Origin of the sequence: Pseudomonas avellanae BPIC 631, assembly GCF_000444135.1 — a bacterium.
In the GTDB taxonomy this organism is placed as follows: Bacteria; Pseudomonadota; Gammaproteobacteria; order Pseudomonadales; family Pseudomonadaceae; genus Aquipseudomonas; species Aquipseudomonas avellanae.
The window spans coordinates 1-57268 of the sequence record NZ_ATDK01000246.1; the positions used below are offsets into that span (position 1 = coordinate 1).

Annotated in this window: 52 protein-coding genes and 2 pseudogenes (1 of these 54 cut by a window edge); 17 read left to right on the plus strand and 37 right to left on the minus strand. The window is 58.6% G+C overall.

From position 1 onward, the window contains the following. Positions 1-125: 125 nt before the first annotated feature. Entirely contained in the window at positions 126-482 is a 357-nt protein-coding gene (queD, locus tag DW49_RS0113485) for a 6-carboxytetrahydropterin synthase QueD (protein ID WP_005619075.1), read from the minus strand. A 215-nt stretch (positions 483-697) separates the two neighbouring features. Between queD and DW49_RS01000000128375 the strand changes: the two are divergent. The 7 genes and pseudogenes from DW49_RS01000000128375 (at position 698) to DW49_RS0113515 (ending at position 6319) form a co-directional block, all read left to right on the plus strand. Continuing rightward, positions 698-1001 (plus strand): annotated as a pseudogene (locus tag DW49_RS01000000128375) (PepSY domain-containing protein). Next, positions 1001-1306, plus strand: a complete 306-nt coding sequence (locus DW49_RS0113495) for a PepSY domain-containing protein (protein WP_005619073.1) — start codon at positions 1001-1003, stop codon at positions 1304-1306. The pseudogene DW49_RS01000000128375 and the gene DW49_RS0113495 overlap by 1 nt, the downstream one beginning before the upstream one ends. Further along, entirely contained in the window at positions 1306-1974 is a 669-nt protein-coding gene (locus DW49_RS0113500) for a response regulator transcription factor (protein ID WP_003380100.1), read from the plus strand. The genes DW49_RS0113495 and DW49_RS0113500 overlap by 1 nt, the downstream gene beginning before the upstream one ends. Then, positions 1971-3290: a sensor histidine kinase gene (locus DW49_RS0113505; RefSeq protein ID WP_024419872.1), complete on the plus strand. Its 1320-nt coding sequence runs from the start codon at positions 1971-1973 to the stop codon at positions 3288-3290. The genes DW49_RS0113500 and DW49_RS0113505 overlap by 4 nt, the downstream gene beginning before the upstream one ends. 216 nt (positions 3291-3506) lie before the next feature. Next, positions 3507-4238 (plus strand): annotated as a pseudogene (locus DW49_RS1000000134255) (cache domain-containing protein); the annotation flags it as partial. Positions 4239-4340: 102 nt separating this feature from the next. Then, positions 4341-5096: a methyl-accepting chemotaxis protein gene (locus DW49_RS1000000134260; RefSeq protein WP_375233984.1), complete on the plus strand. Its 756-nt coding sequence runs from the start codon at positions 4341-4343 to the stop codon at positions 5094-5096. 158 nt (positions 5097-5254) lie between these two features. Next, on the plus strand, positions 5255-6319 hold the full coding sequence (locus tag DW49_RS0113515; RefSeq protein ID WP_003380104.1) for an AI-2E family transporter: 1065 nt from the start codon (positions 5255-5257) through the stop codon (positions 6317-6319). 56 nt (positions 6320-6375) lie between these two features. On the opposite strand, the gene nuoN is transcribed toward DW49_RS0113515, so the two are convergent. From nuoN to cspD, 23 genes are all read right to left on the minus strand, one after another. Next, positions 6376-7845, minus strand: a complete 1470-nt coding sequence (nuoN, locus tag DW49_RS0113520) for an NADH-quinone oxidoreductase subunit NuoN (protein WP_005619068.1) — start codon at positions 7843-7845, stop codon at positions 6376-6378. Between the two features lie 7 nt (positions 7846-7852). After that, positions 7853-9385, minus strand: a complete 1533-nt coding sequence (gene nuoM, locus DW49_RS0113525) for an NADH-quinone oxidoreductase subunit M (protein ID WP_005619067.1) — start codon at positions 9383-9385, stop codon at positions 7853-7855. Positions 9386-9424: 39 nt separating this feature from the next. Beyond that, entirely contained in the window at positions 9425-11278 is a 1854-nt protein-coding gene (nuoL, locus tag DW49_RS0113530) for an NADH-quinone oxidoreductase subunit L (RefSeq protein ID WP_005619065.1), read from the minus strand. Next, entirely contained in the window at positions 11275-11583 is a 309-nt protein-coding gene (gene nuoK / locus DW49_RS0113535; protein WP_003380111.1) for an NADH-quinone oxidoreductase subunit NuoK, read from the minus strand. Before nuoK ends, nuoL begins: the two co-directional genes overlap by 4 nt. Next, on the minus strand, positions 11580-12089 hold the full coding sequence (nuoJ, locus tag DW49_RS0113540; protein WP_003380113.1) for an NADH-quinone oxidoreductase subunit J: 510 nt from the start codon (positions 12087-12089) through the stop codon (positions 11580-11582). Before nuoJ ends, nuoK begins: the two co-directional genes overlap by 4 nt. A gap of 10 nt (positions 12090-12099) precedes the next feature. Continuing rightward, positions 12100-12648: an NADH-quinone oxidoreductase subunit NuoI gene (nuoI, locus tag DW49_RS0113545; protein WP_003380115.1), complete on the minus strand. Its 549-nt coding sequence runs from the start codon at positions 12646-12648 to the stop codon at positions 12100-12102. 11 nt (positions 12649-12659) lie between these two features. Then, entirely contained in the window at positions 12660-13667 is a 1008-nt protein-coding gene (gene nuoH, locus DW49_RS0113550; RefSeq protein ID WP_005619063.1) for an NADH-quinone oxidoreductase subunit NuoH, read from the minus strand. Further along, a complete protein-coding gene (gene nuoG, locus DW49_RS0113555) occupies positions 13664-16381 on the minus strand; it encodes an NADH-quinone oxidoreductase subunit NuoG (RefSeq protein ID WP_005619062.1) in 2718 nt (905 codons plus the stop codon). The genes nuoH and nuoG overlap by 4 nt, the downstream gene beginning before the upstream one ends. 137 nt (positions 16382-16518) lie before the next feature. Further along, entirely contained in the window at positions 16519-17877 is a 1359-nt protein-coding gene (gene nuoF / locus DW49_RS0113560; RefSeq protein ID WP_024419870.1) for an NADH-quinone oxidoreductase subunit NuoF, read from the minus strand. Next, the gene (gene nuoE / locus DW49_RS0113565; protein ID WP_005619060.1) at positions 17874-18371 is read right to left on the minus strand and encodes an NADH-quinone oxidoreductase subunit NuoE; all 498 of its coding nucleotides are present in this window, start codon (positions 18369-18371) and stop codon (positions 17874-17876) included. The genes nuoF and nuoE overlap by 4 nt, the downstream gene beginning before the upstream one ends. A gap of 2 nt (positions 18372-18373) precedes the next feature. Next, positions 18374-20155, minus strand: a complete 1782-nt coding sequence (gene nuoC / locus DW49_RS0113570; RefSeq protein WP_005619059.1) for an NADH-quinone oxidoreductase subunit C/D — start codon at positions 20153-20155, stop codon at positions 18374-18376. Between the two features lie 74 nt (positions 20156-20229). Beyond that, positions 20230-20904: a NuoB/complex I 20 kDa subunit family protein gene (locus DW49_RS0113575; protein WP_002554012.1), complete on the minus strand. Its 675-nt coding sequence runs from the start codon at positions 20902-20904 to the stop codon at positions 20230-20232. A 10-nt stretch (positions 20905-20914) separates the two neighbouring features. Then, complete coding sequence (locus DW49_RS0113580) at positions 20915-21328, minus strand: NADH-quinone oxidoreductase subunit A (RefSeq protein ID WP_002554011.1); 414 nt, start codon at positions 21326-21328, stop codon at positions 20915-20917. Positions 21329-21802: 474 nt separating this feature from the next. Beyond that, positions 21803-23128, minus strand: coding sequence for an isocitrate lyase (gene aceA, locus DW49_RS0113585; protein WP_005619058.1), 1326 nt, complete (start codon positions 23126-23128; stop codon positions 21803-21805). A 276-nt stretch (positions 23129-23404) separates the two neighbouring features. Continuing rightward, positions 23405-24151 (minus strand): secretin N-terminal domain-containing protein, encoded by a 747-nt coding sequence (locus tag DW49_RS0113590; RefSeq protein ID WP_005619057.1) that lies wholly within the window; start codon positions 24149-24151, stop codon positions 23405-23407. A gap of 177 nt (positions 24152-24328) precedes the next feature. Then, complete coding sequence (locus tag DW49_RS0113595) at positions 24329-24760, minus strand: GNAT family N-acetyltransferase (RefSeq protein WP_005619055.1); 432 nt, start codon at positions 24758-24760, stop codon at positions 24329-24331. Continuing rightward, positions 24753-25919, minus strand: coding sequence for a ribosomal protein uL16 3-hydroxylase (locus tag DW49_RS0113600; RefSeq protein ID WP_005619053.1), 1167 nt, complete (start codon positions 25917-25919; stop codon positions 24753-24755). Before DW49_RS0113600 ends, DW49_RS0113595 begins: the two co-directional genes overlap by 8 nt. A gap of 60 nt (positions 25920-25979) precedes the next feature. Next, on the minus strand, positions 25980-27350 hold the full coding sequence (gene purB, locus DW49_RS0113605; RefSeq protein WP_003380132.1) for an adenylosuccinate lyase: 1371 nt from the start codon (positions 27348-27350) through the stop codon (positions 25980-25982). 131 nt (positions 27351-27481) lie between these two features. Continuing rightward, the gene (gene hflD, locus DW49_RS0113610; RefSeq protein WP_005619052.1) at positions 27482-28102 is read right to left on the minus strand and encodes a high frequency lysogenization protein HflD; all 621 of its coding nucleotides are present in this window, start codon (positions 28100-28102) and stop codon (positions 27482-27484) included. Beyond that, positions 28102-29232 (minus strand): tRNA 2-thiouridine(34) synthase MnmA, encoded by a 1131-nt coding sequence (gene mnmA / locus DW49_RS0113615; protein WP_024419869.1) that lies wholly within the window; start codon positions 29230-29232, stop codon positions 28102-28104. Before mnmA ends, hflD begins: the two co-directional genes overlap by 1 nt. A 60-nt stretch (positions 29233-29292) precedes the next feature. Further along, the gene (locus DW49_RS0113620; RefSeq protein ID WP_003380135.1) at positions 29293-29739 is read right to left on the minus strand and encodes an NUDIX hydrolase; all 447 of its coding nucleotides are present in this window, start codon (positions 29737-29739) and stop codon (positions 29293-29295) included. Between the two features lie 125 nt (positions 29740-29864). Beyond that, positions 29865-32096 carry an NADP-dependent isocitrate dehydrogenase gene (locus tag DW49_RS0113625; RefSeq protein ID WP_005619048.1) on the minus strand — a complete coding sequence of 744 codons (2232 nt, stop codon included), beginning with the start codon at positions 32094-32096 and terminating at the stop codon, positions 29865-29867. A 639-nt stretch (positions 32097-32735) separates the two neighbouring features. Then, positions 32736-33014, minus strand: a complete 279-nt coding sequence (cspD, locus tag DW49_RS0113630; protein WP_020326768.1) for a cold shock domain-containing protein CspD — start codon at positions 33012-33014, stop codon at positions 32736-32738. Between the two features lie 220 nt (positions 33015-33234). Between cspD and clpS the strand changes: the two genes are divergently transcribed. Together clpS and clpA are read left to right on the plus strand one after the other, a co-directional pair. Further along, positions 33235-33597, plus strand: a complete 363-nt coding sequence (gene clpS / locus DW49_RS0113635) for an ATP-dependent Clp protease adapter ClpS (protein ID WP_003380148.1) — start codon at positions 33235-33237, stop codon at positions 33595-33597. A 30-nt stretch (positions 33598-33627) separates the two neighbouring features. Beyond that, positions 33628-35901 (plus strand): ATP-dependent Clp protease ATP-binding subunit ClpA, encoded by a 2274-nt coding sequence (clpA, locus tag DW49_RS0113640; protein ID WP_005619046.1) that lies wholly within the window; start codon positions 33628-33630, stop codon positions 35899-35901. A 114-nt stretch (positions 35902-36015) separates the two neighbouring features. Here the strand turns inward: clpA and infA are convergent, their stop codons facing one another. The 3 genes from infA to aat all read right to left on the minus strand — a co-directional run bounded on the left by infA (position 36016) and on the right by aat (position 37793). After that, positions 36016-36234 (minus strand): translation initiation factor IF-1, encoded by a 219-nt coding sequence (gene infA, locus DW49_RS0113645; RefSeq protein WP_002553999.1) that lies wholly within the window; start codon positions 36232-36234, stop codon positions 36016-36018. A 101-nt stretch (positions 36235-36335) separates the two neighbouring features. Continuing rightward, positions 36336-37043 carry an arginyltransferase gene (locus DW49_RS0113650; RefSeq protein WP_003380150.1) on the minus strand — a complete coding sequence of 236 codons (708 nt, stop codon included), beginning with the start codon at positions 37041-37043 and terminating at the stop codon, positions 36336-36338. Between the two features lie 60 nt (positions 37044-37103). Next, positions 37104-37793 (minus strand): leucyl/phenylalanyl-tRNA--protein transferase, encoded by a 690-nt coding sequence (gene aat, locus DW49_RS0113655; RefSeq protein ID WP_005618959.1) that lies wholly within the window; start codon positions 37791-37793, stop codon positions 37104-37106. Between the two features lie 477 nt (positions 37794-38270). Between aat and ftsK the strand changes: the two genes are divergently transcribed. The 6 genes from ftsK to cysG all read left to right on the plus strand — a co-directional run bounded on the left by ftsK (position 38271) and on the right by cysG (position 45782). Next, positions 38271-40676, plus strand: a complete 2406-nt coding sequence (gene ftsK, locus DW49_RS0113660; RefSeq protein ID WP_005618958.1) for a DNA translocase FtsK — start codon at positions 38271-38273, stop codon at positions 40674-40676. Between the two features lie 76 nt (positions 40677-40752). Next, positions 40753-41376 carry an outer membrane lipoprotein periplasmic chaperone LolA gene (gene lolA, locus DW49_RS0113665; protein WP_005618957.1) on the plus strand — a complete coding sequence of 208 codons (624 nt, stop codon included), beginning with the start codon at positions 40753-40755 and terminating at the stop codon, positions 41374-41376. A gap of 17 nt (positions 41377-41393) precedes the next feature. After that, positions 41394-42716 (plus strand): replication-associated recombination protein A, encoded by a 1323-nt coding sequence (locus DW49_RS0113670; RefSeq protein ID WP_005618955.1) that lies wholly within the window; start codon positions 41394-41396, stop codon positions 42714-42716. Continuing rightward, positions 42716-43090: a fluoride efflux transporter CrcB gene (crcB, locus tag DW49_RS0113675; protein WP_005618954.1), complete on the plus strand. Its 375-nt coding sequence runs from the start codon at positions 42716-42718 to the stop codon at positions 43088-43090. The genes DW49_RS0113670 and crcB overlap by 1 nt, the downstream gene beginning before the upstream one ends. A 16-nt stretch (positions 43091-43106) precedes the next feature. Continuing rightward, the gene (gene serS, locus DW49_RS0113680) at positions 43107-44387 is read left to right on the plus strand and encodes a serine--tRNA ligase (protein ID WP_005618953.1); all 1281 of its coding nucleotides are present in this window, start codon (positions 43107-43109) and stop codon (positions 44385-44387) included. Beyond that, complete coding sequence (gene cysG / locus DW49_RS0113685; protein ID WP_005618952.1) at positions 44388-45782, plus strand: siroheme synthase CysG; 1395 nt, start codon at positions 44388-44390, stop codon at positions 45780-45782. Between the two features lie 51 nt (positions 45783-45833). Here the strand turns inward: cysG and DW49_RS0113690 are convergent, their stop codons facing one another. The 6 genes from DW49_RS0113690 to tusD form a co-directional block, all read right to left on the minus strand. Next, a complete protein-coding gene (locus DW49_RS0113690; protein ID WP_005618950.1) occupies positions 45834-46832 on the minus strand; it encodes a glutathione S-transferase family protein in 999 nt (332 codons plus the stop codon). A gap of 108 nt (positions 46833-46940) precedes the next feature. Then, positions 46941-47942, minus strand: a complete 1002-nt coding sequence (locus tag DW49_RS0113695; RefSeq protein ID WP_005618948.1) for a glycosyl transferase family protein — start codon at positions 47940-47942, stop codon at positions 46941-46943. Beyond that, positions 47939-48274, minus strand: a complete 336-nt coding sequence (locus DW49_RS0113700) for a TusE/DsrC/DsvC family sulfur relay protein (protein ID WP_005618947.1) — start codon at positions 48272-48274, stop codon at positions 47939-47941. Before DW49_RS0113700 ends, DW49_RS0113695 begins: the two co-directional genes overlap by 4 nt. After that, a complete protein-coding gene (gene tusB, locus DW49_RS0113705) occupies positions 48271-48570 on the minus strand; it encodes a sulfurtransferase complex subunit TusB (protein ID WP_005618946.1) in 300 nt (99 codons plus the stop codon). The genes DW49_RS0113700 and tusB overlap by 4 nt, the downstream gene beginning before the upstream one ends. Then, on the minus strand, positions 48570-48932 hold the full coding sequence (gene tusC, locus DW49_RS0113710; protein ID WP_005618944.1) for a sulfurtransferase complex subunit TusC: 363 nt from the start codon (positions 48930-48932) through the stop codon (positions 48570-48572). Before tusC ends, tusB begins: the two co-directional genes overlap by 1 nt. 1 nt (position 48933) lies before the next feature. Further along, complete coding sequence (gene tusD / locus DW49_RS0113715; RefSeq protein ID WP_024419868.1) at positions 48934-49326, minus strand: sulfurtransferase complex subunit TusD; 393 nt, start codon at positions 49324-49326, stop codon at positions 48934-48936. Between the two features lie 430 nt (positions 49327-49756). Here tusD and tcuC point away from each other — a divergent pair, with 430 nt between their 5' ends. Together tcuC and DW49_RS0113725 are read left to right on the plus strand one after the other, a co-directional pair. Further along, a complete protein-coding gene (gene tcuC / locus DW49_RS0113720) occupies positions 49757-51058 on the plus strand; it encodes an MFS transporter (RefSeq protein WP_024420608.1) in 1302 nt (433 codons plus the stop codon). 15 nt (positions 51059-51073) lie between these two features. Next, on the plus strand, positions 51074-51853 hold the full coding sequence (locus DW49_RS0113725; RefSeq protein ID WP_003380172.1) for a substrate-binding domain-containing protein: 780 nt from the start codon (positions 51074-51076) through the stop codon (positions 51851-51853). Here DW49_RS0113725 and DW49_RS0113730 read toward each other — a convergent pair. From DW49_RS0113730 to DW49_RS0113745, 4 genes are all read right to left on the minus strand, one after another. Further along, the gene (locus DW49_RS0113730; RefSeq protein WP_005618940.1) at positions 51839-52747 is read right to left on the minus strand and encodes a LysR family transcriptional regulator; all 909 of its coding nucleotides are present in this window, start codon (positions 52745-52747) and stop codon (positions 51839-51841) included. The two genes, DW49_RS0113725 and DW49_RS0113730, sit on opposite strands and share 15 nt — an antisense overlap. Positions 52748-52827: 80 nt before the next feature. After that, complete coding sequence (locus DW49_RS0113735; RefSeq protein ID WP_005618939.1) at positions 52828-55029, minus strand: DEAD/DEAH box helicase; 2202 nt, start codon at positions 55027-55029, stop codon at positions 52828-52830. A gap of 43 nt (positions 55030-55072) precedes the next feature. Continuing rightward, complete coding sequence (locus DW49_RS0113740) at positions 55073-56368, minus strand: ATP-binding protein (protein WP_003380173.1); 1296 nt, start codon at positions 56366-56368, stop codon at positions 55073-55075. Further along, on the minus strand, positions 56365-57268 hold the 3' end of the coding sequence (locus DW49_RS0113745; protein ID WP_229687517.1) for a tellurite resistance TerB family protein. The gene runs 1088 nt beyond the window's last position; 904 of the gene's 1992 nt are visible here — the last part of the coding sequence; its start codon lies off the right edge, out of view; its stop codon occupies positions 56365-56367. The genes DW49_RS0113740 and DW49_RS0113745 overlap by 4 nt, the downstream gene beginning before the upstream one ends.

A 57268-nucleotide genomic window follows, 5' to 3' on the forward strand; every position in this document is an offset into this window, starting at 1 on the left:
GAGGGTTTTTGTTTTTATGGCGTTTGATATTTCACATCGCTTCGCGACAGTGACATACCGCAGGTCTTCCAGAATGCACGCACAAAAAAACCACCTTCGAGGTGGTTTTTTATTTACCGAGATTGTCAGTCCCCGCGGTATTCACATCCACTGGTGCAGGTTTCGTGAATACGGATAGCCGATAGCTCAGGCAGCAATGGCTTCAACTCATTCCAGATCCATTTCGCCAGGTTTTCGCTGGTCGGGTTCTCAAGACCTGGGATGTCATTCAGGTAGTTATGGTCAAGGCGCTCGTAAAGCGGTTTGAAAATAGCTTTGATTTCCGAGAAGTCCCGGATCCAGCCTGTATGAGGATCGACCTTGCCAGCCAGATGAATGCCGACACGAAACGAATGCCCGTGCAGACGTCCACACTTATGCCCCTCTGGAACGTGGGGGAGAAGATGTGCTGACTCGAATGTAAACTCTTTGAAGATTTCCACTGTGTATTGGCCCCGAAAAATGGCGATCGCTGACGCGATAAACGCAGGCGTCGAGTCTAACAGCAAAGACCTGAAACGCCATGCAGGGCCTGGACGTAATGACCTTTTTGGCGTGTTTTTGATGGCACTCGGCCAGACCGATTCAGCTTGAGTTAAGTTGCACCCTTTAAGGTAAACGCCATAGACGCATCGACCGCTATGGACCCTCCTAAACAATGAACACGCTGACAACCCGGCTTGCGGCCCTGACCATGGTGATGGCTGCCAGTGTCACCCAGGCGCGTGGCATCGATCCGCAAGAGGTGTTGCGTCTCAGTGATACGGGCAAGCTGCAGACGAGTGAACGGCTTGATGCCAAAGCACAAGCACCCCGGTGCGAGCATCATTGGTACACAACTCAAGAACATATACGGCAGGTACGTTTACAATGTCGAGCTGCGTGATGCGCAGGATATTGAGTGGGTTCTCGAATTAGACGCCGCCACAGGCCAAGTCTACAGGAATCATCAGGATAACTAATGAAGGTCGACAAGCGTCTCTGTGCCATCCTTGGTCTGAGTCTGGGCTGTTCTTTTGCGTACGCCAGAGACCTGAATCAGGATGAAGCGCTCAGTTTGCGGCAGCGCGGGGTCATTCTTCCGCTCGAGCAGTTCATCGAGCGCGCGTTGAGGCTTCATCCGGGTGCCCGCTTGCTGGAAGCCGAGCTTGAAGAGAAAAACAACATGTACGTTTACGAGTTTGAATTGTTGACCCCGCAAGGTGTGGTCCGCGAGCTCAAATTCGATGCGAGCAGCAGCAAACTGCTGAAAGACGAGGAAGATTGATGCGCCTGTTACTGGTTGAAGACCATGTTCCCTTGGCGGATGAGCTGCTGGCTGCGCTGGGACGACAAGGCTATGCGGTCGACTGGCTGGCTGATGGGCGTGATGCCGTCTATCAGGGCGCAAGCGAGCCCTACGACCTTATTGTGCTCGACCTGGGCCTGCCAGGAATGCCGGGGCTCGAAGTTCTGCAGCAATGGCGTGGTAACGGTCTGGCGACACCGGTGCTGATTTTGACGGCGAGAGGCTCTTGGGCGGAGCGTATCGAAGGCCTGAAAGCCGGTGCCGATGACTACCTGACCAAACCTTTCCACCCTGAAGAGCTGCAATTGCGTATTCAGGCGCTGCTGCGCCGTTCGCATGGCATGGCCAACCAGCCCACGCTGGAGTCTGCCGGTCTCAATCTGGACGAAGGGCGCCAGTGCGTCAGTCGCGATGGTGCCGACATCCAGCTCACGTCTGCCGAGTTTCGTCTGCTGCGCTACTTCATGCTCCACCCTGGGCAGATCCTCTCCAAAAGCCATCTGTCCGAGCATTTGTACGACGGTGAAAACGAGCGTGACTCTAACGTCATCGAGGTTCACGTCAATCACCTGAGGCGCAAGCTAGGGCGTGCGGTGATCGAGACGCGCCGTGGCCAGGGTTATCTTTACGGTGGAGCCGGAGGTTGAAGTCCATACAAAGGCGGTTGAGCCTCGGCCTGATTGCGGTCATGGTGGTTGTCGGTCTGGTCATGGCGCAGACCAGTCTGTGGCTATTTGAAATGGGTCTGCAGCGCTACCTTGAGTCAGGTTTGCGCAATGAAAGCGAAAACCTGCTGGTCGCTCTGGTTCGGGGCCCTGCCGGGCTGCAGCTGGATGACCATCGTTTGTCGGGTGCCTATCAGCGCCCGCTGTCCGGCCACTATTTTCGAATGGACTTGCCACAGGGCCATTGGCGCTCCCGTTCGCTGTGGGATTTCGAGTTGCCTCAGCCCGGTGTGGGTTTGCACGCCAACCTCGAGCTTGGCAAGACCGGGCAGTCGCTGCTGATGCTGACCAGCGAGTACCGCAAGTTCGGCAAGCAGATTTCAATCACCGTCGCGCAGGATTACACGCCAGTCCGGGCAAGCTTTCGCCTTATGCAGCAGGTAGGTCTGGGGCTCGGGCTTGCCGCGTTGATTCTGGTGCTGGTCCTGCAGCGCATTACGGTGCGCAGGGCGCTTCGGCCTCTGGAAACCGTTCGCGAGCAGATCTTCCAGCTCCAGCAAGGCCAGCGTTCGCAACTGGATAATCAGGTACCGCTTGAACTTGAACCGCTGGTGGCCCAGATCAACCACTTGCTTGCGCACACCGAAGACAGCCTCAAGCGGTCACGTAATGCACTGGGCAATCTCGGGCACGCCCTGAAGACGCCACTAGCGGTCTTGCTCAGTCTCGCTCTCAGCGGGCAACTGGACGCCAACCCCGCGTTGCGCAAAACGTTGCAGGACCAGCTGGAAAACATTCGCCTGCGTCTGGAGAGAGAGCTCAATCGTGCGCGTCTTTCCGGCGATGCGTTGCCGGGAGCCCGTTTTGACTGTGATACCGAACTGCCAGGGCTCTTCTCGACGCTGGGCATGATTCACGGTGCCCATCTCCAGTTGATCAATGATGTCGAGCCCGGTATGTACCTGCCTTGGGACCGTGAAGACATTCTTGAGCTGCTGGGCAACCTGCTGGACAACGCTTGCAAGTGGGCCTATAGCGAGGTGCGTTTGAATATCCTGCGTCAGGAGCAAGGGTTCTGCCTGCTGATTGACGACGACGGCCCCGGCATTCCCGAATCACAACGGGCAGAGGTCTTCAGCCGTGGCGCTCGTCTTGACGAGCAGATCACCGGCCATGGACTCGGTCTGGGAATCGTGCGCGACATCGTTGAAGCCTGGGGTGGTCAACTGCAATTGCTGGAAAGTCCCGTCAGTGGGCTTCGTGTGCGTATTGACCTGCCGGAACGTACCGCTCCTTAAGGTATTCTTTCTGTAATTCTCGGAGCTTTCATACAAAAAAGCAGGACAGGTCTTAATGTCAGGCTGACGGTGCCGATAGCCTGACAGGCACCTCTGACTTATAAAAATAACCACAAGGCCAATCCTATGCGTCTCAGTCTGAAAGCCAAGGTTTTGTCACTGGCAGTCCTGCCGGTTCTGGTGTTTGCGCTGGTGATCAGCGCCACGACGGTATTCATGTTGAACAAGCAGGCCGAGCGTGAGGTCAGCGATACGCGAGAGCGCCTGCTGTCCGAGGCCAAGGCAACGCTGCAGAACTACGTCGCAATTGCCATGACCGCTATCAAGCCACTCTACGATGCAGCAGCGCCCGGCGATGAAACGGCGCGCGCCAACGCCATCAAGCTGCTCTCTGCGGTCAGTTATGGCAAGGACGGTTATCTCTTCGGCTACGACTCACAGGTCGTGCGCATCTTTCGAAGCACCAGCCCTGATGGCCTGGGAAAAAGCTTCATTGATGCACGGGATGCGAACGGGGTTTATATCAACCGCGAGCTGGTCGCAGTCGGCAAGGCCGGCACTCACTACGTGATGTACTCCTCGGCATTGCCGGGCAAGACCGATCCTGTGCCCAAGATCGGCTACACCGATTACCTGCCTAAATGGGATCTGGTCATCGGTTCTGCCGTCAATATCGACGGCATTGATGCTCAGGTTGCCGCAGTCAGGCAGAACGTTGAAGCACGCCTGCAAGAGATGCTTTACAGCATTCTGGGGATTACCGCGCTGGTGCTGGTCGTCATCGGCATCATAGGAATGCTGCTGACCGGTACTCTGCTGCGGCCACTTGGCCTGATGAAAAACAATCTGGATGACATTGCCGCAGGTGAGGGTGACCTCACCCGGCGTCTGGCCATTACCAGTAACGATGAGCTGGGCGATCTGGCCGGTTCGTTCAACCGCTTCGTCGACAAGATACACGGCATGGTCCGCCAGATAACCGAGATGACCGGACAGCTCAACGGTCTGGTGGGCGAGGTCTCGGCACAGGCTCAACGTTCGGAAACCGCCATGGACCGCCAGCGCCACGAAACCGATCAGGTGGCCACCGCGATCAACGAGATGTCGGCTGCTGCCCAGGAAGTTGCCAAGAGCGCTCAAGGCGCTTCGGTTGCCGCTCAGCAGACCGATGAGCAGGGACGTGCCGCCAAGCGTGTGGTCGATGGCAGCATCAAGCAGATCCATGCGCTGGTGGACGACATTCGCAAAAGCGGCTCGTCACTCGATGTGCTGCAAAAAGACGTTTCTTCTATCGTCAGCGTGCTGGGCGTCATTCGCTCGATTGCCGAACAGACCAATCTGCTTGCACTCAACGCGGCCATTGAGGCCGCCAGAGCGGGCGAAGCCGGTCGCGGGTTTGCCGTGGTTGCCGATGAGGTGAGGGCGCTGGCCAGCCGGACCCAGCAAAGCACTCAGGAAATCCAGAGCATGATAGATCGCTTGCAGCAGGGCACTCAGGAAGCGGTCACCGCAATGCGCCGTTCCAGCGAAGCGGGTGACGGCACCTCCGCCCAAGCCAACGAGGCCGGCACGTCGCTGGGGACCATTGGTGAATTGATCGCGACGATCAATGCCATGAACGCCCAGATTGCCAGCGCAGCCGAAGAGCAGACTGCGGTCGCCGAAGAAATCAATCGCAGCGTTCATCAGATTGCCGGCGCAGTCGAAAGTGTGGCCGATGAAACCCGGCAGAGCGCGCAGACCTCGCGCAGTCTTGCCGAACTGGGCTCGCGCCTTGACCGGCTGGTCGGACAGTTCCGCGTTTGAGGCGTTTGTGACAGGGTCGCGAGGCCCTGTCGCAGACCATTTCTACCCCTTTTATGCAGATGCCGTCACATTGCCTTCATCGGATGGCACTCGTACGTTGATGTGCTGACTAAGCTCTAGATCGGGCGCGATGCGCGGTCTACTGACATGGACAGGACATGAACGAAACCACGTTGCAATACAAAACCCTCATTCTGCTTTTGGTGCTGGTGAGCATCGCCTTCATATGGATTCTGTTGCCGTTTTACGGCGCAGTGTTCTGGGCAGTCATCCTTGGAATCATCTTTGCGCCGGTGCAGCGCAGGTTGCAGATCAAGTTCAACTGGCCACGCAATCTCACCTCGCTGTGCACCCTGACGATCTGTCTGGTCATCGCGATTCTGCCGGTGATCGTCATCAGTGCGTTGCTGGTCCAGGAAGGCACCACGCTGTACAAGAACGTCGAAACGGGGCAACTGGACATCGCCGGCTATCTGGCCGAGTTCAAGAACCTGTTGCCGCACTCCATTCAGGCATTGCTAGACCGCTTGGGCATGGGTGACCTTGAAGGTCTGCGCGACAAGATCACCAAAGGGGCCATGCAGGGCAGCCAGTACCTGGCAACTCAAGCGTTCAGCTTCGGGCAGGGTACGTTCGATTTCGTGGTAAGCGTGTTCATCATGCTGTACCTGCTGTACTTCTTCCTGCGCGATGGGCAGGAGCTGGTGCGCAAGATCCGTACTGCCTTCCCGTTGGGCGAGCAGCAGAAGCGTCGTCTTCAGCTCAAGTTCACCCGAGTGGTTCGGGCCACTGTCAAAGGCAACGTAGTGGTCGCCGTGACGCAAGGTGCGCTGGGCGGCTTCATCTTCTGGGCGCTGGATATTCCAAGTGCCTTGCTCTGGGCGGTGATCATGGCCTTCCTGTCCCTGTTGCCGGCAGTCGGTGCAGGGATTGTCTGGGCGCCGGTGGCTCTCTACTTCCTGCTCAGCGGCATGATCTGGCAGGGCGTGGTGCTGGGATTGTTCGGGGTATTCGTGATCGGCCTGGTGGATAACGTGCTGCGTCCGATTCTGGTCGGCAAGGACACCAAGATGCCGGACTACCTGATCCTCATTTCCACCTTGGGCGGCATGTCGGTCTTTGGGCTGAACGGCTTTGTGATCGGCCCTCTGATCGCTGCACTGTTCATTTCCAGCTGGGGATTGTTCAGCGGCGCCAAGAAGCCGGTGAAGCTGCCGGGCTAGTTTTCCAGAGACAAAAAAAACCCTGCTCAATGGCAGGGTTTTTTGTTTCTGGATGATCAGCCTGCTGCGTGCAGACCGGCATTGACCACCAGATCGAGCAGCGGTTGTGGATACACACCCAGTACGAAGGTGAGGATCGCGACCGCCAGCAGCATGACGCCGCCAGTACGCTGTGCCCAGTTGATCGCTGCATCGTGACGCGGCAGCTTGTTGTCGACCAGGTACATGGTGACCATGACGCGCAGATAGTAGAAGACGCCAATTGCGCTGCCGATCACCAAGGCTCCGATCAGCCACCACAGTTGTGATTCAACGCCGGTGGCAATGATGTAGAACTTGCCGATGAAGCCTGCAGTGAGCGGAATACCGGCCAGCGACAACATCATCAGGGTCATGACTGCGGTCAGGTACGGCCGACGCCAGAACAGCCCGCGGTATTCGAACATCGCATCGGCATCACGTCCGCTGTAAGGCGAAGACATCATGGTAATCACGCCGAAGCTGCCCAGCGAGGTCAGCACGTAGGTCGCCAGATAGACGCCAATCGCCTCGACCGCCATGCCTTTGCTGGCCACCAGCGCAATCATCAGGTAACCGAAGTGCGCGATGGACGAATAACCCAGCAGACGCTTGAGGTTGGTCTGGGTCAGCGCCAGCAGGTTGCCGACCAGAATCGACGCCACAGCAATCACTGCCAGCACGTCGTGCAATACACCACTGCTCGCCGCCGGAGAAATCTGGAACAGACGCACCAGTACCGCAAACACCGCCACCTTGCTCGCAGTGGCCAGGAACGCTGCGACCTGAGCAGGGGCGCCTTCGTAGACGTCTGGCGTCCACAGGTGGAACGGCACCAGCGACAGTTTGAAGGCGAGGCCGACAACCATCATGCCCAGGCCGACAGTGGCGATCGGGCTCGGCATGCCGGTAGCGGCGATGGCCTTGCCGATACCCTCAAAGCTCAGAGAACCCGCTTCTGCGTACAACAACGCCATGCCGAACAGCAGAAATGCCGAGCCAGCGGCCGACAGCACCATGTACTTGATGCCGCCTTCCAGAGAGCGCTTGTTGAAGAAAGCATAAGCCACCAGCCCGTAGACCGGCACCGACAGCAACTCCAGGCCAATGAACAGGCCAGCCAGATGCTGAGCGCTGACCAGCACCAGACCGCCGGCGGCGGCCAGCAGGATCAGCAGGTAAAGCTCTTCACGGTTACCCGGATAGCCAACCTTGCCATCACCCAGGTAGGCGTGCGCCATGGTCACGCAGGCCAGCGTCGAGGCCAGAATGATCGCCATGTACAGGCACGCGAAGTTGTCGATGTGCAGCAGTGGCGTTACCACCAGTGGCGCAACTTTGAGCGCCGGGTAAATCGACAGAAGAGCCAGGTTGAGGCCTGCTACTGAAAGCAGGAACGTTTGCGAATGATTGCGGCGCCATGCAATCGCCAGCATCACCACAACAACGGTGAGGCTGGTGATCAGCAGTGGCGCAAGCGCAATAAAGTGTTGAATCGTCAGGTCCATAGCGCTCTTACCGGGCCGAAGCGAGTTGAGTGAAGGCAGTGCCTAGCCATTGCTGCACGCCGTGCATGGTCGCTGCCGATGTGTCGAGGAACGGCTGCGGGAAAACCCCCAACACGACCAGCAACACGGCAAGGCCCAGCACCATGATCATTTCCCGTCCGTCCATGCCTTTCAGAACTTCGTCGGACTTTGCCGGGCCGAAGTAGGCGCGGTGGATCATGATCAGCGAGTAGACAGAACCGAACACCAGACCGGAGGTGGCAATCGCCGTGATCCAGGGCGCGCTGGCGAAGCTGCCCAGCAGAATCAGGAACTCGCCGACGAAGTTGCCGGTGCCCGGCAGACCCAGAGAGGCGGCTGCAAAGAACAGGCTGATGGCCGGGATGTAGGCAATGCGCGACCACAGGCCGCCCATCTCGCGCATGTCACGGGTATGCAGGCGCTCGTACAACTGACCGCTGAGGATGAACAGCGCGGCGGCCGACAGCCCGTGAGCGATCATCTGGATCAGCACGCCTTGCAGCGCTTGCTGGCTGCCGGAGTAAATACCGATCAATACGAAGCCCATGTGCGACACGCTGGAGAACGCAATCAGACGCTTGATATCGGTCTGCGCGAAGGCCAGGAATGCACCATAGAAGATACCGACCAGACCCAGTGCCATCGCAATTGGCGCGAACTCGGCCGATGCGTTCGGGAACAACGGCAGTGCGAACCGCAACAGGCCGTAGGCAGCAGTCTTCAGCAGAATACCCGCAAGGTCGACGGAGCCGGCAGTGGGTGCCTGAGCATGCGCGTCCGGCAGCCAGGAGTGCAGGGGCACGACCGGCAGCTTGACCGCAAAGGCAATGAAGAAGCCCAGCATCAGAATGTATTCAGTACCCGGTGCCAGTTTGGTCTTCAACAGGTCGGCGTAGGCAAAGGTGATCACGCCGGTCTGATTGAAGTGCACCAGTACAAGACCCAGAATCGCCACCAGCATGATCAGGCCGCTGGCCTGAGTGAAGATGAAGAACTTGGTCGCCGCGTAGATACGTGTCTTCTTGCCATCCGACGAGCTATGACCCCAGAGCGCGATGAGGAAATACATCGGCACCAGCATCATTTCCCAGAAGAAGAAGAACATGAACAGGTCGATGGCCAGGAACACGCCGACGACGCCGCCCAGAATCCACATCAGGTTAAGGTGGAAGAAACCCACCTTGCGCTGGATTTCTTTCCACGAACACAGTACCGACAACACGCCGAGCAGGCCGGTCAGCAGGATCATCAACAGCGACAGGCCATCGAGTGCCAGATGCACGTCGATACCGAAGCGGGTGATCCACGGGTGGTGAAATTCCAGCGCCCAGGTCGGATCTGCACCGGGCACCGGCGCGTAACCGAAGTTACCGGTGGCCCACAGCCAGAGGCCGAGGGCCAGTTCGAGGGTCATTGTCAGCAGCGCGATCCAGCGCGGCAGGGTAGAGCCGAAGCGCTCACCCAGCCAGCACAGCAGGCCGCCGATAAAGGGGATCAGGATTAGCCAAGGCAGAATCATGACGGGCTCAATTCCTTTCGCAAATTCGCAAGGTTCATGTCAGACCGCAACCAGAACGACGGCACCGAGTACCAGAACGGCACCCACGGCGATCGAGGCAGCATACCAACGCAGCTGGCCGGTCTCGGTACGGCTCATGGTGTCATGACCGCCTTTGACCAGACGTGGGATCAAGCCGATGGTGCGGTCGAACGGATCGCTACGCAGCACATGACTGATCGCCAGATAGGGTTTGACGAACAGCTTGTCGTAGATCCAGTCGAAGCCCCAGGCCGCGAACCACCAGGCCGATAGGAAACGGCCCGGACCGCTGTTGGCGATAGCCGTCGCCAGACGACGCTTGCCGAGAAACAGCAACGCGGCCAGCAGAATACCGGCAAGGGCAATGGCACCCGAGGCGATTTCCAGGCTGTGCTTGGCTTCGCCACCGGCGTGCCCGACGCTTTGTGGCAGAACACCGGCCAGTGGCGGGGTGATCAGCGCACCGATGAACGTCGACAGCACAATCAGCACCGACAGCGGCAACCAGTGGGCAATACCGTGACCGGCGTGCGCTTCGGTTTTGGCTTCACCGTGGAACGCAATGAAGATCAGGCGGAAGGTGTACAGCGAGGTCATGAATGCACCCGCCAGACCGGCATACAGCAAGCCGTTGTTACCGCTGGCAAACGCTTCCCAGAGGATCTCGTCCTTGGAATAGAAACCTGCAGTCAGCAACGGCAGGGCGGACAGAGCAGCACCACCGACGATGAAGCTGGCGTAGGCCAGAGGCAGTTTTTTCCACAGGCCGCCCATCTTGAAGATGTTCTGCTCGTGGTGGCAGGCAACGATGACCGCACCGGACGCAAGGAACAACAGAGCCTTGAAGAAAGCGTGAGTCATCAGGTGGAAGATCGCGCCTTCCCAGGCACCGACGCCCAACGCCAGGAACATGTAACCGATCTGGCTCATGGTCGAGTAGGCGAGGATACGCTTGATATCGGTCTGTACCAGCGCTGCGAAACCTGCCAGCACCAGCGTGACGCCGCCCACGATGCCGACCAGGTGCAGAATGTCCGGTGCCAGCGCGAACAGTCCATGAGTCCGCGCGATCAGGTAGACGCCCGCGGTAACCATGGTTGCTGCGTGGATCAGTGCCGAAACCGGGGTTGGACCGGCCATCGCGTCTGCCAGCCAGGTTTGCAGCGGCAACTGTGCAGATTTGCCGACAGCACCACCGAGCAACATTAGCGTTGCCAGTACGATCCAGAAATCGCCGACCTTGAAGTGTTCCGGTGCCTTGACCAGCAGTTCCTGCACGTTGAGTGTGCCCAACTGCTGGAACAGGATGAACAGGCCGATGGCCATGAACACGTCGCCGATTCGCGTCACGATAAACGCCTTGAGTGCTGCGTTACCGTTGTTGCGGTTGCTGTAATAGAAACCGATCAACAGGTAGCTGCACAGGCCCACGCCTTCCCAACCGAAGTAAAGGAACAGCAGGTTGTCGCCCAGAATCAGGAACAGCATGCTGGCAATGAACAGGTTGGTGTAAGCGAAGAAGCGCGAGTAACCGGCCTCGCCGCGCATGTACCAGGACGCAAACAGGTGGATCAGAAAGCCGACGCCAACCACCACGCCCAGCATCGTGACGGACAAACCGTCCAGATACAGCGCAAAGTTGGGCTGGAAGCCATCAACGTCCATCCAGCGCCACAGCACTTGGGTGTAGTGACCACCTTCTGGCGGCGCGACATTGAATTGCCAGATGACCCAGGCCGTGACGATGGCTGACAGGCCGATGGAACCGACGCCAATCAGCGCCGCTAGGTTTTCCGAGATGCGTCCGCGAGAGAACGACAGCAACAGAAAGCCGATGAGGGGGAATACGAAAGTCAGAAAGAGAAGATTCATCCGCGCATCTCGCTGGCAGCATCGATATCGAGAGTGTGGAAGCGGCGATACAGTTGCATCAGGATCGCCAGGCCGATACTGGCCTCGGCTGCCGCAAGGCTGATCACCAGGATGAACATGACCTGCCCATCCGGTTGCGCCCAGCGACTGCCGGCAACTACAAACGCCAGAGCAGCGGCGTTCATCATGATTTCCAGGCTCATCAACACAAAGAGAATGTTGCGGCGCACCATCAGGCCGACCAGACCCAGGCAGAACAGGACCCCGGCGACTGCCAGACCGTGTTCAAGAGGGATAGCATTCATTGGCTTGGCTCCTTGGCCTCGTTGCGGCCCAGATGGAATGCCGTGATGGCTGCAGCGAGCAGCAGCATCGAGGCGAGTTCCACCACCAGCAGATAAGGCCCGAACAGGCTGATGCCGACCGCCTTGGCGTCGACCGTGGTGTGACCGATGGCAGCGCCGGTCGGATTGGCGAACAGTACGTACAGCAGCTCGGCCAGCAACAGCGTGCCGAGAATCACCGGACCAATCCAGATGCCGGGTTTGAGCCAGGCGCGCTCCTGCTGAACCGAGGCTGGGCCCAGGTTCAGCATCATGACCACGAAGACGAACAGGACCATGATCGCGCCGGCATAGGCGATCACTTCCAGTACCCCGGCAAATGGCGCGCCGAGGCTGAAAAAGGTCATGGCTACAGCGATCAGCGAAATGATCAGGTAGAGCAGGGCATGCACCGGATTGGTGTTGGTGATCACCCGCAGGGTGGACACGACAGCGATTCCGGATGCGAAGTAGAAAGCGAATTCCATCTTTACTTCCTTAAGGCAGCAAGCTCTTGACGTTGATCGGCTCGGCTTCATTCTGTGCGGCGCCCTTGGGCTTGCCGCCGATGGCCATACCGGCCACGCGATAGAAGTTGTAGTCAGGGTTCTTGCCGGGACCGGAGATCAGCAGATCTTCCTTCTCGTACACCAGATCCTGACGCTTGAAGTCGGCCATCTCAAAGTCCGGCGTAAGCTGGATTGCGGTAGTCGGGCAGGCTTCTTCGCACAGGCCACAGAAAATGCAGCGCGAGAAGTTGATACGGAAAAAGTCCGGATACCAGCGCCCGTCCTCTGTCTCGGCCTTTTGCAGTGAAATACAACCCACCGGGCAGGCCACGGCGCACAGGTTGCAGGCCACGCAGCGTTCTTCGCCATCAGGGTCGCGGGTCAGAACGATACGGCCACGATAACGTGGTGGCAGGTAGACCTGTTCTTCGGGGTATTGCAGGGTGTCGCGTTTGCGGAAGCCGTGACCGAACACCATCACCATGCTGCGCAACTGGGTACCAGTACCCTTAACGATGTCGCCAATATATTTGAACATGGGTCAAATCCTCACTGAACCGAGCCTGCCGGCGTGTTCAACAACACAATCGCAGCAGTCACCAGCAAATTGATCAGGGTCAGCGGCAGACAGAACTTCCAGCTGAAATCCATGACCTGGTCATAGCGCGGGCGCGGAATGGAAGCGCGCAGCAAAATGAACAGCATGATGAAGAACGCGGTTTTCAAGGCGAACCAGAAGAACGCAAGCGATGGCAGAATATCGAACGGACCATGCCAGCCACCGAAGAACAGCGTGACCAGCAGCGCCGAGATCAGGATGATCCCGATGTACTCGCCCACGAAGAACATGCCCCATTTCATGCCGGCATATTCAATGTGGTAGCCATCAGCCAGTTCCTGCTCGGCTTCCGGTTGGTCGAACGGGTGACGGTGAGTCACCGCGACGCCTGCGATTAAGAAGGTACAGAAGCCGAAGAACTGCGGAATGATGAACCACAGGTTCTGCGCCTGATACTCAACGATGTCGCGCATGTTGAACGAGCCGACCTGAACCACAATGCCCATCAGCGCCAGGCCCATGAACACTTCGTAGGACACGGTTTGCGCCGAGGCGCGCAAGCTGCCCAGCAGGGCAAACTTGTTGTTGCTCGACCAGCCCGCGAACAGTACGGCATACACCGACAGACCGGCCATGGCGAAGAAGAACAGCAGGCCGATGTTCAGGTCCGCCACGCCCCAGGTCGGGGTGATCGGGATGACCGCAAAGGGAATCAGCAAGGCGCTCATGGCCACGACCGGTGCCAGGGTGAAGATCACTTTGTCGGCAAACGGCGGGTTCCAGTCTTCCTTGAAGAACATTTTCAACATGTCAGCTGCGATCTGGAACATGCCGAACGGGCCGACGCGGTTCGGACCATAACGGTCCTGCCACCAGCCCAGCAGACGACGTTCCACAAAGCTCAGCAGCGCGCCGCAGACCACAACGGCCAGCAGCACGACAATGGCTTTGACGGCCGCAATGATTGCGTCGATCACATCAGGGGTAAACCAGGTCATTGCGCTGCCTCCTGCAGACCGTCAACGGATTTGCCGAAGAGTGCTGGCGAAATGCCCGGCAACCCGACTGGCAATGCCACCAGACCCGAACCCAGCTCTTCGTTGATGCGCAGTGGCAGTGTCAGCGATTGGCCCGCAATGCTCAGGGAGAGCAGGGCACCTTCGTTGACGCCCAGACGATCGGCTTCGGACTTGGCCAGTGCCACGTAAGGCTGCGGAATGCGCTCCTGAACCGGCGCGGCCAGGGACGAGGTTTCGTCGCTGCCGAACAGGTGGAAGAACGGCACGACCTGCCAGGTACCGCGCTCCGGAGAGAACGCGCGTGGCACGCTGGAGAACCACGAGAGGCCATCGCCCTGGCTTTCGATCAGGCGTGTGCCCGGATCGCCAGCGCGCAGATGACCACCGACTTCGTCCTGGAACTTGTTCCAGGCCTGCGGCGAGTTCCAGCCCGGAGACCAGGCGAATGGTACTTGCTGGCGCGGTTCGGCCGACCCCGAATACCCTTCCATCGAGAAAGAGAATGCGGTGTCGTTGTCTTGCGAGGTGCGAGGCTCATGCACGCTGATGTTAGCGCGCATGGCCGTACGACCGCTGTAACGCAGCGGTTCTCGAGCCAGCTTCAGGCCCTTGATACGGAACGAGGCAGACGGTGCAGCGTTGACGATACCGGCCAGTTGCGCAGTGCTGCCAGCACAGGCTTCGGTGACGTGATCGAGTTGCGTCCAGTCAACCGGCTTGTTCAGCAAGGTCGCGCGCAGGGCGTGCAGCCAGCGCCAGCCTTCGTGAACCAGAATGCTGGCATCCAGGTAGGTCGGATCGAACACCTGGAAGAAGCGCTGGGCGCGGCCTTCCTGGCTTACCAGCGTGCCATCGCCTTCAGCGAAGCTGGCAGCCGGCAGAACCAGGTGCGCACGATCACTGGTCGGGGTTTTCTGATGGTCGGCGACGATCACGACTTTGGCCGCGCTCAGCGCAGCGTCGACGATTTTGGCGTCTACACGGCGATACAGATCGTTTTCCAGCACTACGATGGCGTCGGCCTGACCTGAAATCACTGCTTGCAGGGCGGCATCGACAGAGTCGCCACCGAACATTGCCAGCCCCATGCTGTTGGCTTCCGGGACGATCAGGCTGATGGAACCTTGCTTGTCGCGGAGCTTCAAGGCCTTGGCAATGTTTGCCGCCGCTTCGATCAGCGCTGTCGAACCCAGCGAACTGCCGGAAATGATCAGCGGACGTTTGGCAGCAAGCAGGGCATTGGCAATACGCTGCGCCAGTTCCAGCGCCTCGCTGTCCAGGCCTTCGACGGCCGGTGCGCTGGCATCCAGTGCGTGGGCAACCGCAAAGCCGATGCGCGCGAGGTCATCCGGCGCGGCGTGGACACATTCTTCTGCGATGTCGTCGAGTCGGGTTTCAGCCAGGCTTGCGATGAACAGCGGGTTCAGTTCGTGCTGACCGATGTTCTTAACGGCAGCATCGAGCCACGGCTGGACTTTCATCGCCGCCGCCATGTCTTCTGCCTTGCCCTTGACCGCCTGACGCAAGCCAAGCGCCATGCGCGCTGCGGTCTGGGTCAGGTCTTCGCCGAGGACGAAAATGGCGTCGTGATCTTCGATGTCACGCAGGGTCGGAATCGGCAGCGGGCTGTCGTTGAGCACCTTGAGGATCAGGCGCACACGTTCCAGCTCACCCGCTTCGATGCCGCTGTAGAAGTGTTCGGCACCGACCAGTTCACGCAGTGCGTAGTTGCTTTCCAGGCTGGCGCGAGGCGAGCCGATGCCGACAATGTTACGACCGCGCAACAGGTCTGCAGCCTTGTCCAGGGCTTCATCCAGGCTCAGTTTGACCTGGCCGTCGGCCAGCAGCGGCTGACGTGGACGGTCGGTGCGGTTGACATAGCCATAGCCAAAACGGCCACGGTCGCACAGGAAGTACTGGTTGACCGAACCGTTGTAGCGGTTTTCGATGCGGCGCAGTTCACCGTAACGTTCGCCCGGGCTGATGTTGCAGCCGCTGGAGCAGCCGTGGCAGATGCTCGGTGAAAACTGCATGTCCCACTTGCGGTTGTAGCGCTCGGAGTGAGTCTTGTCGGTGAACACACCGGTCGGACAGACCTCGGTGAGGTTGCCGGAAAACTCGCTTTCCAGCGTGCCGTCTTCGACGCGGCCGAAGTACACGTTGTCGTGCGCGCCGTAAACGCCCAGATCGGTGCCGCCAGCGTAGTCTTTATAGAAGCGCACACAGCGATAACAGGCGATGCAGCGGTTCATCTCGTGCGCGATGAACGGACCCAGTTCCTGATTCTGGTGGGTACGCTTGGTGAAGCGATAACGGCGCTCGTTGTGGCCGGTCATCACAGTCATGTCTTGCAGATGGCAGTGACCGCCTTCCTCACAGACCGGGCAGTCGTGCGGGTGGTTGGTCATCAGCCATTCGACGACACTGGCACGGAAGGCCTTGGATTCATCATCTTCGATGGAGATCCAGGTGTTGTCGGTGGCTGGCGTCATGCAGGACATGACGATACGACCACGGGTATCGTTCTCGTCGGTGTACTGCTTGACCGCGCACTGGCGACAGGCGCCAACGCTGCCAAGGGCGGGGTGCCAGCAGAAATAAGGGATGTCGAGGCCCAGCGACAGACATGCCTGTAACAGGTTGTCTGCGCCATCGACTTCGAGCGCTTTGCCGTCTACGTGGATAGTAGCCATGGTTCAAAGGTCTTCGTTGGCCCGTTGTCAGCGGGCGTGGCTAATGGAATCTCGGTAGTACCCGTATCGTTCAGCCCGCGAGGGCGTCAGCAGGTACGAGGACGGCGGCCCGAACAGCCGCCGACCGGTGTGTCTTGTTATGCGCCGACCACGGTCGGACTTTTACCCGGAACAAGCGTGGCTGCGCTGGCGGGCGCAATACCGGCTTCGAACTCCGAACGGAAATACTTGATCGCACTGCCCAACGGCTCAACGGCACCTGGTGCATGAGCACAGAACGTCTTGCCAGGGCCAAGGAAGTTGACCAGGCCCAGCAGGGTGTCGATATCACCCGGCTGGCCATGACCGTTCTCGATGGCACGCAGTATTTTCACGCTCCATGGCAGGCCATCGCGACATGGGGTGCAGAAGCCACAGGACTCCTGAGCGAAGAACTCTTCCATGTTGCGCAGCAGCGATACCATGTTGACCGAGTCGTCGACGGCCATTGCCAGGCCTGTGCCCATCCGGGTGCCAACCTTGGCGATACCGCCTGCGTACATCTGCGCGTCCAGATGCTCCGGCAGCAGGAAACCAGTCCCTGCACCGCCGGGCTGCCAGCACTTGAGCGTGAAGCCGTCGCGCATGCCGCCGGCATAGTCTTCGAACAATTCGCGAGCCTGAACACCAAACGGCAGCTCCCACAGGCCAGGGTTTTTAACCTTACCGGAGAAGCCCATCAGCTTGGTGCCGTGATCTTCACTGCCTTCGCGCGCCAGCGATTTGTACCAGTCGTTGCCGTTGTTGACGATGGCTGGCACGTTGCACAGGGTTTCGACGTTGTTGACACAGGTCGGCTTGCCCCAGACGCCTACCGCAGCAGGGAAGGGCGGCTTGGAGCGCGGGTTGGCGCGGCGACCTTCCAGCGAGTTGATCAGTGCGGTTTCTTCACCGCAAATGTAACGACCGGCGCCGGTGTGCACGAACAGCTCGAAATCGAAGCCGGTGCCAAGAATGTTCTTGCCCAGCAAACCTGCAGCCTTGGCTTCGGCCACGGCGCGGTTCAAGTGCTTCGCAGCCGTCACGTATTCGCCACGCAGAAAGATGTAGCCGCGATAGGCCTTCAAGGCGCGGGCGCTGATCAGCATGCCCTCGACCAGCAGATGGGGCAGTTGCTCCATCAGCATGCGGTCTTTCCAGGTGTTGGGCTCCATCTCGTCCGCGTTGCACAGCAGGTAGCGGATGTTCATGGATTCGTCTTTGGGCATCAGGCCCCACTTCACGCCAGTGGGGAAGCCCGCACCGCCGCGACCCTTGAGGCCGGAGTCCTTGACCGACTGAACGATATCGTCAGGCGCCTGCTGAGTCAGCGCCTTGCGCGCCGCCGCATAGCCGTCTTTGGTCTGGTACTCGTCGAGCCAGACCGGCTCGCCGTCATCGCGCAGACGCCAGGTCAGCGGATGGGTTTCTGCCGTGCGCGCAATGCGGTTGGCAGGGCCGAAGGACGTGATGGTCATAGGTAACCCTCCAGCATCTTGGCAACGGTAGCAGGCTGTACATCGCCGAAAGTGTCGTCATCGACCATTACGGCCGGGGCTTTGTCGCAGTTGCCCAGGCAGCAGACCGGCAGCAACGTGAAACGACCGTCAGCGGTGGTTTGCCCCAGGCCGATGCCCAGCGAGGTCTTGATCTCGTCCACCACGTTTTCGTGGCCGCCAATGAAGCACACCATGCTATTGCAGACGCGAATGATGTGCCGCCCAACAGGTTGGCGGAAGATCTGACTATAGAAGGTGGCAACGCCTTCGACGTCGCTGGCAGGTATGCCCAGCATATCGCCAATGGCGTAGATGGCGCCGTCGGGCACCCAGCCACGTTCCTTCTGAACGATTTTCAGGGCTTCGATGGACGCCGCACGCGGGTCCTCGTAGTGGTGCAACTCGTGCTCGATGGCCGAGCGCTCGGTTTCGCTCAAGACGAAACGGTCAGTCTGAATCAGCGGGCTATTCATGCTTAGCGGTCCACGTCGGCCATAACGAAATCGATACTACCCAGATACGCGATCAAGTCCGCGACCATGCTGCCCTGGATCACCGAAGGGATCTGCTGCAGGTGCGGGAAACTTGGGGTGCGTATCCGGGTACGGTAGCTCATGGTGCCGCCGTCGCTCGTCAGGTAATAGCTGTTGATACCCTTGGTCGCTTCGATCATCTGGAAGGATTCGTTGGCCGGCATGACCGGACCCCACGAAACCTGCAGGAAGTGCGTGATCAGGGTTTCGATGTGTTGCAGCGTGCGCTCTTTCGGCGGCGGGGTCGTCAGCGGGTGATCCGCCTTGTACGGACCTTCCGGCATGTTGCGCATGCATTGATCAATGATCTTGATGCTCTGGCGCATCTCTTCGACGCGGACCATGCAGCGGTCATAGGCATCGCCGTTCGCGGCAAGCGGTACTTCGAACTCGAAATTCTCGTAGCCCGAGTAAGGACGGGCCTTGCGCAAGTCGAAGTCGCAGCCGGTGGAACGCAGGCCTGCACCGGTGACGCCCCATTCCAGGGCCTCTTTGGTGTTGTAGGCAGCGACGCCGACGGTACGGCCTTTGAGAATGCTGTTCTGCAAAGCGGCCTTGGTGTATTCGTCGAGGCGCTTTGGCAGCCAGTCGACGAAGTCCTTGACCAGTTTTTCCCAGCCGCGTGGCAGGTCGTGAGCAACCCCGCCGATGCGATACCAGGCCGGATGCAGGCGGAAGCCGGTAATGGCCTCGATCACGGTGTAGGCTTTCTGGCGGTCAGTGAACGTGAAGAACACCGGCGTCATGGCGCCCACATCCTGGATGTAGGTGCCCAGGAACAGCAGGTGGCTGGTGATACGGAAGAACTCGGCCATCATGATGCGGATGACGTCGACTTTCTCCGGCACCTTGATGCCCGCCAGTTTCTCGACCGATAGCACGTACGGCAGGTTGTTCATCACGCCGCCGAGGTAATCGATACGGTCGGTGTACGGGATGAAGCTGTGCCAGGACTGGCGCTCCGCCATTTTCTCGGCGCCACGGTGGTGGTAGCCGATGTCCGGAACGCAGTCGACGATTTCTTCGCCGTCCAGTTGCAGGATGATGCGGAATGCACCGTGAGCAGAAGGGTGGTTCGGCCCCAGGTTGAGGAACATGTAATCCTCATTCTGGCCTGAACGTTTCATGCCCCAGTCTTCCGGGCGGAAGCGCGCGGCTTCTTCTTCCAGTTGCTGTTTGGCGAGGGTCAGGCTGTAAGGGTCGAACTCGGTTGCGCGGGCAGGGAAGTCCTTGCGCAGCGGGTGACCTTCCCAGGTCGGCGGCATCATGATGCGGCTCAGGTGCGGGTGGCCCGGGAAGTCGATACCGAACATGTCCCAGACTTCGCGCTCGTACCAGTTGGCATTCGGCCAGATGCTGGTGATGGTCGGCACGCTCAGGTCGCTTTCGGACAGCGCTACCTTGATCATCACGTCGCTGTTTCGTTCGATCGACAGCAGGTGATAGAAAACGGTGAAGTCGGCACCCGGCAGGCCCCGGCGATTGGTGCGCAAACGCTCGTCCACGCCATGCAGGTCGTAGAGCATGGAGTAAGGCTTTGGCACGTTACGCAGGAACGTCAGGATTTCGAACAGTCGGGCGCGCTCGACCCACAGCACAGGCATGCCGGTGCGCGTCGGCTGGGCAGTGAAGGCCTCGGCGCCAAAACGGTTGTTCAGTTCAACGACGACATCTTGGTCGTCAGCCTTGTAAGGCGGGATGTACAGAGCGTTGTCTGCAGTCATAGGTCTCAATCACTTCGGTCAACGTACAGAATCAACCCCGGTTCCTGTCTTTTTTATAAGAAGAACGGGCTGTATCAGACTTCGTCGGGGCTGCGCAGGTTGGTCACCTGAATACGCTGTTCGCGGCGCTGTTCCTTTTGCGAAGGCATCTCGGCGCGGTACACGCCCTGATCGCCGACGACCCAGGAAAGAGGGCGACGCTCCTTGCCGATGGATTCCTGTAGCAGCATCAGGCCTTGCAGAAAAGCTTCGGGGCGGGGCGGGCAGCCGGGCACGTAGACATCCACGGGAAGGAATTTGTCCACCCCCTGGACCACTGAGTAGATGTCGTACATGCCACCGGAGTTGGCACACGAACCCATGGAAATGACCCACTTGGGTTCGAGCATTTGCTCGTAGAGACGCTGGATGATCGGCGCCATCTTGATGAAGCAGGTACCGGCGATAACCATGAAATCCGCCTGCCGCGGCGATGCCCTGATGACTTCGGCGCCAAAGCGCGCGATGTCATGGGGCGCCGTGAAGGCGGTGGTCATTTCTACATAGCAGCACGACAGGCCGAAGTTGTAGGGCCACAGGGAGTTTTTACGCCCCCAGTTGACCGCACCATTCAGCACGTCTTCCAGCTTGCCCATGTAGATGTTTTTGTGGACTTGATCTTCTAACGGATCGGAAACGGTTTCCCGCTTGCCGATGGGGTACTGCTCGTTAGGAGCGTCCGGGTCGATCCTGGTGAGATTATATTGCATCGCCAAAGCCTCATTGTTTCAGCTTCGCTTGCCGATTACGGCGACCTTCAGGAGCCCAGTCAAGAGCGCCAACCCGCCATAGGTAGACAAGACCTGCCAACAGAATTGCTATGAAAACGAGAGCTTCGACGAATCCGGTCCAGCCGCTTTCGCGGACGGACACAGACCAGGCAAAGAGAAAAAGGGCTTCGATGTCAAAGATCACGAAAAGCATCGCGACCAGATAGAATTTTGCGGAGAGCCGCAGACGCGCACTGCCGGTGGGCAGCATGCCGGATTCGAAAGGTTCGTTCTTGCTGCGGCCCCAAGCCTTGCTGCCGAGCAGGCTGGACAGGCCGAGCATGAAGGCGCAAAGGCCGACAACACCCAAAAGGAAAATGGCGAAGCCCCAATTATGGGCAATCAGACCTGTCGATTCGGGCATGCTGGCAGTCCTTATTAGAGAGCAAAGGTCTCTGTGCTTGATAAAGAGTCGAGGCAGTGACGAAATGTCGCAGTGCGGTCAACAAATTGATTTTATGTGCAAACAGTTGGCAAGTAAATTTTCTACATCAAATTTATTCAAGGAATTAATCGCAGGTCGGCCCTTCAAGCCTCTGCAGAGCCTGTGGGGCGGGCATTAGCAGGGTTTTCGTTAATTATGTTTCTGGAACACGAAAATGGCCTAAAGGTAATTTGAATGATAATTGATATCATTTGAGCGCCTTTAATAGTTCTTCACGGGAGGGTAGGGCCCTAGTTACAGGCTGCGTTACAAGTGACGACCGTTTAATCATGCGTCATTTGTAGCATCCGGAAGCGAACTCCGGGTTGTCTGAAATCAATACAGGCAATATCCGACACAAAAAACAGACCGCCCCTACGGACGGTCTGTTTTTTCAACGCATTGCGCGGCGTGTCAGTGGAATTGCTCTTCTTCTGTGGAGCCGGTCAGTGCAGTGACCGATGACACGCCGCCCTGGATTACGGTGGTCATGTCATCGAAATAACCGGTGCCCACTTCCTGCTGGTGGGCCACAAAGGTGTAGCCTTTGGCCGCGTCGGCGAACTCCTGTTCCTGCAGCTTCACGTACGCCGTCATGTCGTTGCGGGCGTAGTCATGCGCCAGGTTGAACATGCTGTGCCACATGTTGTGGATGCCTGCCAGGGTGATGAACTGGTGCTTGTAACCCATGGCCGAAAGCTCGCGCTGAAATTTGGCGATGGTCGCGTCATCGAGGTTTTTCTTCCAGTTGAAGGAGGGCGAACAGTTGTAGGAGAGCAATTGATCCGGGTACTCCTTCTTGATCGCCTCGGCGAAGCGACGTGCCTCGTCCAGGTCCGGCTTGGCGGTTTCACACCAGATCAGGTCGGCATAAGGCGCATAGGCCAGGCCGCGAGAAATCGCCTGATCCAGGCCCGCGCGGACCTTGTAGAAACCTTCATGAGTGCGCTCGCCGGTCACGAACGCCTTGTCGTAGGGGTCGCAGTCAGAGGTCAGCAGGTCTGCCGCATTGGCGTCGGTGCGCGCCAGAATAATCGTAGGTACGCCGGCGACATCGGCTGCCAGGCGCGCAGCCACCAGTTTCTGGATCGCTTCCTGAGTCGGAACCAGCACCTTGCCACCCATGTGCCCGCATTTCTTCACCGATGCCAGTTGATCTTCGAAGTGCACACCCGCAGCACCGGCCTCGATCATGTTTTTCATCAGTTCGTACGCATTCAGCACGCCACCAAAGCCCGCCTCGGCATCCGCCACGATAGGCGCGAAATAGTCGATGTAGCCTTCGTCGCCCGGCGTTTTACCGGCTTTCCATTGAATCTGGTCAGCACGTCGGAACGAGTTGTTGATGCGCTTGACCACTGTCGGCACCGAGTCGACCGGGTACAGCGACTGATCCGGGTACATGGATTCGGCAGAGTTGTTGTCGGCAGCCACTTGCCAGCCGGAAAGGTAAATCGCCTGAATGCCGGCCTTGACCTGCTGCACGGCCTGACCACCGGTCAGAGCGCCCATGCAGTTGACGAAGTCCTTGTCTGGCCGAAAAGAGGGCCTGGCACCCTGGGTCACCAGATTCCACAGTTTGTCAGCGCCCAGTCTTGCGAAGGTGTGCTCGGGTTGAACCGAGCCCCGCAATCGGACCACATCGGCTGCAGAGTAAGTACGGGTGACGTTTTTCCAGCGCGGATTTTCGGCCCAGTCTTTTTCGAGAGCCGCTATTTGTTGTTCGCGTGTCAGTGCCATTTGGATACCCCAAGAAGTAGGTCTTGATCAGAAGTCCTGCTCCGCCAAAAAGCCTCGTTTACCGAAGGCACTGTAGATGGCTGCTCGCTGCTCGGAGAGCGACGATCGAAGGCTTTTTGCGAAGCCTTCGATCAGCGGGAGCGAGGCAATCATGCCTCGGGGTGTAGGGGGCGTCAAACGTTTTGTAGTGCTTTTTTACTTTCACTACATAATTGTAGGGCAAGACTTATGAGTCACTAAAAGGCCCGCAGGTGCTGGCTTTCGCGCCAGCTCAGACTATTCGAGGCTTTCGACCTTCACACGCAAAATCATGTCGCTGCGACCCTGAGTGGAATAGCGTTGGGCAAAGCCTCTTTGATCGGCAACGGATTGATCGCTATTGCTCGCCAGCGTGATCCACTCGCCAAGACGGCCGCTGACCTGGCTGTCAGTACTTTGCACCTTGATGGCGTCAGGGCGTTCCTGGCTCATGCGGTCATGGTTGGTGCTGATGGTCAGGTGAACGGTGTCGCCGGTTACGCTGGCAGTGACATAGAACCCCTGGGTGACATTGCGGTATTCAGTGTTGCTCTGTGAGTAGCCGTAGGAGTCCGTGGACGAAGACGTCAGCGGGACGCTCTGTCCGACCTGAATCAATGCCGGCGTACCTTCGCTGGTCTGAACCTGCTGCACGCCGCCGCTGTCGCGGCTCGCGGTGCCGTAATCGATAACGCGTGAGCCATTGCTGCTGCTCGTGGCGTTTTCGCTGGTGTCGACGCTGATCAGCAAGCGCTTTGGCGCGGTATCCAGTTGCGATAGCAGGCTGCGAAGTTCTTCGATCTTGCGCGAATCGGCATTGACGATCAGCTGATTGCCATAGGCGCTGACCGAGCCGTCGGCACCCAGAAAAGATTTGGCCACCGGCAGCAGGTCGGCACTGGTGCGGTAGTTGAGCGGGACAACTTCGGTCGCTGCGAGGGTCTGAGCGCTGAATGCGATCAGTACTGAGGTGAGTACTGTGTTAAGCAGGTTACGGATTGACATGTTCATTCTCCGCGGTAAGCGCGTAAAGCATGAGTTTGCCACTGTATCGGCCATGGGGGATCAGGCTGAATGGTCCACCACAAAAAAGCCCTGCTGTTTTTCGTTTCGACCTTTGTGGTATCGAGCGGAAAAGGGCAGGGCGATCATTATGTAGTGCCGTGAAAAGTGCCTACATACTCAGTTTTCAGGTGTCTCGCGGCGCATCTCGACGTGCGGTAAACCGGCTTCGAGAAACTCGTCACTGACCACGGCAAAGCCGAAGTGCTGGTAAAACTCGACAGCCTGCACCTGAGCGCTGAGCTTCAACGGCTTTAGCCCGCGTTGCTCGGCTTCATGAATCACCGCGCTAAGCAACGCCTCGCCGACCTTCAGGCCACGCCAGTCCTTGAGCACCGACAGGCGACCAATTTCACCGTCGGGCAGCAGGCGAGCGGTGCCTACTGCGTATTCCCCTTCATACGCGAGAAAGTGCACAGCCCCGGCGTCCTCGGCATCCCATTCCAGTTCGGGTGGCACGCACTGCTCGGCAATAAATACCGAATCGCGTATGCGCCGGATATCGGCGTTGTTCTTCTGCCATTGGGCGACAGCTACAGTGACTTTATTCATCGGCGAATCCTAGGCTTCCTTGTTTTACGAGTTCGCAAAGCAGATTGCGTCCATCGTCATCGGCCAACCACTGGCCGAGGTTTTCACTGTGCAATGCGTCGGCAGCACAGATCAGTTTCAGCAGCTCACGCAGGCTGCCCGGTAACAAGCGGCTCTGACCACTGGCAAACAGTAGCAGATCGTCGTCGACTTCAGACCAGGCCAGCCTTGCACTTGGGTTGCGAATCAGTACAGCGCCCTGTTCGAGGCTGTCGAGCAGATCGGCTTCTTCCAGCTCCGGGCCGGTGACCAGTTCCGGGTAGCGTGGCTCGGTCATGAACTGGCCAAACCAGGTGAGCAGCAGGCGTTCGTCGCTCATGTGCTCGGCCAGCAGCGCTTTGAGTCGGTCGAGCGCGTCGTGCTGGATCTGATGCGGATCGCTGGCCGGCTGCGCATCAGCGTCGGTATAGCGCTCTTCGTCCGGAATGAACTGGCTGAGGAAGTCGGTGAAGTGGGTCAGCACTTCGGCAGCACCAGGGGCGCGGAAGCCAACCGAATAAGTCAGGCAATCGTCAACAGCGACGCCGCAGTGGGCCAGGCGCGGCGGCAGATAAAGCATGTCACCGGGTTCCAGCGTCCACTCTTCGGTTTTTTCGAATTCGGCAAGAATGCGCAGGTCGGCGTGCTGCAGCAACGGGCTTTCGGCATCGCACATCTGGCCGATCTGCCAGTGGCGCTTGCCGTGGCCTTGCAGCAGGAACACGTCATAATTATCGAAATGCGGGCCAACGCCGCCGCCAGGTGCGGCATAGCTGATCATCACATCGTCAATACGCCAGCTTGGCAGAAAGCGGAAGTTTTCCAGCAGTTCACTGACTTCCGGAACGAACTGGTCCACGGCCTGCACCAACAGGGTCCAGTCGCGCTCGGGCAACTTGCTGAATTCGTCTTCGGCGAATGGGCCGCGACGCAGCTCCCAGGGGCGTTCGCCGTTTTCGATAACCAGGCGTGACTCGACTTCTTCTTCCAGAGCCAGGCCGGCCAGCTCGTCTGCATCAATCGGGCTTTGAAAGTCCGGCAAGGCCTGACGGATCAGAAGCGGTTTTTTCTGCCAGTAGTCACGCAGGAAAACGCGTGCACTGATGCCGCCCAGAAATTGAAGAGGAATATCAGGATTCATGTGTAAGCCCTTGAAATGAAAACGCCCGGCACAGCCGGGCGTGTGCAATTTTTTTGCGTGTCAGATGCGCTTGGCCTGGGCTGCCGCATTGCCGATGTAATTGGCTGGCGTGAGCTTCTTCAGCTCGGCCTTGGCTTGGGCAGGCATATCCAGACCGTCGATGAAAGTTTGCAGCGCTTCAGGGCCGATGCCCTTGCCACGTGTCAGTTCTTTCAATTTTTCATACGGGTTTTCGATGTTGTAACGACGCATTACGGTCTGGATCGGCTCGGCCAGGACTTCCCAGCAGGCGTCCAGATCGGCAGCAATGCGTTGCTCGTTCAATTCCAGCTTGCTGATGCCCTTGAGGCTGGCTTCGTAGGCAATCACGCTGTGTGCAAAACCAACGCCCAGGTTACGCAACACGGTGGAGTCGGTCAGGTCGCGCTGCCAGCGGGAGACGGGCAGCTTGCTCGCCAGGTGCTGGAACAGCGCGTTGGCGATACCCAGGTTGCCTTCGGAGTTTTCGAAGTCGATCGGGTTGACCTTGTGCGGCATGGTCGACGAACCGATTTCGCCAGCGATGGTGCGCTGCTTGAAATAGCCCAGGGAGATGTAGCCCCAGATATCGCGGTCGAAGTCGATCAGGATGGTATTGAAGCGCGCAACGGCGTCGAACAGCTCGGCAATGTAGTCATGCGGCTCGATCTGCGTGGTGTAGGGGTTGAAGCCCAGGCCCAGCTCGTCTTCGATGAAGGCGCGTGCGTTGGCTTCCCAGTCGATATCGGCATAGGCAGAGAGGTGGGCATTGTAGTTGCCGACCGCGCCGTTGATCTTGCCCAGCAAAGGCACTGCGGCGATCTGGGTGATCTGGCGTTCCAGGCGGTAAACCACGTTGGCCAGTTCCTTGCCCAGCGTGGTCGGGGAGGCTGGCTGGCCGTGGGTGCGCGAGAGCATCGGCACGTCGGCGAAGCGGATGGCCAGTTCGCGGATAGCGTCGGCGATCTGGCGCATCAGCGGCAGCATCACGGTGTCGCGGCCTTCGCGCAGCATCAGGGCGTGGGACAGGTTGTTGATGTCCTCGCTGGTGCAGGCAAAGTGAATGAACTCGCTGACGTTTTCCAGCTCCGGCAGCTTGGCAGCCTGTTCCTTGAGCAGGTATTCCACGGCCTTGACGTCGTGGTTGGTGGTGCGCTCGATTTCCTTGACGCGCTCGGCGTGTTCCACCGAAAAATCTTCAGCCAGAGTATTGAGAATGGCATTGGCTTGCGCGGAGAACGCCGGGACTTCGGTGATCTGCGGGTGAGCGGCCAGGCGTTGGAGCCAGCGGACTTCAACCATCACGCGGAAACGGATCAGGCCGTATTCGCTGAAAATAGGGCGCAAGGCTTGGGTTTTGCCGGCGTAACGGCCGTCAACAGGGGAAACCGCAGTGAGCGAAGAAAGCTGCATGGGATGCTCTCGGACAGTCTGGCAACGAAAAGGGCGCACATCATACATGAAAAGTCAGCCGGACCGCAGTCCGCTGACCCGCGTAGACAGCGTCGTGCCTGAGGTGGTGAGGGTTATTGGTGCGCGGCGGATCAGCCGTGCAGCAACGGATAGAGTTCTTTCAATAGCTTGCGACGGCTGAACACCAGCTGCCAGCGATGACCGCCAACTTGCCGCCACAGGCGCGCAGAGCGAATACCTGCCAGCAGAATGGCGCGGATCTTCGAAGCGTTGTTCGGTTGCTGCAGGTTGCGCATGTCGCCCTGCACCTGAATACGCTGGCGCAGAGTGCTCAGGGTGTCTTCGTAAAGTGCGCCGGTCGCGGCGATCACGTTTTCGTGAGCGATGCCGAAATGTTCGACCTGCGATTGAATCACCGGGATGCGTTTGCCAACGATTTCGAGCAGGTCGTCGCGCTTGGCCAGCTGTCGCTCCAGGCCGAGCATCGACAGGGCATAGCGCAGCGGCTCGCGCTGCAGTGTCGCCGGGTCGCGCTCCAGAGCGCTGGCCATGGCGCGATAGCCCTCGTGCAGATTGAGGTCATCACCGCCGTAGACGTCCAGCGTGTCTTTCGGGTCGATCACCAGCAGGCTACCGAGCATGCAGCTCAGTGCCGCTTCGCTGACCTGGCCGGTCTTGGCAATTCGATCAACCAGCACGGCGGCCTGAAATACTCTGCCCAGAGCGATCAGTTGTTCCTGAATCGGGGTCATCAACGCTTGTCCTTGCTGGTCCAGGGTGCGGCAATTTCGATCACGCCGCCGCCCAGACAGATTTCGCCATCGTAGAACACCACGGACTGGCCGGGCGTGACAGCGCGTTGCGGGTCATCGAATGTGGCCCGGTAGCCGTCAGCGGTTTTTTCCAGCGTGCACGGCTGGTCGCTCTGGCGATAACGGACTTTTGCGGTGAGTTTGCGCGGGCTGCTCAGGTCGATCGGGTTGACCCAGTAGATCTCCGAAGACACCAGCGCCCGCGAAAACAACCATGGATGGTCATTGCCCTGGCCAACGATCAGTTCGTTGTTGTCCAGGTCCTTGACCAGCACGTACCACGGGTCATCACTGGCGTCCTTGAGGCCGCCAATGCCCAGGCCCTGGCGCTGACCGATGGTGTGGTACATCAGGCCGCTGTGACGACCGATAACTTCACCTTCGGTGGTCTTGATCTCGCCGGGTTGGGCGGGCAGGTATTGGCGCAGAAAATCGGTGAAGCGGCGCTCGCCTATGAAGCAGATACCGGTGGAGTCCTTTTTCTTGGCCGTGGCCAGGCCGTGTTTCTCGGCAATGGCGCGCACTTCCGGTTTTTCCAGTTCGCCGACCGGGAACAGCGTCCGGGCGATCTGTTCGCCACCGACGGCATGCAGGAAGTAGCTCTGGTCCTTGTTCGGGTCCAGGCCCTTGAGCAGCTCGGTGTGCCCGTCGATATCACGGCGGCGCACATAGTGGCCGGTGGCAATCAGGTCGGCACCCAGCATCAAGGCATAGTCCAGGAAGGCTTTGAACTTGATTTCCCGGTTGCAGAGGATGTCCGGATTTGGGGTACGTCCGGCCTTGTATTCTTCGAGGAAGTGCTCGAAGACGTTGTCCCAGTACTCGGCGGCGAAGTTGGCGGTGTGCAGTTTGATGCCGATCTTGTCGCACACGGCCTGGGCATCTGCCAGGTCTTCGCGGGCGGTGCAATATTCCGTTCCGTCGTCTTCTTCCCAGTTCTTCATGAACAAGCCTTCCACCTGATAACCCTGCTCCATGAGCAGTACGGCGGAAACGGAAGAGTCCACGCCGCCGGACATGCCGACTATGACGCGCTTCATTTCTGAGTTCGAGGGGGCTGGATCACGCATGGGGATTCAACGGCTGACCTGTAAAAGGACGCGATTCTATCAGGCTGAGGGCGTCGAGTCTCACGCCTTGTCACGCAGCAGGTCGAGACTGAAATGTTCGGCGTCGAGGTAATCGTCGAGGCAGCGCATGACCAGTTCGCTGCGCCAGCGCTCCTGCTGAGCCAGCAACTCGTCGCGAGTCAGCCAGATCGCGCCGAGTATGCCGTGGTCCAGCTGATACTCGCAATTGTGGCGCAGGGCTTTGGCGGCGAAGCAGATCCGCTGATAGGTCACGCCGTTGCTTGGCGCGGTGTACAGGTAAATACCCACCACGCTGGTCAGTTCGACGTCCCAGCCGGTTTCTTCCAGGGTTTCCCGCACTGCCGCACGTTGCAGGCTTTCGTTCGGGTCGAGATGCCCGGCAGGTTGATTGAGTACGGCGCGGCCGCCCTTCATTTCCTCGACGAACAGGAAACGGCCCTGATCCTCGACGATGGTGGCGACGGTAACATGGGCTTGCCAGGTCATGGGTTGATCCTCTGCTTGCAGTCTATGGGTAGCCGGTGTTTCAAGCGCTTGAATGCAAAAGCCCCGACACGCAGGCCGGGGCTTTTGGTTGGGCAACGAGGTAAAGCGTTGCGCCGGTTTGCCGTTTACGCTTTCAACGCATCAATAGCTGCGTTGAGCGTTGCGCTAGGGCGCATGGCTTTGCTGGTTACTTCCGGATTGGCGAAATAGTAACCGCCAATGTCCACTGGCTTGCCTTGAACGGCATTCAGCTCGGCAACGATTTTTTCTTCGTTGTCGGTCAGGGTTTTGGCCAGAGGCGTGAACTGTGCCTTGAGGTCTGCGTCGTCATTCTGAGCAGCCAGTGCCTGCGCCCAGAACAGGGTCAGGTAGAAGTGGCTGCCGCGGTTGTCGATACCGCCGACCTTGCGCGAAGGCGACTTGTTGCGATCCAGGAACTCGCCAGTGGCCTGGTCGAGGGTTTTGGACAGAACCAGCGCTTTCGGGTTGTTATACGCGTTACCCAGGTGCTCCAGCGAGGCGGCCAGGGCCAGGAACTCGCCCAGCGAATCCCAGCGCAGGAAGTTCTCTTCAACGAACTGCTGAACGTGCTTGGGAGCCGAACCGCCGGCGCCGGTTTCGAACAGGCCGCCACCGTTCATCAGCGGAACAATCGACAGCATCTTCGCGCTGGTGCCCAGTTCCATGATTGGGAACAGGTCGGTGAGGTAGTCTCGCAGCACGTTACCGGTCACCGAAATGGTGTCCTTGCCGGCGCGAGTGCGCTCCAGGGTCAGCTTCATGGCGTCGACTGGCGAAAGGATCTGGATGTCCAGGCCCGACGTATCGTGGTCGCCCAGGTACTTGCGGACTTTCTCGATCATCACGCTGTCGTGGGCGCGGGAAGCGTCCAGCCAGAAGATGGCCGGCGTGTTGCTCGCGCGAGCGCGGTTGACTGCCAGTTTGACCCAGTCCTGGATCGGCGCGTCCTTGGCCTGGCACATGCGCCAGATATCGCCTGCTTCGACGTTCTGTTCCATCAGCAGGTTGCCCTGGCTGTCGGTCACACGAACCACACCATTGGTCTGGATGTGGAACGTCTTGTCGTGGGAGCCGTATTCTTCGGCTTTCTGAGCCATCAGGCCTACGTTCGGTACGCTGCCCATGGTGGTCGGGTCGAAAGCGCCATTTTTCTTGCAGTCTTCGATGACAGCTTGATAGATGGTGGCGTAGCAACGATCCGGGATCACTGCCTTGGCATCGTGAAGTTGACCGTCGGTGCCCCACATCTTGCCCGAGTCACGGATCATCGCTGGCATCGATGCGTCGACAATTACGTCGCTCGGCACGTGCAGGTTGGTGATGCCCTTGTCGGAGTTGACCATCGCCAGCTGTGGACGAACGGCGTAGACCGCTTCGATGTCAGCCTTGATTTCTGCCTGTTTCTCGGCAGGCAGAGCGCTGATGCGCTCGTAAAGGTCGCCGATGCCGTTGTTCAGGCTGAAGCCGATCTGTTTCAGCGTGTCAGCGTGCTTGGTCAGCGCATCCTTGTAGAACTCGGCGACGATCTGACCGAACATGATCGGGTCGGAGATCTTCATCATGGTGGCTTTCAAATGCACCGAGAACAGAACGCCCTGCTTGCGCGCGTCCTCGATCTCGGCAGCAATGAAGCTGCGCAGTGCTTTGGCGCTCATGACCGAGCAGTCGACGATTTCGCCAGCCTTCAGGGAAGTTTTTTCTTTCAGGACGGTGGTGGTGCCGTCCTGAGCGACCAGTTCGATCTTTACAGTGTTGTCAGCTTCGATCTGCGCGGCTTTTTCGCTGCCGTAGAAGTCACCGTTGCTCATGTGCGCAACGTGGGAATTGGAGTCGGAAGCCCAGGCGCCCATTTTGTGCGGGTGCTTGCGCGCGTAATTCTTGACCGACAGTGGGGCACGGCGATCGGAGTTGCCTTCGCGTAGAACCGGGTTTACAGCGCTGCCCTTGGTCTTGTCGTAACGCGCGCGGGTTTCTTTTTCCGCGTCAGTGGCAGGGTTTTCCGGGTAATCGGGGATGTTGAAGCCCTGCTCCTGAAGCTCCTTGATGGTCGCTTTCAGTTGTGGGACCGAAGCGCTGATGTTAGGCAGCTTGATGATGTTGGCTTCTGGCGTGGTGGCCAGTTTGCCCAGCTCGGCGAGATGATCCGGCACTTGTTGATCGGCGCCAAGCGACTCCGGGAAGCTGGAAAGAACACGGCCCGCCAGAGAGATGTCGCGCGTTTCCACGTCGATATCGGAGGAGGCTGTGAAAGCTTCGATGATAGGCAGCAGCGAGTAGGTGGCGAGGGCCGGAGCTTCGTCGGTGAAGGTGTAGATGATCTTCGAGCGGTTGGACATTCGTATTAACTCTCTGTTTTGCTGAGCATGCACAAAATCTCGATACGCGCAGGGTATGCACTCTTGCCCACGGTTCGGCCATGAGCCCAGGTCGAGGTTTATTCGCGGTGATGTTGGGTGCATCAGTCGAGCGTCAAGCTGTCAGGCCAGGTAGCGACCCGACGCATAAGAAGGCTGAGGGTCTGGTTTCAGACGGGTCAGCCTTTATGACTCTGCGGTCATGGCGCGAGTATATCAAACCATTGGCACCAAGCATTAATGCTATGCGTGCTATCGAATAATGAATATCCGCCGTTGGTCGAAGGTGTCGATGGCCTGGCGTGCATTTGGAGGTGCGATCTGCGTCATGCAGGCCCGCTGGATGGCAGGTTATTCGAGAGGAGGGGAGCAAAATAGTGACATTCTGTTGCGGGTTCCGCTGTTCAAGCGGCGGTGCCCGTTGCGGCGCGCTTTTGGTCGGGGTATCTGCGGTGCAATAACCGCTAATTCGATACCCTGAGGAGTCATGACGGTTTGAAGAGAGCAAAACTTCAGCTTCTTCAAGGTTCGGCACAATCTCATTGCGTACTGTCGGTAATACCGCCAACTGAACCGGCGGTCGGGGTCAGATGTCGACTGTCATATTGTGAGTGACAGATTTCAAGCGTGTGCGTGTTCAGGTACATGCTCAGCGGCGGCATGCGCATCCTTGTGCGGTTCGCTTGTTCTGGCCAGTGATGACTGGATATTTACTGCATGCAGTCCTTTTGGCCCTTGAATGATGTCAAAGCTGACCGGCTGGCCGGCTTTGAGGGTTTTGTAGCCGTCCATCTGGATGGCCGAGAAATGAGCGAACAAGTCTTCATCAGGCTTGCCGTCTTCGAGTATGAATCCATAACCTTTTGCATTGTTGAACCACTTGACTTTTCCGTTAAGCATCGCCATATCCCTCCGCAAAGGACTCCCTCAGGAGTATCGTCCACTTCAATCCGCCTCACCGAAAAATTTTGGTTGACTGCGCGGACCCTTTTTACCCAATGTGGGCTCTATTGTTTGTAACACCGTTTAGCTGATAGTCAAGGTCATGCGGCAGTCCATTTAAAAACCGGTCAGACTGCGACTAGTTGCTCAATCCGCCCTCAAACGAACATTTCTTTCCATGCATGCATTCAGCAAGATTCGACTAACATTCAATCAGGATGGTCCGCAGTCACACGAGGACGACTCGGCAGGCATCGCGGTGCAGGACGCCAAACCGACCCTGCAGGCGCCACCGATGTACAAGGTGGTTTTGTTCAATGATGACTACACCCCGATGGATTTCGTCGTCGAAGTACTCGAGGTGTTTTTTAACCTGAATCGTGAGCTGGCCACCAAAGTCATGCTGGCCGTCCATACAGAGGGACGGGCAGTCTGCGGATTGTTTACCCGCGACATCGCCGAGACCAAGGCGGCGCAGGTCAATCAGTACGCCAGGGAGAGCCAGCATCCGCTACTCTGTGAGATCGAGAAGGACGGTTAAACGCCGACCACTTGGGTATGAGGTGAAGCTATGTTAAACCGTGAGCTCGAAGTCACCCTCAATCTTGCCTTCAAGGAGGCACGTTCGAAGCGTCATGAGTTCATGACGGTCGAGCATCTCCTGCTGGCTCTATTGGATAATGAGGCTGCAGCCACTGTCCTGCGTGCATGCGGCGCAAGCCTCGATAAACTCAAGCATGATCTGCAAGAGTTCATCGACTCTACTACGCCGCTGATCCCCGTCCACGACGAGGACCGCGAGACTCAACCAACGCTGGGTTTTCAGCGCGTGCTGCAACGCGCTGTCTTCCACGTGCAAAGCTCTGGCAAGCGCGAAGTGACCGGCGCCAACGTGCTGGTTGCAATTTTCAGTGAGCAGGAAAGCCAGGCCGTATTTCTGCTCAAGCAGCAGAGTGTGGCCCGGATCGATGTCGTCAACTACATTGCCCACGGTATCTCCAAGGTTCCAGGGCATGGCGAACACTCTTCTGAAGGTGAGCAAGATATGCAGGACGACGAGGGCGGTGAAGCATCTTCCTCAGGCAATCCTCTGGATGCCTATGCCAGCAATCTGAACGAATTGGCGCGTCAGGGGCGCATCGATCCACTGGTCGGCCGCGAAAGCGAAGTCGAGCGTGTGGCGCAGATTCTCGCTCGTCGGCGCAAGAACAACCCATTGTTGGTCGGAGAGGCCGGGGTGGGTAAAACCGCCATTGCCGAAGGCCTTGCCAAGCGTATCGTCGACAATCAGGTGCCTGACCTGCTTGCCAACAGCGTTGTCTATTCGCTTGACCTGGGTGCCTTGCTGGCCGGGACCAAATACCGTGGTGATTTCGAGAAGCGCTTCAAGGCGCTGCTCAACGAACTGCGCAAGCGTCCGCAGGCGATTCTGTTCATCGACGAGATCCACACAATCATTGGTGCCGGTGCGGCGTCCGGTGGGGTGATGGATGCCTCGAATCTGCTCAAGCCAATGTTGTCTTCTGGCGAGATTCGCTGCATCGGTTCAACGACGTTCCAGGAGTTTCGCGGGATTTTCGAGAAGGACCGTGCCTTGGCACGTCGCTTCCAGAAAGTCGATGTGTCCGAGCCTTCGGTTGAAGACACCATCGGAATCCTGCGCGGCCTGAAAAGCCGCTTCGAGCAGCATCACAGCATCGAATACAGTGATGAAGCCTTGCGCGCCGCCGCTGAGCTCGCCTCGCGCTACATCAATGACCGTCATATGCCCGACAAGGCCATCGACGTGATTGACGAGGCGGGTGCCTATCAGCGCCTGCAACCGGTCGAAAAACGCGTCAAGCGCATCGACGTGCCGCAGGTTGAAGACATTGTCGCCAAGATCGCCCGTATTCCGCCGAAACACGTCAACAGCTCTGACAAGGAACTGCTGCGTAACCTGGAGCGCGATCTCAAGTTGACGGTGTTTGGTCAGGATGCGGCGATCGATTCGCTGTCTACGGCCATCAAGCTGTCGCGTGCAGGGCTCAAGTCGCCGGACAAGCCGGTTGGTTCCTTTCTGTTCGCCGGGCCTACCGGTGTCGGCAAGACCGAAGCTGCTCGTCAGCTGGCGAAAGCCTTGGGTGTCGAGCTGATTCGTTTCGACATGTCCGAGTACATGGAGCGTCACACCGTTTCTCGCTTGATCGGTGCGCCTCCTGGCTACGTCGGTTTCGATCAGGGCGGTTTGCTGACAGAAGCCATTACCCGTCAACCACACTGCGTGCTGTTGCTCGATGAAATCGAGAAGGCGCATCCCGAAGTCTTCAATCTGCTGTTGCAGGTTATGGACCACGGTACGCTCACTGATAACAACGGGCGCAAGGCAGACTTCCGCAACGTGATCGTGATCATGACCACCAACGCCGGTGCTGAATCCGCGGCGCGGGCTTCGATCGGTTTCACGCATCAGGACCATTCGTCTGATGCAATGGAAGTGATCAAGAAGAGCTTCACTCCGGAGTTCCGCAACCGTCTGGACACGATCATTCAGTTTGGTCGTCTCAGCCATGAAGTCATCAAGAGCGTGGTGGATAAGTTCCTTACCGAGCTTCAGGCCCAACTGGAAGACAAGCGCGTACTGCTCGAAGTCTCCGAGGCGGCAAGAAGCTGGCTGGCGCAGGGCGGTTACGATGCAGCGATGGGCGCACGCCCGATGGCTCGCCTGATTCAGGACAAGATCAAACGGCCGTTGGCTGAAGAGATCCTGTTTGGCGAGTTGTCAGAGCATGGAGGCGTCGTGCACATCGACATCCGTGATGGCGAGATCACTTTCGATTTCGAAACCACGGCAGAAATGGCCTGACGCCGTAAGCCTCGCCCCGCATTGCTGATTGATGCGGGGCAGGTCGGCAACAACGGTTGATAAACACGCAAACAAAAACGCCCGGCTATGCCGGGCGTTTTCGTTGATGCCTGTTTAACGAGCGCGGTAGGTGATGCGCCCTTTGCTGAGGTCATAGGGCGTCAGTTCTACACGCACCTTGTCGCCGGTCAGAATACGGATGTAATTCTTGCGCATCTTGCCGGAGATATGCGCGGTTACGACGTGCCCGTTTTCCAACTCCACACGAAACATGGTGTTGGGCAGGGTGTCGACGACAGTGCCTTCCATTTCGAAGCTGTCTTCTTTCGACATGCAGTAAAGCCCTCGGTATACAAATGAGTGGCCCGGTGCAAGTGGCGCCAGGCAAAAGCGGCGTGCATTGTGCCCGAAAAAACCAGTTTAAGCCAAGGGGTTCAATACAGAGTGACCCATCTTTGATTGGTCAGTAGCTCGATGGGTCGATATTGGGTCTTGTAATTCATCTTTTTGCAGTTCTTTATCCAGTAACCCAGGTACACCGCTTGCAGCTGCAGCCGGGTGGCTTCGCCGATCTGCCACAAAATCGCGTAGCGGCCCAGACTGCGGCGCTCTTCGTCAGGTTCGTAGAAGGTGTAGACCGCTGAAAGCCCGTTGGGCAGTAGGTCGGTAACGGCGACTGCCAGCAGGCGTTGGTCAACACGAAACTCATAAAAGCGCGAAAACGGCAGGTCGCGAACCAGAAACGTCGAAAACTGCTCCCGGCTTGGGGGAAACATGTCGCCGTCGGCATGGCGCTGCTCGATGTAGCGCTGATAAAGATCGAAATACTCCTGAGTGAACACCGGTTTGGTGCTGCTCACCTGAATGTCGGCATTGCGCTTGAGAATGCGCTTTTGCTGTCTGTCAGGTACGAACAGGTTCACGGGGATGCGCGCGGGCACGCAAGCGCTGCAGTTCTGGCAGTGAGGGCGATAAAGATGATCGCCGCTACGGCGAAAGCCCATGTCCGACAGGTCCGCATAGACCTGCACGTCCATCGGCTGGCTGGGGTCCAGGAACAGGGTGGTCGCCTGCTCCTCGGGCAGGTAACTGCAGGTGTGGGGTTGAGTGGCATAAAACTTCAGTCTTGCCAGCTCTGTCATGATCGCCGCCTAATCGCCGCTTAAAAGGTAAATCCATACCGATGAGTGTATGCCAGCCTGTCAAACTCGCCTAGATAACCAGTCGGCGTCGGTCGGCTGATCCAGGTGGCGGGCCAGGTAATCGGCGAAAGTCTGGCGAGGAATCGAACGCGCGCCAAAGCTATGAAGGTGTTGAGTAGGCATCTGGCAGTCGATCAGCACAAAACCCCAGTCGGTCAGATGCTCTATCAACGTGGCAAAGCCGACTTTGGAGGCGTTGTCTGCGCGACTGAACATCGACTCTCCGAAAAACAGCTGACCCATCGCCAGGCCGTAAAGCCCGCCGACCAGCTCTTCCTGATCCCAGACTTCTACGCTGTGCGCATGGCCGCGGCGGTGCAGCTCCAGGTAGGCGTTCTGCATCGAGCCGGTGATCCAGGTTTCATTGGCGTAACTGCGAGGCGCCGCACAGGCCCTGATCACACGGGCAAAGTCCGTGTCGAAGGTCACGCGATAACGACACTGGCGCAGTACCTTGCCGAGGCTGCGTGAGATGTGCAGCTCTTCGGGAAACAGCACGGTGCGCGGATCAGGTGACCACCACAGGATGGGCTGACCATCCTGGAACCACGGAAAGCAGCCGTGCCGATAAGCCTTGATCAGGCGGTCGGCCGACAAGTCTCCACCGGCTGCCAGCAGCCCGTCGGGTTCACGAAGGGCTTTCTCCAATGGGGGGAAATCCAGGTTGTTGCGGTTTAACCAGGTCAGCATGGCATCACGCCTTTGCGGAAGGGGAGGGCGCACAGGCCTGAAGATGCAACTCTGTACGGTGGGCGTGGTCACAAGCGGTTGTCATTATGGCGCGTACCTTGTACTTGCGGTAATGCGCCGGCATGGCAGCGATGGCCCAGCCTGAAAAGTTGCGGGTAGTTGCCAGAAACACGTCATAAGCCTTTGTCACAAAACGGAATGCATGCTCAAATTGAACGTTATCAGCGAACACGCAGGCAGGTTTGGTCTTTCCGGTGTTGCAGAGGTGTCTGAGCCCGGTCTGGCGCGTTTTCGTACAGACCCCGCTGTGTGTAAAGCCGTACAATGCCTGCTTTGGGTATTATCATTCAAGCGTCTGTCCAACGGGTTTCCCGGTGTCTGCCATCCCTGTCCACGCGGGAGCAGTCAGTGCCGTCCGACAGCCGTTACTGGTCAATCAACGAGATGTTCGCGCTCCAGCGCAGGAATTAAAGCGTTTTGAAGAAATCCACCCCAGCACCCAGCGCTGTTCCGCTATGGCGGCAGCAATTGCACTACCGGCTCAAGGAAGGGGCCCTGATCGCCTTTGGCGCACTGTGCCTGTACCTGATGATGGCTTTGCTGACCTACGACCAGAGCGACCCTGGCTGGAGCCATACCAGCAGCAATGCCGGGCAGGTTCAGAATGCCGCAGGGTGGGCCGGTGCCTTCTGTGCCGACATCCTGTTCATGATTCTGGGCTATTTCGCCTACATATTTCCGTTACTGCTGGCGATCAAGACCTGGCAGGTGTTTCGTCATCGTCATGAGCCCTGGCAGTGGAGCGGCTGGCTGTTTTCCTGGCGCCTGATAGGGCTGGTCTTCCTGATACTGGCGGGTGCCGCGCTGGCACACATTCATTTCCACTTCTCGGCGGGTTTTCCGGGCTCGGCGGGCGGTGTGCTGGGCGAAGTGTTGGGCGATCTGGCCAAAAGGGCGCTGAACATCCAGGGCAGTACCTTGTTGTTCATTGCCCTGTTCCTTTTCGGCCTGACAGTGTTTACCGATCTGTCGTGGTTCAAGGTGATGGACGTCACCGGCAAGATCACCCTGGACCTGTTCGAGTTGTTTCAGGGCGCTGCAAATCGCTGGTGGACTGCCCGTGCCGAGCGCAAGCAGATGGTTGCGCAACTGCGCGAGGTCGATATGCGCGTAAACGATGTCGTGGCGCCTGTCGCCCCGGACCGTCGCGAGCAGGCCAAGGCCCGAGAGCGCATCATCGAACGCGAAGTGTCGCTGAGCAAGCACATGACCGAGCGCGAAAAACACGTGCCTGCGGTCATCGCCCCAGCACCGTCGAAGCCGGCAGAGCCAAGCAAGCGCGTCCTGAAGGAAAAACAGGTACCGCTGTTCGTTGACAGCGCCGTCGAAGGCACCTTGCCGCCGATTTCGATCCTTGATCCGGCGGAAAAGAAGCAGCTCAACTATTCGCCGGAGTCTCTGGCGGCGGTCGGTCATCTGCTGGAAATCAAGCTCAAGGAATTCGGTGTCGAGGTCTCGGTGGATTCGATTCATCCTGGCCCGGTCATCACCCGTTACGAAATTCAGCCCGCCGCTGGCGTAAAGGTCAGTCGCATCTCCAACCTGGCCAAGGACCTTGCACGTTCGCTCGCCGTGACCAGCGTGCGTGTGGTCGAGGTGATTCCGGGCAAGACCACCGTGGGTATCGAAATCCCCAACGAAGACCGCCAGATCGTGCGGTTCTCCGAGGTGCTGTCGACCCCCGAATACGATAACGCCAAGTCGCCTGTCACCCTGGCGCTGGGCCACGACATCGGCGGCAAGCCGGTGATTACCGATCTGGCGAAAATGCCCCACCTGCTGGTGGCCGGTACCACCGGTTCCGGTAAGTCGGTGGGTGTGAACGCAATGATCCTGTCGATCCTGTTCAAGTCCGGCCCGGAAGATGCCAAGCTGATCATGATCGACCCGAAAATGCTCGAATTGTCCATCTACGAAGGCATTCCACACTTGTTGTGTCCGGTGGTGACCGACATGAAGGACGCTGCCAACGCCTTGCGCTGGAGCGTCGCCGAGATGGAGCGCCGCTACAAGCTGATGGCGAAGATGGGCGTGCGTAACCTGTCGGGCTTCAACCAGAAGGTCAAGGATGCGCAGGATGCCGGAGAGCCGCTGGCCGATCCGCTGTACAAGCGCGAAAGCATCCACGACGAAGCACCGCTGCTGACCAAGCTGCCGACCATCGTGGTGGTGGTGGACGAATTTGCCGACATGATGATGATCGTCGGCAAGAAGGTCGAAGAGCTGATCGCGCGTATTGCACAGAAGGCCCGTGCTGCCGGTATTCACCTGATTCTGGCGACCCAGCGTCCTTCGGTGGACGTGATTACCGGTCTGATCAAGGCCAACATCCCGACGCGCATGGCGTTTCAGGTGTCGAGCAAGATCGACTCTCGCACCATCATCGATCAGGGTGGCGCCGAGCAATTGCTGGGTCATGGTGACATGCTCTACATGCCACCGGGCACCAGTCTGCCAATTCGCGTCCACGGTGCATTCGTTTCCGACGAAGAAGTGCACCGTGTGGTGGAAGCGTGGAAGCTGCGTGGCTCTCCTGACTACAACGACGATATTCTCGCCGGTGTGGAAGAGCCCGGCAGCGGCTTTGATGGCGGCAGCAGTGAGGGCGGTGAAGACAGCGAAAGCGATGCCCTTTACGATGAGGCTGTGAAATTCGTCCTTGAAAGCCGTCGTGCATCGATTTCTGCCGTGCAGCGCAAACTCAAGATTGGGTACAACCGTGCCGCGCGCATGATCGAAGCGATGGAAATGGCAGGCGTCGTGACCTCCATGAACACCAACGGCTCGCGTGAAGTACTGGCCCCCGGGCCGGTGCGCGACTGAGTTTTACCACCCCGGTTTGCATCGACAGCGTGCACGGCGCGCTGTCGCATCATCATCGACTTCAAAGAGGAATCCCATGCGTCTTATCCGCATGCTGTTGGCCACCGCACTGACCTTCTCCGTGATCCCTGCCCATGCCGACGGCAAGGACGTGGCACGTCTGACCCAACTGCTGGAAAAATCCCAGACGCTGACCGCACGCTTCTCGCAGTTGACGCTGGACGGTGGCGGTACTCAGTTGCAGGAAACCACCGGCGAAATGGCCTTGCAGCGCCCAGGCCTGTTCAACTGGCACACCGACGCGCCTCAGGAACAACTGATGGTTTCCGACGGCAAGAAGGTCTCGCTGTGGGACCCTGATCTTGAGCAGGTCACGATCAAGAAGCTTGATCAGCGCCTGACCCAGACCCCGGCATTGCTGCTGTCCGGTGACGTGTCAAAGATCAGCGAAAGTTTTGATATCACCGCGAAGGAAGCCGGTGGTGTGATCGATTTCGTGCTCAAGCCCAAGACCAAGGACACGCTGTTCGACAGCCTGCGCCTGTCGTTTCGTAACGGTATCATCAACGATATGCAGTTGATCGACAGCGTCGGGCAGCGCACCAACATCCTGTTCACCGGCGTCAAAGCCAACGAGTCGATTGCTGTCAGCAAGTTTCAGTTCCAGATTCCCAAGGGCGCTGATGTCATTCAAGAGTAAAAGGGCCTATTCCTGACATGGACCTGTTCAGCCGCGAACCGATAGCTCAGCCCCTGGCTGCACGTTTGCGTGCTACCAATCTGGATGAGTATGTCGGTCAGGAGCACGTGCTGGCCCACGGCAAGCCTCTGCGCGAGGCGCTGGAGCAGGGCGCGCTGCACTCGATGATCTTCTGGGGCCCGCCCGGCGTCGGCAAGACTACGCTGGCCAGGTTGCTGGCCAAGGTTTCGGACGCACATTTCGAGACTGTTTCGGCGGTGCTGGCCGGGGTCAAGGAAATTCGCCAGGCCGTGGAAGTCGCCAAGCAACAGGCCGGGCAATACGGCAAGCGCACGATTCTGTTTGTCGACGAAGTGCATCGCTTCAACAAGTCGCAACAGGATGCGTTTCTGCCTTACGTTGAGGACGGCACGCTGATTTTCATCGGCGCAACCACTGAAAACCCTTCGTTCGAACTCAATAACGCCTTGTTGTCACGGGCTCGCGTCTACGTGCTCAAAAGCCTCGACGAGGCGGCGTTGCGCAAGCTGGTCAATCGCGCCCTGACCGAAGACCGTGGGCTCGGGCAACGCAAGCTGACCTTGAGTGACGAAGGGTTTACGATGCTCATGGCCGCTGCTGATGGTGACGGCCGGCGCATGCTCAACCTGCTGGAAAACGCCTCCGATCTGGCCGAGGATGGCAGCGAGATTGATATCGAGTTGTTGCAGAGCCTGCTAGGCGACAGCCGACGCCGCTTCGACAAGGGCGGCGAGGCGTTTTATGACCAGATATCGGCCCTGCACAAATCCATTCGCGGCTCCAACCCGGATGCCGCCCTGTACTGGTTTGCGCGCATGATCGACGGCGGGTGCGACCCGCTGTACCTGGCGCGGCGCGTGGTGCGCATGGCCAGTGAAGACATCGGCAATGCCGATCCGCGCGCGCTGCCATTGTGCATGTCGGCCTGGGATGTGCAGGAACGGCTCGGCAGCCCCGAGGGTGAGCTGGCAGTTGCGCAGGCCATTGTCTACCTGGCCTGCGCGCCGAAAAGCAACGCGGTCTACATGGCATTCAAGGCTGCGATGCGCGAAGCGGGCGAACATGGTTCGCTGGAGGTTCCGTTGCACTTGCGCAACGCGCCGACCAAGCTGATGAAACAACTCGGTTATGGCGAAGAATATCGCTACGCCCACGACGAGCCGGACGCTTATGCCGCAGGCGAAGATTACTTTCCGGACGAACTGGAGCCACGCCAGTATTATCAACCCGTGCCGCGCGGCCTTGAGCTCAAGATCGGTGAGAAGCTCAGGCATCTTAACGCGCTGGACGCTGCCAGCCCTCGCCAGCGGAGAAAGTGATGATTCAAACCATTCTTGCGGTGTCGATCGCCGGTATCGCTGGTACATTATTGCGCTTTGCAACAGGTACCTGGGTAAGCGCCAACTGGCCACGCTATTTTTACGCGGCGACGCTGGCAGTCAACATTGTCGGCTGCCTGATTATCGGTGTGCTGTATGGCCTGTTTTTGTCACGGCCTGAAGTGCCCGTCGAAATTCGTGCCGGCTTGATTGTCGGCTTTGTAGGCGGTCTGACGACCTTTTCATCCTTTTCACTGGATACGCTGCGCCTGCTGGAAAGCGGGCAAGTACCGCTGGCTCTGGGCTATGCCGGTATCAGTGTATTCGGCGGGCTGCTCGCAACCTGGGTTGGCCTGTCCCTGACCAGACTTTGATAGACGAGAGAACGATATGCTCGATTCCAAACTGTTACGTACTCAACTTCAGGACGTAGCGGATCGCCTGGCTTTCCGTGGCTTTACACTGGATGTGGCGCGCATTGAATCGCTGGAAGCCCAGCGCAAGGTGGTGCAGACCCGCACCGAACAGTTGCAGGCCGAGCGCAATGCCCGTTCCAAATCCATTGGTCAGGCCAAGCAGCGCGGTGAAGATATTGCGCCGTTGATGGCGGATGTCGAGCGTATGGGCAACGAACTGAGCGAAGGCAAGGTCGAGCTGGACGCCATCCAGGCCGAACTGGACGCACTGGTGCTGAACATCCCGAACCTGCCTCACGAATCCGTGCCGGTTGGCGCTGACGAAGAAGGTAACGTCGAAGTGCGCCGCTGGGGCACGCCGACGGCGTTCGACTTCGAGGTGAAGGATCACGTTGCGCTGGGCGAGAAATTCGGTTGGCTCGACTTCGAGACCGCCGCCAAGCTGTCCGGCGCACGTTTCGCGTTGTTGCGTGGCCCGATCGCACGCCTGCACCGCGCACTGGCGCAGTTCATGATCAACCTGCACATCAACGAACATGGCTACGAAGAGACCTACACGCCTTACCTGGTGCAGGCACCGGCGCTGCAAGGCACGGGTCAGTTGCCGAAGTTCGAGGAAGACCTGTTCAAGATCTCGCGTGAAGGCGAAGCTGATCTGTACCTGATCCCGACGGCTGAAGTGTCGCTGACCAACATTGTGTCGGGCGAGATTCTTGACGCCAAACAGCTGCCGCTCAAGTTCGTTGCCCACACGCCGTGCTTCCGCAGCGAAGCGGGCGCGTCAGGCCGTGACACCCGCGGGATGATCCGCCAGCACCAGTTCGACAAGGTCGAGATGGTCCAGATCGTTGCCCCTGACGATTCCATGGCGGCCCTTGAGTCGCTGACCGGTAACGCCGAACGCGTTCTGCAACTGCTGGAGCTGCCTTATCGTACGCTCGCGCTGTGCACCGGCGACATGGGTTTCAGCGCCGTGAAGACGTACGACCTGGAAGTGTGGATCCCCAGCCAGGACAAGTACCGCGAAATCTCTTCGTGCTCCAACTGCGGTGATTTCCAGGCGCGTCGCATGCAGGCTCGCTGGCGCAACCCGGAAACCGGCAAGCCGGAACTGGTTCACACGCTCAACGGTTCGGGGCTGGCGGTAGGTCGTACCCTGGTGGCCGTGCTGGAAAACTATCAGCAGGCGGACGGTTCGATTCGCGTGCCGGAAGTGCTCAAACCGTACATGGGCGGCCTTGAGGTTATCGGTTAAATGGAGTTTCTGCCGCTGTTCCATAACCTGCGTGGCAGCCGCGTGCTGGTGGTCGGCGGCGGTGAGATTGCCCTGCGCAAATCACGCCTGATCGCTGATGCCGGGGCTGTACTGCGCGTGGTTGCGCCGGAAATAGAAACCCAGTTGCGCGAGCTGGTTGCGCACAGCGGCGGCGAACTGATTCTGCGCGGCTACAGCGAAAGCGATCTTGACGGCTGCGTGCTGATCATTGCCGCCACGGACGACGAGCCGCTAAACGCTCAGGTTTCTCGCGATGCCCGGCTACGCTGCGTGCCGGTCAACGTGGTGGATGCTCCGGCGCTGTGTACCGTCATCTTTCCGGCTATTGTCGACCGTTCGCCCTTGGTGATTGCCGTGTCCAGCGGCGGCGATGCGCCGGTGCTGGCACGTCTGATCCGGGCCAAGCTGGAAACCTGGATTCCCTCCAGTTACGGGCAGCTCGCCGGGCTTGCCGCGCGTTTTCGCAATCAGGTCAAAGGCCTGCTCCCTAACGTGCAGCAACGCCGGGCGTTCTGGGAAGAGGTTTTTCAGGGGGCCATTGCCGACCGTCAACTGGCCGGGCAGGGTGCCGAGGCCGAGCGCCTGCTGATCGCCAAGATCGCTGGCGAGCCACCGGCGCAAACCGGTGAGGTGTATCTGGTCGGCGCAGGTCCTGGCGATCCGGATTTGCTGACCTTTCGCGCCTTGCGTCTGATGCAGCAAGCGGACGTGGTGCTGTATGACCGCCTTGTCGCACCGACGATCCTTGACCTGTGCCGTCGCGATGCCGAGCGTGTCTACGTCGGCAAGCGTCGTGCAGAGCATGCTGTGCCTCAGGAGCAGATCAATCAGCAACTGGTTGCACTGGCCAAGCAAGGCAAACGTGTCGTGCGCCTGAAAGGGGGCGATCCGTTTATCTTCGGCCGTGGTGGCGAGGAAATCGAAGAGCTGGCGGCGCACGGTATTCCGTTTCAGGTGGTTCCGGGTATTACCGCTGCCAGCGGTTGCGCGGCGTACGCAGGCATACCGCTGACGCACCGCGATCATGCGCAGTCGGTACGGTTCATCACCGGGCACTTGAAAAACGGTACGACGGACCTGCCCTGGTCCGATCTGGTGGCGCCCGCTCAGACGCTGGTGTTCTATATGGGCCTGATCGGTTTGCCGGTCATTTGCGCAGAGCTGATCAAACACGGCCGCTCTGCCGACACGCCTGCCGCGCTGGTTCAGCAGGGCACCACGGTCAATCAGCGTGTATTCACCGGCACTCTGGCCAACCTGCCGCAACTGGTTGCCGAACATGAGGTTCATGCGCCGACGCTGGTGATTATTGGCGAAGTGGTCAAGTTGCGTGAGAAGCTGGCCTGGTTCGAAGGCGCTCAGGCCACGCTCTGAGTCCGAAAGTGGATAGCCCGTTCGGGCTATCCCTCTCGTTTTGCTTATGTGTTACTTGCTCCGGGCACCTTCACCTGACAATCGCTCGCGGTCGTGACCTGCTTGCAGATCAAGTGCTGGCCCCTTGGGAATGATTCCGGTCGGGTTTATGGTGCGATGGCTAGCGTAGTAGTGGCCTTTGATGTGTTCAAAGTCTACGGTTTCTGCAATGCCTGGCCATTGGTAAAGCTCGCGCAGCCAGTTGCTGAGGTTGTGGTAGTCCGCGATGCGCCGCAGGTTGCACTTGAAGTGGCTGTAGTAGACCGCATCGAAGCGCACGATGGTTGTGAACAGACGTATGTCTGCTTCGGTGAGGTGTTTTCCCGTCAGATAGCGCTTTTCGCCCAGCAGGTTCTCCAGTACATCCAGTTCAGCAAACACATCATCGAAGGCTTCCTCGTACGCCCCCTGCGACGTTGCGAACCCGGCTCGATAGACCCCATTGTTGACCTTCGGGTAAATTTGCTCATTGAGTTCGTCAATGCTCGACTGCAACGCGGAAGGGTAGAAATCCAGGGTATTGCCGGTCAATTCGTCGAACGCAGAATTGAACATGCGGATGATTTCCGCAGACTCATTGCTGACGATGCGCTGCTGCTGTTTGTCCCACAGCACCGGAACGGTCACGCGACCGGTGTATCGAGGGTCATCGGCCGTGTAGCGCTGGTGAAAGAACCGAAAGTCATCCAGCGCGTCGCCGCTTGAGCCTTTCTGCTGATCGAAGGTCCAGCCGTTTTCCAGCATCAGCCAGCTGACCACCGATACATCGATCAGCTTTTCCAGACCCTTGAGCTTGCGCAGGATCAATGTGCGATGCGCCCATGGGCACGCCAGAGACACGTAGAGGTGATAACGGCCCGCTTGGGCAGCAAAACCACCTTCACCTGATGGCCCTGCTTGCCCGTCGCGCGTGACCCAGTTACGTCGCTGAGCATTTTCGCGCTGAAACGCGCCATCTTTGCTGCTTTCGTACCACTGGTCTTGCCAGTGTCCATCGACCAGAAGGCCCATGTCTGACTCCCGTTGCTGAATGATGAAACTTGGAGGTCAGTTCAGGCGCGTCGGTTCGATCTGAAAAGCGCAAGATTATGGACGCCGTTCATCGTCACAGCCGATAGGTCACAGGGTCCTGTCGCGGCGATCCCAGAACGTTTGCGCTTGCTGGAAAGCGTCCTCGCGCGCGACGCCCAGGCCACGCAGGGCCAGTGCCATGGTCGAGATCAGCGCCAGGTGCGGGTAACTGTCTTCGATTTCGCCGCGCCACAGGGCCAGCAATTGCTGCGGATCAAGTGTTGCCGGTTTCACATGGCGACGCGGTGAAAGCGCCGGCCACTCTTCGTCCCAGGGCTGTCCACCGGTGGTGCCGTACAGGTGGCTGATGGTGTCGGGGTTGATCTCGATTTCGCCGCCGTCACCCTTGACCACAATGGCGTTATCGCCCAGCAGGCTGCTGGCATCGCGATGCACGCCCTGATAGCCCGGATGGAAGATGCTTTGCAGGCCGCAACGGGCCTGCAACGGGTTGAGAATGCGTGCCAGCGAATGAATGGGGGAGCGCAGGCCCAGCGTGTTGCGCAGGTCGATCATGCGCTGCAACTGCGGTGCCCAGTCTGCGAGCGGTATGAACGCCAGGTTGCCTTGTGCCAGTGCGCTTTCGACCGCTGACCAGTGACGGCACAGAGGAATGTTCAGCAAGCCCAGCAATTGCTCGGTGTACAGGCGGCCAGCGGTGTGTGCGCCGCCGCCGTGCAGTAGGATCTTCACGCCGTTCTGCGCCAGACACTTGGCTGCCAGCAAATACCACGGCAAGTGACGTTTCTTGCCTGCATAAGTTGGCCAGTCGATGTCGACCTGCATGGCCGGGGCATTCAGGCGTTCACGCACCGCTTCGGTAAAGCCCGCCAGTTCCTCGGGGCTTTCTTCCTTGTGACGCAGCAGCATCAGAAAGGCGCCAAGCTGGGTGTCCTCGACTTTTTCATCGAGCAGCATGCCCATCGCCTCTCGCGCTTCTTCGCGCGTCAGGTTGCGTGCGCCACGCTTGCCTTTGCCCAGAATGCGGACGAAAGGGGCGAAGGGGTGTTCTTCAGGTGTTTCGGTAACCAGCGGGGCGTAGTCGTTCATATGCAATTGGTCGGCTTTGGCAGGCCCGCCAGCTTGGCGGCAAGTTTGGCGGGGGTGCCGTTGAACAAGCGGTTGAGGTGCAGGCTGTTGCCTTTTTCCGTGCCCAGCTTGAGTGCGGTGTATTTGATCAGCGGCCGGGTGGCGGGCGATAGCTGAAACTCGGCGTAGAAATCCCGAAGTAACAGGAGGATTTCGGTGTGTTCGGCACTCAACGCGATACCTTCTTCAGTAGCGATGGCATTAGCAATGTCCATCGACCAGTCGTCGAGGTGCTTGAGAAAGCCGTCCTTGTCCAGTTCGATGCTGCGTCCGTCAATCATCAACTGTTTCATAACCAGGTGTTGACCTTGTCGAAGCGTAACGAAAGGTCGACGAAAGCCGGGTAGTCGATACTGTTCACTCCCGCAGGCAGCGACAGATCACGTGCCTTGAGGTCTTCATCAAGGACGAACAGTTTCACCGAGTCGATCAGGGGCTGCAGGTTCTGTCTATGTGCGCTGGCGGGCATCAATGCATACGCGGCATCGCCGCACAGCAACAGGCCATCATGTGTGCCCAGCAGGCGCATGCAGCTGTCCAGGCGGGTGTCGGCAAAGGGCGAATGAGAAACAACGTGCAAGGTAGCCATCAGATCGTAATCACCTCGTCGTAACGGTCAAAAAGTGCCGACAAATCGGACCGTGCGGCCAACTGACGGATCTCCTCGCTCAGCGCGCTGGCAGGAATGCCGCGTTCTGTCAGGCTTTGCCCGCAGGCGTACAGGTCGTCGACGCCAAACATCGACAGCGCCTTCAGGTTCGCGGTCAGGTCTTTCTGTTGCAGGGCGGCGGGCACTTGTTGCGGCAGCAACTGGAACACGCCGTCATCCACAAACAGCAGGCCGACCGGCAGGTCGAACGCACCGCCGGCCAGCGCGATGTCCAGTGCTTCCCGAGCGCCCGGACCTGACCAGGGTGACTGACGGCTGACAATCAACAGTGATCTCGACATCTCATGGCCCCCCAAAGCAGATCAGACGGTCAGCGGATTGCACTGCATCGTGCAACTGACCCAGCCCGGACAATTCCCACGGCGCGAGCAGATTTGCCGCTGGCCGCTGATAACGCTCGGCTTCTTGAGTATCAAGCACGCCGCGACGCAGTGCAGCCGCGATGCACACCACGCCATCAAGGTTGTGCTCGGCGATGAAATCGCGCCACTGCAGCGCCAGATCTTCCTCATCCTGGGGCGTCACGACATTGGCCGACGCGCTGTGCACACCGTCCTGATAAAAAAACAGCCGGACAATCTCATGCCCGCCTGCAAGCACTGCCCTGGCAAACAGCAAGGCACGCCGCGAGGAAGGCGCATGCGCGGCGGAAAAAAGCGAAATGGCGAATTTCATGATCGGCTCTGCCAATAAAACATGCGCAATGATAAAGAATTCAGGGCCGGGCGTGTGGGTTTGGCGTGAAAGGCAGCGACACTTATCTGGCTGACGCTAAGGAACCCGACGACGTCGGGCCGGAAACGGAGCGGGGATTTTGCTTACTTTGATCCTTCAAAGTCAGTCGCCGAGGGGCGAAGAGGTGACTTGAGCCTGGAATATATCCAGCTGACATCGCAGAACCCTTGTGTAACGCAGAGCGTCACGAAACGTATAGCGTCACGCGCAACGATCAGCACGCGGCACGACTAGGCCAATCGCCCACTGATTGATAACAAATAAACATCAATCGATGAAAACATAGCACTTATCGTTTCAAAGTGTGTCCGTCAGACTCCTCGATCACAAGCGCTGACAAGCACTCTAACAAGATCGCTGGAGAACACCCATGAATGGCTCATCACCCCATAAAACTGCGTCCGCCCGATCCCGGGCCGGAGCAGTGTTTCGCGTCACATCAGGCAACTTCCTCGAACAATTCGATTTCTTCCTGTTCGGCTTCTACGCCACCCAAATCGCCTCGGCCTTCTTTCCCGCGACCAGCGAGTTCGCCTCGTTGATGATGACCTTTGCGGTCTTTGGCGCGGGTTTCCTGATGCGTCCCTTGGGGGCGGTGATTCTTGGCGCTTATATAGACGACGTCGGCCGCCGCAAAGGCTTGATCGTGACCCTGTCGATCATGGCCAGTGGCACGCTGCTCATTGTGCTGGTGCCCGGCTACGCGACTATCGGGCTCTGGGCACCGGCGCTGGTCTTGCTGGGGCGTTTATTGCAGGGGTTCTCTGCCGGAGCCGAGCTGGGCGGGGTGTCGGTGTATCTGGCCGAGATGGCCACGCCGGGTCGCAAAGGCTTTTACACCAGTTGGCAATCCGGTAGTCAGCAGGTGGCGATCGTTGTCGCGGCTGGGCTGGGTTACGCGCTCAACCAGTGGATGGCCCCTGCGGCGGTGGCTGACTGGGGCTGGAGAATTCCATTCGCCATCGGTTGCCTGATCATCCCGTTCATTTTCCTGCTGCGTCGCAGCCTTCAGGAAACCGAAGAGTTCGCCACCCGCTCACACCGCCCGAGCATGCGGGAGGTCTTCGCAACGCTGCTGCAGAACTGGCGTGTGGTCATCGCCGGGATGCTGATGGTCGCGATGACGACTACCACGTTTTACCTGATCACCATCTATGCACCGACCTTTGGCAAAACCGTGCTGAACCTGAGTACCGCCGATGCTCTGCTGGTGACCTTGCTGGTCGGTGTGTCCAATTTTATCTGGCTGCCCATCGGCGGCATGCTGAGCGACCGTTTCGGGCGCAAGCCGCTGCTGGTGGCAATGACCTTACTGACCATCATCAGTGCTTATCCGGCGCTGTCCTTTCTCGCTCAGGCCCCCAGCTTCGGCCACATGCTGGAGGTGCTGCTGTGGTTCTCGTGCCTTTACGGTTTGTACAACGGCGCTATGATCCCTGCGCTGACTGAAATCATGCCGGTGGAGGTTCGCGTTGCCGGTTTTTCTATGGCCTACAGCCTGGCGACCGCGGTTTTCGGTGGCTTCACTCCGGCCATCTCCACATGGCTGATCCACCTGACCGGCGACAAGGCTGCGCCTGCGTACTGGATGACTTTCGCTGCGCTGTGCGCCCTGGGCGCGACACTGGTGCTGTACCGGCACATTTCAGCTCGCCCGCAATTAGCCGTGTAATCAAGGAACATGAACATGAAATCATCGCGTAAACATCAACTGGCTGTGCTTTTTCTGGGCTGCGTAGCAGTAAGCGCTGCAGCTCAGGCCGAACAACTCAAGGTCATGACGTCTGGCGGGTTTACCGCTGCGTACACGCTGCTCGGGCCGCAATATGCGGCGTCTTCCGGGGATTCACTGGACACCATTCTCGGCCCGTCGATGGGCAAAGCGCCTGAGGCGATTCCCAATCGTCTGGCCCGTGGCGAGCGTGCCGACGTAGTGATCATGGTCGGCTATGCGTTGGACGACCTGATCAAGCAGGGCAAGGTAGACCCCGCATCGCGTGTCGAGCTTGCCGATTCGCGTATCGGAATGGTCGTGAAGCAGGGCGCTGCCAAGCCCGCTATCGGCACCGACAGCGAGCTGAAAGATACGCTGCTCAAGGCCAGGTCGGTCGCGTATTCGGACAGCGCCAGTGGCGTGTACGTCGAAAAAGAGCTCTTTAAAAAGCTCGGCATTCAGCAAGAGCTCGCGCCCAAGAGCAAGATGATCGAGCGCATTCCGGTGGCCTCGGTGGTTGCCAAAGGCGATTACGAAGTGGGCTTTCAGCAGGTTGCCGAGTTGCTGCCGGTTCCCGGCGTGACCTTCGTGGCGAAGATTCCCGAAGACGTTCAGTCGGTCACCCGCTACGCCGCAGGCATCCCGGTCAACGCCGAGCACCCGAAACAGGCGAAGGCTTTGCTCGATTACCTGGCATCCCCAAAGGCGCAGGCCACCGTGCAGGAAACCGGGCTGGACTCAGTTCCCCGCTGACCGGAACGGCATTTTCCTGACCAGTTGCTCCAGCTCCAGGGCCGCTGGTGTGAGCGTACGGCCGCGACGCTTGATCAAGCCGACGTTGCGGATCACCTCAGGTTCGACCAATGGGACGCTCACCAGAAACGGGTGAGCGGTCATTGGCATGGCAATCGAGGGTACCGCCGCCACGCCAAGTCCCGCTTCCACAAGACCGATCATCGTGGTCACGTGCCGGGTTTCGCAGATGCTTTCCTTGTGCGGTCTTGAGCGTGCCAGCGCCTGATCCAGCACCAGCCGGTTGCCCGAGGTGATGTCCAACGCGATGTAATCGTGGCTGTACATCTCTTCCCAACTGACACTTTCGCGAATCGCCAGCGGGTGATCCCGGCGGCACGCCATCACGTAACGCTCCTGCAAAAGCAGTTCAAAATCCACTTCCGGCGCCAGGTTGCCGCTGAAACTCACCCCGAAATCGGCTTCGCCAAGGGCAACGGCACTGTTGACCTCGTTGGCGCTGGCGTCCAGCACCTTGACCCTGATTTTCGGGTAATCCTCGCGAAAGGCGCTGATCACCTGCGGCATGAAGTAGTACGCCGCCGAGGGCACGCAAGCAATTGTGACGCTGCCCATCCGCGTGGAGCCGACTTCGCCGATCGTCATCAGCGCAATGTCCAGATCATCCAGTATGCGTTCAACCTGCGGCAGAAATGCGCGGCCTACAGTGGTCAGGCTGACCTTGCGTGTGGTGCGCTCGAACAGCTTCACATTCAGCGCCGATTCAAGTTTTTCTATGCGGCGGCTGAGCGCTGGCTGGGTGATCCGCACTGATTCCGCAGCCTTGCGAAAACTACCGTTTTCGACAACGGCACGAAAGGCCTGGAGGTCGTTGAGATCAAAGTTGATGGACATTGCGTGGCCAGTGGATTGATAGGGTATGGAAATCAATGTATCCGATCGGGCCGGGCATACCTTGAGCGCTGCAGGCGTAATCAGGTGGAGGGCGGATCGGTCAGGACAGCGTCGCGCTCATGAAGAACCAGTGCCTTTGCCAACGCAATGGCCCCCGGTATATCCAGCTGACTGGACGCGAACGACTTGATCAGCAACGATTTGGGCAGTGCCCAATCCCATTTTTCCCTGATCAGGTTTTTTACGTCTTTCAACAGCGGCTCTACATCGTTGGCATCCAGCTCTGCAATCCTGCCCAGTGCCGCTAAAGCACTTTCCCGAGAGGCACCTATTTCAAGCACCAGCCCCGAGCCTGAGCACATCACCCCGGACTGATTGAGCAAAAGGCAAAGCGCATCATTGGTGTAATCACCCGCCCAGCTCAGCAGATAACTGGTCGAGGCTGATCCAGTCAGATACTGGTCTGCGAGCCCCAGCCTGTGGAATGTCTGGCGTGCCTCTTCGAGCAAGGCTTGCGCATTGGCATCGATGAACGGGCAGGGACTGCTCTCTGTCAGTACGGCGCGCATCTCTTGCCGTACGCGGTCATGAATTTTGGCCCCTAGGCCGTCGAATACGGGCGGCTCGCCGCCACGTGCAGGCATGACAACAATGACTTTCTTTTCCAGGTCGACATCCAGTACCTGCCAGCGTCGGCCGCCAAATATGATTCGTTGGCCCAGGGTCAGCGGGCGGCTGACAGGAACGGATCCGAGCGGCTTGCCATCCCGGACCAGTCTGAACTCTTCATCGGTGGTAAATGCGCTGTAAAACTCATAGTGATTGACCAGCTTCTCACCAATTTCACCCGGTAGCAGCAGGCCCGAACTGTCCTGAACGATCAGTTTCTTTTCACCCAGAGCCTTGAGCAGGGTCATAAAGTCCGCTTTGTTGATGGCTGCAAATGTCCCGCTTGCGACCAGGCTAGTCCACAGCTCTGCTGCACTGGCACCACCTTGTTGAGCGATCATCGACAAGCACTGCTGTACCAGTGTCGAGGCGTGCAGGCCGTTCGCTCTGGGCGGTTCAAACCATTTTTCGATCAGCAACCGAATCATGGCGATTGTCTGCACGAGATCTTGCCGGAGTTGATCCGAAAGACCTGACTCAGGTGTCAGGGTGCTTTCCTGGCAATAGGCGCGCAGTGTTGCGGGCTCTCCCTCACGGCGTCCTGATCGACCCAGTCGCTGGCGCAGACTGGCGACCGAGGGAGGCGGTCCGATCTGGGCAACGGCTCTGATGTTGCCGATGTCGATACCCAGCTCAAGGGTTGTGGTACAGACCGCAGAGGCGGGCGGGGTGCCCGCTTTCAAGGCTCGCTCTGTGTCTTCACGCAAGTCTCTGGACAGGCTTCCATGGTGCGGCAGGAATTCATTGGGCAGACCATCGTTTTCACACAAACGACGCAATCTGTCGGCGTACCACTCCACCTTGTCGCGGCTGTTGGGGAAAATCAGATTGTTGCTGCCGCGCAAAACCTTGTACAGATGTGCCGCGATAGCGTGTCGGGTCCCGGACGCATCTTCCTCGTCATCGTCGTCTTTTGCTGTGGCCGCCTGCTCGCTTGCAAGGAGTTTTTTCAGCGGCAGCATCGTGTAGCCGCGTACCTGAACCTGTAAGTCCTGGCCCGACGCTCTAGAAATGATTTCATCCATGCGCCGGGTTTGTCCCGGGCGCAGGAACTCGCGGGCGAGCGCCATCTCCCCCAGGGTCGCAGACAGGCCTACACGCGGAAGTTTCCTGTTGGCAACGCTCTCGACGCGGTGCATCAGCGATTGCAGTTGCTTGCCGCGTTCGCTGCCGATGAACGCATGCAATTCGTCGATCACGATGTAACGAAGGTTTTGAAAAAGACCTGCCAGGGCCGAGCCACGGTTGACGAACAAGGCTTCCAGCGACTCTGGAGTAATAAGCAGAATGCCGCTGGGCGATTTAAGAAATTTATGCTTTTTGCTTGCTGATACATCGCCATGCCACCCGACGACCGGAATTTCCAGGCGTTCGCACAGACGCGTCAACCTGTCCCATTGGTCATTGATCAAGGCTTTTAGCGGGCTGATGTAAAGTACCGCGCCAGGCGGATCTGCGCTGTTGAGCAGGTTGGTCAGAATGGGCAGAAAGGCCGCTTCGGTTTTGCCCGCTGCCGTTGACGCCGCAATGATCACGTCGCGATCAGCCTCGATCAGTGCAGGGATAGCCCACTCCTGAGCATCCCTGAGCGAGGTCCAGCCTTGGGACCACACCCATTGCTGTACATCGGGGTGAAGCTGCTCGAACGCAGATGAGTCAGAGCTTGAAACTGGTGAGTTCATCGTCGGCCTCTACGTTCAGGTCGTTCTGACCGCCATCGTCTCTAGCAATCTCCACGGCCCCCAGAAGCGTTCTCCAGTCTGCGCCCGGATTTTGTTCCAGGACCGCCAGCAGGTTGATGAAAGCAGTAATGGTGGTCCGTGGCGTACGGAAGTAAGCCTCTCCCAGCCGTTGGCCACAGTGCTCGATGAAGACGGGGATCGCCTCATCCGGGAGCAGGTATTTTTCCGGATCGCCGTAGGCATAGACGTTGCGCAGATTCTGCAGGAGGACATAGAAGTCCTCGGGAGTCAGGCTGGTCAGACGGATGACCGGGCCAGAAAGGTCGACATAACCTGTCTTGGCAAAGGTGTTTTCTGCCAGCCTGGACTGAAGGGCAGGGTAGCTGTACAAGCCTCGGCGCGTATCCATCAGAAATTCAGGCGTCCCCCCCAGCACAAAGCCCAACCCGTCTGTCGATCCTTGCAGCGAGTCGTTGAGAATGCGCAAAATCTGTTCGTAGTTCGCATTACGTGCCTGGGTATTGGCAAGCTTGTACAAATTGACCAGTTCGTCCAGGCACACCATAAGCCCGCCGAAGCCTGCCAGGCGCACGAATCGGGACAGCAGCTTGAGCTGATCGTAAACGGACGCATCATCAACGCAGCTTCTTACGCCAAGTGCCGCACGCGCATCCGTCTTCGTAGTGAACTCGCCTCGTAGCCAGCGAATGGCGTCGGCTTTGAGCTTTTCGTTGCCTTCATCAAAGCCACGGCAGTAGGCGGCAATGACTTCGGCAAAATCATAACCGTTGACCATTTCGGTCAGTTCGGCGAGGTACTGACGGATCACCGTCTCGCTGTCGATACCCTTGCTCCGGGCTTCGGTTTTTGCCTGGGAAATGAATTTTTCCACAATGCCCTGAAGCGCACCGCCATCCGGCTTGGTGCGTGTGGACATGTTCTTGGCAAGTTCGGCGTAAAGCGAGCGCGCCTGGCCGCCCGAAGCGTGCAAACGCCGGTCGGGGTTGAGGTCGGCGTGCATGGTTACCAGCTTGCGCTCCATCGCAATGCCTCTGACCAGATTGAGGAAGAATGTCTTGCCTGCGCCGTACTCACCGATAACGACGCGGAATGCGGAGCCACCCTCGGCCAGGCGGTCGACATCCTTTATAAGGGCGGCCAATTCACCAACCCGGCCCACTTGTATCAGGTGTTGTCCGACACGAGGAACAACCCCTGCGCGCAGTGACTGAATGACCGCATCGCGATCCTTGGCTCGTATCGTGCTCATAGGGTTAGCTCGCTTAAGATATCCGGGTTGATTTCGATCGGGTCATCGCCCTCGGAAACCGGCATGTCGAACAGCTCGAATGCCATGTCGTTGATCTGCTCCAGTGCACCATCGAGCATCAGATCCATCGTGGCAGTTGCATTTTCCAGCGCCTGCCGAGTCCATGCGTTACGCGATACCAGCAGGCGGAGAAATGCCGAGTGTTCTGTATCGAGTCCGTAAAGATGCGTCTCGGCGTCGGAGGCATTTTGCGCGGTTGCTTCTGCGCTAATCTGTTCGTCTTCCTGATCGCCCTTGAAAACATTGGCCAGAAGTGCTGAAACCGCCGCTGTCTCGCGTTGTAACTGCACGACCTTGTGCATGTCCAGAACAATTCCGGAGCCCTGCTTTTTGCCGTCGGCTCCGGTTGAAGCCGGTAACGATCGGCGCGCAGAGATTATTCCGCCAGACGCGCTGGCCGCCGCCCCATGCAGATCGCTGTAAAGCGAAGTCGTATCGAGTTGCAGGGCTTTGTAGACGCGCTCCAGCAGCTTGACCTGCTGAGGGGTGACGGTTCCATCAGCCTGGGCAAGCTGAGCGAGAAAATAGCCGATAGTGCGCTTTTCATCGTGCTGCAGTGCAGCAATCCTCTTTTTAAGACTTGAAAGCGTGGGCGGCTGCAACCGTTGGAGTAACTGGTACGCCTTGAGACGTTTTCGATGTGTGACGGAAAAATGAGTCCACGAATCGATGTGCTGGTCGAGCAGCGCGCTCTGCGCCTGATTCGTTCCTCCTGACGCGGCTACTGACGTGGCGATATCCAGCGTGGTCAAGGCGACGCTGTAGTCTGTCGTTGCGCGCAGGGCCGGTTCATCAGGCTCCGTTTCAAACAGCACGACGTGCTCTTCTGTTTTCGCACGG

What these genes read in the sequence shown, in the direction of transcription:
- mnmA (WP_024419869.1), bottom strand. Translation starts at nt 29,232, where the DNA reads ATGCGTGATCCAGCCCCCTCGAACTCAGAAATGAAGCGCGTCATAGTC.
- nuoN (WP_005619068.1), bottom strand. Translation starts at nt 7,845, where the DNA reads ATGGACCTGACGATTCAACACTTTATTGCGCTTGCGCCACTGCTGATC.
- DW49_RS0113700 (WP_005618947.1), bottom strand. Translation starts at nt 48,274, where the DNA reads ATGAAACAGTTGATGATTGACGGACGCAGCATCGAACTGGACAAGGAC.
- tusB (WP_005618946.1), bottom strand. Translation starts at nt 48,570, where the DNA reads ATGGCTACCTTGCACGTTGTTTCTCATTCGCCCTTTGCCGACACCCGC.
- nuoC (WP_005619059.1), bottom strand. Translation starts at nt 20,155, where the DNA reads ATGACTGCAGACAACGCTCTGTACATCCCGCCTTACAAGGCTGACGAC.
- DW49_RS0113575 (WP_002554012.1), bottom strand. Translation starts at nt 20,904, where the DNA reads ATGCAATATAATCTCACCAGGATCGACCCGGACGCTCCTAACGAGCAG.
- DW49_RS0113590 (WP_005619057.1), bottom strand. Translation starts at nt 24,151, where the DNA reads ATGTCAATCCGTAACCTGCTTAACACAGTACTCACCTCAGTACTGATC.
- purB (WP_003380132.1), bottom strand. Translation starts at nt 27,350, where the DNA reads ATGCAGCTTTCTTCGCTCACTGCGGTTTCCCCTGTTGACGGCCGTTAC.
- nuoM (WP_005619067.1), bottom strand. Translation starts at nt 9,385, where the DNA reads ATGATTCTGCCTTGGCTAATCCTGATCCCCTTTATCGGCGGCCTGCTG.
- cysG (WP_005618952.1), top strand. Translation starts at nt 44,388, where the DNA reads ATGGAGTTTCTGCCGCTGTTCCATAACCTGCGTGGCAGCCGCGTGCTG.
- cspD (WP_020326768.1), bottom strand. Translation starts at nt 33,014, where the DNA reads ATGCTTAACGGAAAAGTCAAGTGGTTCAACAATGCAAAAGGTTATGGA.
- DW49_RS0113625 (WP_005619048.1), bottom strand. Translation starts at nt 32,096, where the DNA reads ATGTCCAACCGCTCGAAGATCATCTACACCTTCACCGACGAAGCTCCG.
- DW49_RS0113500 (WP_003380100.1), top strand. Translation starts at nt 1,306, where the DNA reads ATGCGCCTGTTACTGGTTGAAGACCATGTTCCCTTGGCGGATGAGCTG.
- nuoH (WP_005619063.1), bottom strand. Translation starts at nt 13,667, where the DNA reads ATGACCTGGTTTACCCCTGATGTGATCGACGCAATCATTGCGGCCGTC.
- nuoE (WP_005619060.1), bottom strand. Translation starts at nt 18,371, where the DNA reads ATGAATAGCCCGCTGATTCAGACTGACCGTTTCGTCTTGAGCGAAACC.
- nuoJ (WP_003380113.1), bottom strand. Translation starts at nt 12,089, where the DNA reads ATGGAATTCGCTTTCTACTTCGCATCCGGAATCGCTGTCGTGTCCACC.
- DW49_RS0113725 (WP_003380172.1), top strand. Translation starts at nt 51,074, where the DNA reads ATGAAATCATCGCGTAAACATCAACTGGCTGTGCTTTTTCTGGGCTGC.
- DW49_RS0113670 (WP_005618955.1), top strand. Translation starts at nt 41,394, where the DNA reads ATGGACCTGTTCAGCCGCGAACCGATAGCTCAGCCCCTGGCTGCACGT.
- crcB (WP_005618954.1), top strand. Translation starts at nt 42,716, where the DNA reads ATGATTCAAACCATTCTTGCGGTGTCGATCGCCGGTATCGCTGGTACA.
- clpA (WP_005619046.1), top strand. Translation starts at nt 33,628, where the DNA reads ATGTTAAACCGTGAGCTCGAAGTCACCCTCAATCTTGCCTTCAAGGAG.
- DW49_RS0113515 (WP_003380104.1), top strand. Translation starts at nt 5,255, where the DNA reads ATGAACGAAACCACGTTGCAATACAAAACCCTCATTCTGCTTTTGGTG.
- DW49_RS0113690 (WP_005618950.1), bottom strand. Translation starts at nt 46,832, where the DNA reads ATGGGCCTTCTGGTCGATGGACACTGGCAAGACCAGTGGTACGAAAGC.
- DW49_RS0113600 (WP_005619053.1), bottom strand. Translation starts at nt 25,919, where the DNA reads ATGAATCCTGATATTCCTCTTCAATTTCTGGGCGGCATCAGTGCACGC.
- lolA (WP_005618957.1), top strand. Translation starts at nt 40,753, where the DNA reads ATGCGTCTTATCCGCATGCTGTTGGCCACCGCACTGACCTTCTCCGTG.
- nuoK (WP_003380111.1), bottom strand. Translation starts at nt 11,583, where the DNA reads ATGAATGCTATCCCTCTTGAACACGGTCTGGCAGTCGCCGGGGTCCTG.
- DW49_RS0113650 (WP_003380150.1), bottom strand. Translation starts at nt 37,043, where the DNA reads ATGACAGAGCTGGCAAGACTGAAGTTTTATGCCACTCAACCCCACACC.
- nuoI (WP_003380115.1), bottom strand. Translation starts at nt 12,648, where the DNA reads ATGTTCAAATATATTGGCGACATCGTTAAGGGTACTGGTACCCAGTTG.
- DW49_RS0113620 (WP_003380135.1), bottom strand. Translation starts at nt 29,739, where the DNA reads ATGACCTGGCAAGCCCATGTTACCGTCGCCACCATCGTCGAGGATCAG.
- nuoL (WP_005619065.1), bottom strand. Translation starts at nt 11,278, where the DNA reads ATGAATCTTCTCTTTCTGACTTTCGTATTCCCCCTCATCGGCTTTCTG.
- DW49_RS1000000134260 (WP_375233984.1), top strand. Translation starts at nt 4,341, where the DNA reads ATGGACCGCCAGCGCCACGAAACCGATCAGGTGGCCACCGCGATCAAC.
- DW49_RS0113730 (WP_005618940.1), bottom strand. Translation starts at nt 52,747, where the DNA reads ATGTCCATCAACTTTGATCTCAACGACCTCCAGGCCTTTCGTGCCGTT.
- serS (WP_005618953.1), top strand. Translation starts at nt 43,107, where the DNA reads ATGCTCGATTCCAAACTGTTACGTACTCAACTTCAGGACGTAGCGGAT.
- hflD (WP_005619052.1), bottom strand. Translation starts at nt 28,102, where the DNA reads ATGACCCCGATTCAGGAACAACTGATCGCTCTGGGCAGAGTATTTCAG.
- nuoF (WP_024419870.1), bottom strand. Translation starts at nt 17,877, where the DNA reads ATGACCATCACGTCCTTCGGCCCTGCCAACCGCATTGCGCGCACGGCA.
- tusD (WP_024419868.1), bottom strand. Translation starts at nt 49,326, where the DNA reads ATGAAATTCGCCATTTCGCTTTTTTCCGCCGCGCATGCGCCTTCCTCG.
- aat (WP_005618959.1), bottom strand. Translation starts at nt 37,793, where the DNA reads ATGCTGACCTGGTTAAACCGCAACAACCTGGATTTCCCCCCATTGGAG.
- aceA (WP_005619058.1), bottom strand. Translation starts at nt 23,128, where the DNA reads ATGGCACTGACACGCGAACAACAAATAGCGGCTCTCGAAAAAGACTGG.
- DW49_RS0113495 (WP_005619073.1), top strand. Translation starts at nt 1,001, where the DNA reads ATGAAGGTCGACAAGCGTCTCTGTGCCATCCTTGGTCTGAGTCTGGGC.
- DW49_RS0113595 (WP_005619055.1), bottom strand. Translation starts at nt 24,760, where the DNA reads ATGAATAAAGTCACTGTAGCTGTCGCCCAATGGCAGAAGAACAACGCC.
- DW49_RS0113740 (WP_003380173.1), bottom strand. Translation starts at nt 56,368, where the DNA reads ATGAGCACGATACGAGCCAAGGATCGCGATGCGGTCATTCAGTCACTG.
- nuoG (WP_005619062.1), bottom strand. Translation starts at nt 16,381, where the DNA reads ATGGCTACTATCCACGTAGACGGCAAAGCGCTCGAAGTCGATGGCGCA.
- DW49_RS0113695 (WP_005618948.1), bottom strand. Translation starts at nt 47,942, where the DNA reads ATGAACGACTACGCCCCGCTGGTTACCGAAACACCTGAAGAACACCCC.
- tcuC (WP_024420608.1), top strand. Translation starts at nt 49,757, where the DNA reads ATGAATGGCTCATCACCCCATAAAACTGCGTCCGCCCGATCCCGGGCC.
- tusC (WP_005618944.1), bottom strand. Translation starts at nt 48,932, where the DNA reads ATGTCGAGATCACTGTTGATTGTCAGCCGTCAGTCACCCTGGTCAGGT.
- DW49_RS0113580 (WP_002554011.1), bottom strand. Translation starts at nt 21,328, where the DNA reads ATGCCCGAATCGACAGGTCTGATTGCCCATAATTGGGGCTTCGCCATT.
- clpS (WP_003380148.1), top strand. Translation starts at nt 33,235, where the DNA reads ATGCATGCATTCAGCAAGATTCGACTAACATTCAATCAGGATGGTCCG.
- infA (WP_002553999.1), bottom strand. Translation starts at nt 36,234, where the DNA reads ATGTCGAAAGAAGACAGCTTCGAAATGGAAGGCACTGTCGTCGACACC.